Origin of the sequence: Pseudomonas sp. B21-019, assembly GCF_024749225.1 — a bacterium.
Taxonomy (GTDB): Bacteria; Pseudomonadota; Gammaproteobacteria; order Pseudomonadales; family Pseudomonadaceae; genus Aquipseudomonas.
Genome location: NZ_CP087193.1, coordinates 5,826,459 through 5,884,129, shown reverse-complemented (window position 1 = coordinate 5,884,129; position 57,671 = coordinate 5,826,459). Strand labels below are relative to the sequence as shown.

The window sequence follows — 57,671 nt, the reverse complement described above, 5'->3', positions numbered from 1 at the left end:
TGATGTCTAACCCCGACGAGACCCGCAAACAACTGCGTTTACTGCGCAATCTGGGGGTGCGGGTGGCGCTGGATGACTTCGGCTCCGGGGCTTGTTCGCTGGCGCATTTGCGCGACCTGGAACTGGACACGCTCAAGCTCGACCGGCATTTGATCGCCCGGTTGCCGGGGTCTGAACGGGATGCGGCGCTGGCACGCAGTGTCATCGATTTGTGCAACCGGTTAGGGCTGCTGGTGATCGCCGAAGGGGTTGAAACGGTGGCGCAATATGAGTGGCTGCAAGCCAACGGTTGCCAGTATGTGCAGGGTTTCCTGGTGGCGCGGCCGTTGATGGCCGAGGACACCGGTCACTTTGTCGAGCCGTTCGACTGGGGCGCGCTGACGAGTTGAATTCGCTACACTGGCGACCTTTTCGTGATGCGTGTTGCCGCTCCAATGACTGTGTTGAAATACCTCCAGGCTTATCCTGCCGCGTTGCAGGACCAGGTGCGCCAACTGATCGCCGAAGGTCGGCTGGGCGATTACCTGAGCCAGCGCTATCCGGAAAAACACGGGGTGCAGAGCGACAAGGCGCTATACGCCTATGCCCTGGACCTCAAGCAGGAATACCTGCGTAACGCCCCGGCCATCGACAAGGTGTTGTTCGACAACCGTCTGGACCTGACCCACCGCGCGCTCGGTCTGCACACCGCGATCTCACGGGTGCAGGGTGGCAAGCTCAAGGCCAAGAAAGAAATTCGCATCGCCTCGCTGTTCAAGGACGCGGCGCCGCAGTTTCTGAAGATGATCGTGGTGCATGAGCTGGCGCACTTCAAAGAGTCGGATCACAACAAGGCGTTCTACAAGCTGTGCGAGCACATGTTGCCGGGGTATCACCAGGTGGAGTTCGATTTGCGGGTATACCTGACATGGCGGGATATGCACTGAACAAATCTGCTAATTAATCGGGAGCGCATGGATGGACGTGAGCAAGACCAAGAGCAGCTTCTACCGCCGATTGTACGTGGCGTACCTGATCGACAGCGGGCTGGCCAGTAACGTCCCTGCATTGACCGAAGTGACCGGTATGCCCCGACGCACGGCTCAGGACACCATCGCGGCGTTGGCGGATCTGGATATCGTTTGTGAATTCGAGCAGGAAGAGGGCGCACGTAACCACGCGGGGCGCTATCGGATTCGCGAGTGGGGGGCGATTGATCGGGGGTGGATCGAGCGTAATCTGCGGCAGATTAAAGCGGTGCTCGAGTATCCCTGAATTACCGACCCCGATCGTTCCCACGCTCTGCGTGGGAATGCAGCCATGGACGCTCCGCGTCCCAAGAGCGGACGCAGAGCGTGGGAACGATCATTGCGGGCGACGCATCCCGATATGCGGAATCTCATCCTCCAGGTATTCCTCACCCACCGCCACAAACCCGTACCGCCCGTAGTACCCCTGCAAATGCGCCTGGGCCGAGAGGTAGATCGGCACCTCGGGCCAGTGCTTCTCGGCCTGCTTCAACGCCTGGCTCATCAACTCATGCCCAAGCCCGGCACCGCGTGCCTGGGGTGCAATGATCACCCGGCCAATCACCACATCGCCGCCCTGCAACTCCGGGTCGAGCAATCGCAGGTAGGCCACCAGCCGATCCCCGTCCCAGCCCATCAAATGGCAAGTGTCACCTTCCAGGTCCTGGCCATCGATGTCTTGATAAGCGCATTTCTGCTCGACGACAAACACTTCGGCGCGCAGTTGCAAAATGGCATACAGCTGCTCTTTACCCAGATCGCTGTGGTGTTTGCAGACCCAATCGATTGTCATCTTCACATTCCTTGAACAACGTTGCTCCGATACTAAGCGCCCTGAGGCGGGATGTCTTTATGGCAGAGGAATCTGTGATAAAAGCCAAAATGCCATCATTCATTTCTCGCGAAGTTGTCTTCTTTGTGTAATCTGCGATGAAGCGCTGTGCAATGGCCTCAATGAGCTAATGTTAGGACCTGGGTTCGCCGGTAGAGGAACCTTGGAGTTTTGGCTGAAAAACACGTCGGGCAGCTCGCCCGCTAAGGATTTCTGGCATGCCGCGGTTTCATCGAGCGTTTGCTTTGATCGGATTGCTGTTGCTGACTCAGGCCGAAGCTGCGGAAAAGCTGCGTCTGGTCGCCGATGCCTGGCCACCCTTTACCGACGCCACGCTGGTCAATGGCGGTGTGGCCACGGACATCGTCAGTACCGCGCTGGCCCGGGCCGGTTACGCCAGCGATTTCGAACAAGTGCCGTGGGCGCGGGCCTTGTTTGGGGTGGGCGAGGGACGTTACGACGTACTGGTCAACACCTGGTACGCCGATGAGCGCACGAAGCTGGGGCAATTTTCCGGCGAGTACTTGCTCAACCGCGTGCGCTTTCTCAAGCGCAAAGACACGCCAATCGAATACAACAACCTGCAACAACTGCACACCTACCCGATAGCGGTGGTACGCGGTTATGCCTATTCGCAGGAATTTGATGAGGATGTGTCGTTGCAGAAAGTCCCGGTGCATAACTTCGCCATGGCTGTGCGCATGGTCGCGGCCGATCGGGTCAAGCTGACTTTGGAAGACGAGTTCGTCGCCCGGTATTACCTGGCGCGGGAATCACCCAAAGTGCGCAATGCCGTGGAGTTCCTGCCCAAGCCGTTGAGCGAGAACAGCCTGCATATTCTGGTGAGCCTGAAGAACCCGGAGCATGAACAGATCGTCGCCGGTTTCGACCGCGAAATTGCGGCGATGAAGGCTGATGGGAGTTATGACAAGTTGCTCAGGCAACATGGGATGTGATCTGAAAGGCCTGCCGTTTCTGGGCTGACGCCTTCGCGGGCAAGCCTCGTCGCTACACATCTCAGGCTTCGCCAGTGTCCTTGATCAAATGCGCCGCCAACGTCCGCAACGGCCCCAGTTGCCGGCAGATCAACGCCAGTTGCGTCTGCACCAGGCGCTGCCCTTCATCGATTTCATCCGGCATCTGCTCAAGCGCATTGGCCAGCGCTTCTTCTTCATCACTCTGAATTGCCACCGGCTGTTTGCTCGCCAGGCCCTGGGCGATGTCGTCGAGGCTGGCGGCCAGACTCACGCCCGCACCGTCGATCAAGTGCTCGCGCACATCCGACGGCAGTTGGGTTTCACGGTGCGCCCCAAGCCCCGACAAATAGCTAAGCAGGGTGTGCGACAGCACCAGGAATCGGAACCCGACATCGGCTTCCTTACGGAAGTGCCCCGGCTCCATCAGCATGTTGGCCAGTGTCGTCGACAACGCCGCGTCGGCGTTGTGCGCGTTACGTCGGGCCAGGCGATAAGCCAGGTCGTCGCTTTTACCGGCGGCGTATTGCTGCATGATCTGGCGCAGGTAAATGCTGTTGCAGGTCAGGGTATTGGCCAGCACTTTGTTCAGGCGTCGGCCCTGCCAGTCCGGCAGGAACAGGAATACCGCCAGGCCGGCGATCAGGCTGCCGAGCAAGGTATCGAGCAGTCGTGGCAGGAACAGCCCGTAACCATCCCCGACCTGGTTGAAGCAGAACAGCACCATCAAGGTGATCGCCGCGGTCGCCAGGGTGTAGCGGGTCGTGCGGTTGGTAAAGAACACCACCCCGGCCACGATCGCGAAGCACGACTGCACCAACGGGCTCGGAAACAGATCGAACAACGCCCAGGCCGCAGTCAGGCCGATGGCGGTGCCGATGATCCGCTGGCCAAGTTTGCGGCGGGTGGCGCCGTAGTTCGGCTGGCAGACAAACAGCGTGGTGAGGATGATCCAGTAACCTTGCGAGGGGTGGATCAAATGCACCATCGCGTAGCCGATGCTCAACGCCAGGGGCAGGCGCAGGGCGTGGCGGAACAGCAAGGACGTCGGCGTCAGCTGTGTGCGCAAGCGAATCCACACATCCTTGAGGCTGCGTGGCGAACGGTCGAGCAGGCTGCTGTCGGTGGCGTCTGCAAGCGCATCGGGGTTGCTGGCGTCGCTGAGCAAACGGTCGAGGGTGCCGAGGTTGGCGGCCAATGCCCGCAACGAGCGCAACAGACCGCGCCAGGCCGGATTGCTCTGGATGCGCAGGTGTTCGAGGGAGGCGTGCAGGTCGCTCAAGGCTTCGGCGAAGCTGGCGTCATAGATGAACGGCTGGCGCATCTGGATCGATTCGGCCAGCGCGCGGCACACCTTGCCCTGTTGGCGCAGCAGGCGCTGACAGCGGAACAGCACGTCGCTGTGGAAGAACGCCTCGGCCAGCGCGTTGTAAGGGTAGTGCGAGGAGCTGGCGCGCTCGTGGATGTCCTGGGCGAGGAAGTACAGCTTCAGGTAACGGCTGAGTTTCGCCCCCGGCCTGCCATCGCCGACCCGGTGCAGAATGATTTCCTTGGCGGCGTTCAGGGCTGCCACCACCCGACCGTTCTGCTGGGCCAGTTCCAGGCGGCGCGCTTCCACGTCCAACTGCCGGATCGGTTCGAACAACGACGATTTCAGTTTCAGGTAATAACCCAGTTCACGGAATAACCGCGCCAGGCTCTGTTGCACCGGCTGGTTGGAAAACAGCGCCTGCCACAGCACCGAGAGCAAGCCATACCACGCTGCACCGGCCACCAGCAGCACCGGCTCGTGCCAGAAATCGGTGACTGCACCGCCGCGCTGGTCCACGCCGATCATGGTGTAGACCGACAGAATCAGCGTCGCTGAAGCAATCGCGCCATAACGTTCGCCCAGCGCGCCGAGCATGGTCAGACAAAAGCTGGCCAGGGCAAAGGCGATGATAAAGAGAACGGGGTAGGGGAAAAGCAGTTCGACGGACAGGGCGGCGACCATAAAACACACCAGCGTCACGGCCAGCGCGTTGAGGCGGCCCTGCCAACTGTCGTCGGTTTCGGCCAGGGCGCTGGCGATGATCCCCAGGAACAACGGGATCAGCAGGCCCATTTCATCCTGATACCAACACAGCGCCATGGTGCCGGTCAGGGCGATGAACACCCGAACGCTGTAACTGAATTTATCCAGCGCCCAGAGGCGACGCAGAGACTGCCGAAATGTGGTCGATGACATGAAGTGCGAAGGCCTTCCGAGGCGATGACGCTAAATTGAGCCACTAATGACGCCGACGCAATGGCGCCGATCACATCAGACAGCAAAATCTGTTCCTTCCTGGCGAAACACGCTCCCCTGCAGGGGTAATGCTGTTCACTTAAACGCACTCTCCAATCATGGCTACCTTTGTGGCGAGCGAGCTTGCTCCGGGCGGCGTTCCGACGCTGGGCTGCGTAGCGGCCCCAAAAATCTGACAACTATTGCCGATTTTTGTGAGTGCTACGCACTCAAGCGGGAGCAAGCTCCCTCGCCACAGGTTTCTCTGATTCAAGACGCTCTTAAGTGAACAGCATCAGTGAACAGCATCACCCTACAGGGGAGCGGTGTAGTCAGACGTACTGCGCCGCCGCGTAACCGGACGCCCAGGCCCATTGGAAGTTGAAACCACCCAGATGCCCGGTGACGTCGAGCACTTCACCGACGAAATACAGGCCGGGGCTTTTCAGCGACTCCATGGTCTTGGATGACACTTCGCGCGTGTCGACGCCACCCAGGGTCACTTCGGCCGTGCGGTAGCCCTCGGTGCCGGCCGGCACGACTTTCCAGCTCGCCAGTTTTTCAGCGATGTCTGCAATTTCTGCGTGGGTGTATTGCTTCATCGGTTTGGAGACGAACCAGTTGTCTGCCAGCAAGTTGGCCATCTTCTTGGTGAAGATCTCACCGAGCAGGGTTTTCAACTCGCTGTTCGGGCGCTCGACTTGCTGCTGTTGCAGCCAGCTCGGTACGTCGTGATCCGGCATCAGGTTGATCTCTACCGTGTCGCCGGATTCCCAGAACGAAGAAATCTGCAAAATCGCCGGGCCGCTGAGACCGCGGTGGGTGAACAGGATGTTCTCGCGGAAACTCTGGTCGTTGCAGCTCACCAGGCAATCCACCGACGTACCGGACAGTTCGGTGCACAGCTCCTTGAGCTGATCGGTGATGGTGAACGGCACGAGGCCGGCGCGGGTCGGCAGCAGGTCGTGGCCGAACTGCTTGGCCACCTGATAGCCGAAACCGGTGGCGCCGAGGGTCGGAATCGACAGGCCGCCGGTGGCGATCACCAGGGATTGGCAAGTGATCTGGTCCAGCGTGGTATCCAGCAGATAACCGCTTTCGAGCTTCTCGATGGTCTGGATCGAGGTGTCCAGGTGCAGGCTGACGCCAACCTGATTGCACTCGTCGAGCAGCATGTCGAGGATGTCGCTGGATTTGTTATCGCAGAACAACTGGCCGAGTTTCTTCTCGTGGTATGGCACGCCGTGTTTGGCCACCAGACCGATGAAGTCCCACTGGGTGTAACGTGCCAACGCAGATTTGCAGAAATGTGCGTTCTGCGAGAGGAAATTGCTCGGCTCGGTGTACATGTTGGTGAAATTGCAGCGGCCACCGCCCGACATGAGGATTTTCTTGCCGGCCTTGTTGGCATGGTCAAGCAACATCACCTTGCGCCCGCGCCCGGCGGCGGTCAGCGCACACATCAACCCTGCGGCGCCAGCGCCAATGATCACGACTTCGGTAGAGCGCAAAACGGTGTCCTCAGAATGGAATACCTGTAGGAGCTGCCGCAGGCTGCGATCTTTTGACTTTGCTTTTCAAGATCAAAAGATCGCAGCCTCGTTTCACTCGGCAGCTCCTACAGGGGAAGTGTGGCGGTTTACAGGATGCGCACGCGCAGCGAACGGCCTTTGATTTTACCGTCGTTCAGGCGCTGCAAGGCTTGCTTGGCGATCCCGCGCTCCACGGCCACATACGCCTGGAAGTCGAAAATCGCGATCTTGCCGACCTGGGCACCAGGAATGCCCGCCTCGCCGGTCAGTGCACCGAGAATGTCACCCGGACGGACTTTGTCTTTACGGCCCGCACCAATGCACAGCGTGCTCATCAGCGGCAGCAGCGGACCGCCGCCCTGGGACGTGAGGTTATCCACCTGATCCCAATTCAACGGCGACTTCTGCAGTTGCTCGATGGCTTGGGCGCGATGCGCTTCGGACGGTGCGACCAGGCTGATCGCGATGCCTTTCTCGCCGGCACGACCGGTACGGCCGACACGGTGAATGTGGATTTCCGAGTCACGGGCCAGTTCGACGTTGATCACCATGTCCAGCGCATCGATGTCCAGGCCGCGTGCGGCGACGTCGGTGGCAACCAGTACCGACGTACTGCGGTTGGCGAACATTGCCAGTACCTGGTCGCGGTCACGCTGTTCCAGATCGCCGTGCAGGCCGACGGCGGAAATGCCTTTGGACGTCAGGTGATCGACGGTTTCCTGAACTTGCTGCTTGGTGAAGCAGAACGCCACGCAGGACGCCGGGCGGAAGTGGCCGAGCACCTTGGTCACCGCGCTCATGCGCTCTTCCGGGGAGATTTCGTAGAAACGCTGCTCGATCTGCGTGTCGTCGTGGAATGCCTCGGCCTTCACTTGCTGCGGATTACGCATGAACTTCGACGCCAACTGCTTGATGCCTACCGGATAGGTGGCGGAGAACAGCAGGGTCTGGCGACGTTCCGGGCACTGGGCGATGATTTCTTCGATGGAATCGTAGAAACCCATGTCGAGCATGCGGTCGGCTTCGTCGAGGATCAGCGTGTTCAGGCCGTGAAGCACCAGCGAACCCTTGCGCAGGTGTTGCTGGATGCGCCCCGGAGTGCCGACGATGATGTGCGCGCCGTGCTCCAGCGAGCCGATCTGCGGGCCGAAAGACACGCCGCCGCACAGGGTCAGCACCTTGATGTTGTCTTCGGAGCGGGCCAGGCGACGGATTTCCTTGGCGACCTGGTCGGCCAGCTCACGGGTCGGGCAGATGACCAGTGCCTGGCAACCGAAGAAGCGCGGATTGATCGGGTTCAACAGGCCGATACCGAAGGCGGCGGTCTTGCCGCTGCCGGTCTTGGCCTGGGCGATCAGGTCCATCCCCTTGAGGATCACCGGCAAGCTTTGCGCCTGGATCGGCGTCATCTGGGCATAACCGAGGGAGTCGAGGTTAGCCAGCATGGCGGCGGACAGCGGCAAAGTATTAAAAGCGGTGGCGATGGTGGTCACGGGACTGGCCTGCAAAACAAAATGTCGCGCAGTGTATCAGTCCCAGGCTCTCCACCTGCAAATTCTGGACGAATAGCCGTAGCAGCTGTCGAGGTACGAGGCTGCGTTGCGTGTCCGCAGGACCGCCCCGGGGGGCCGCTTCGCAGCCCAACGCAGCCTCGTGCCTCGGCAGCTGCTACGGGTCAGTGCTCGATATCGTGCTCACGGCTGACCATCCGTCGGCCATCCTTTGGTGAAAGCTGCGAGAAGATGGTTGCAGCCAGCATCGCCATGATTCCGACCGTCACAAACGTCAGCTGGAACGCGCCCAGAACCGTGTCCACGCCGTCATTGCCGATCTCCGCCGTGAAGCCGCCGAGCAGCGCACCGGCGCAGGCCACGCCGAGGCTCAGGGACAATTGCGCGACCACCGATAGCAAACTGTTGCCGCTGCTGGCGCTGGCGTCGTCGAGGTCGATCAGGGTGACGGTGTTCATCGCGGTGAACTGCAAGGAGTTGATCGCCCCCAGAATCGCCAACTGGCCCAGCAACAGCCAATACGGCGTCTGCTCGCTGACCAGGCCCATGCTCGCCAGCATGATCCCCAGCGCCAGTGTGTTGCCGGTCAGCACGATGCGGTAGCCAAAACGTTCGATCAACGGCCGCGCCACCGATTTGGCGACCATCGCGGCCGCAGCCAGGGGCAGCATGCTCATCCCGGCCTGTGACGGCGAATAGCCCAGCGCCACTTGCAGCAGCAACGGCACCAGGAACGGCAATGCGCCGCTGCCCAACCGGGCGAACAGGTTGCCGAGGATGCCCACGGCGAAGGTCCGGGTCTTGAACAGCGATGGCGCAAACAGTGGATTGTCGATGTGCCCGGCCCGCAGCCAATAGGCCGCCAGACAGGCCATGCCGGCAAACAACAGCAACATCACCCGCAAGTGCGGCAGACGCAGTTCGCCGAGGCCTTCCATGGCGATGGTGATCAGCACCATCGCCGCGCCGAACAGCAAGAAGCCCAGGCTATCGAAGCGGGTGCGTTCACTGCCGCGCAGGTCGGGAATGAATTTCCACACCGCATAGCAGCCGATGACACCCACCGGCAGGTTGATCAGGAAGATCCAGTGCCAGGTCAGGTATTGCACCATCCAGCCGCCCATGGTCGGGCCGATCAGCGGGCCGAGCAGGCCGGGAATGGTGATGAACCCCATGATCCGCACCAGATCCGAGCGCGGATACGCGCGCAGCACTACCAAGCGTCCGACCGGCAACATCAAGGCGCCGCCCAGGCCCTGGATCACCCGGGCGCCGATCAGCATGCTCAGGGTGCTCGACAAGGCGCAGAGCAATGAGCCGATGCTGAACAACAGGATGGCGCCGAAGAAAATTTTCTTGGTGCCGAAACGGTCGGCGATCCAGCCGGAGGCGGGAATCAGCAAGGCGACGGTGAGCATGTAGGCGATGATCACACCTTGCATGCGCAGCGGGTCTTCGGCCAGGTCCCGGGCCATGGCGGGGAGGGCGGTGTTGAGGATTGTCCCGTCGAGGGACTGCATGAAGAAGGCAATGGCCACGACCCACGGCAACCAGCGGGCGGTGACAGCGTCGAGAGGTGGGCGGTTGGGCATGGGACCTCTTTGTCAGGTAGTGCTCGGTCCCTGTGGCGAGGGGGCTTGCCCCCGTTCGGCTGCGTAGCAGTCGTAAATCCGGTGAATGCGGTCTGTCTGACAGAGCGCATTTGCCGGTCTGGGGCCGCTTCGCAGCCCAACGGGGGCAAGCCCCCTCACCACAAGGTTTTTGTGTTTACAGGGTCAAGGTCAATCGGCTGACGAGCGCTCCTGGCAGCAATGCCGAAGACGTGTTCCGCTGACTGTAGGTGCTGGCCGACAACATCAGCTCGCGTTCCTCGGTCAACGCTTCCAGCTGCGAACCGAGCAGGCTGTAGGCGCTGTCATCGAAACGCATGGTGCTGACCGGTGCCTGAATCTCGCCGTTCTCGACCCAGAAGGTCGCGAACCGTGTCATGCCGGTCAGGCGCGCTGCCGGTTGGTCCGAGTAGTTCAGGTACCACAGGTTGCTGATGTACAGACCGGTGCCCAGTTGCTTGAGAATCTCGGCTTCAGGCAAAGCGCCGGCCGCCATGTTCAATGCACTTGGGGCTTCACCGCCGCCGGCGCCGTTGGCGGTCAGGCCGTATTCGGCGGCGCTGCGTGAACCGACCAGTTGCTCGCCCGCCTTGCCCTCAACAATCAGCCGCAGATCGCTGCGCGGATAACCTTCACCCGAAAACGCCGGGCTCAGGGAGCCGCTGACTTTTTCATCCAGGGACACCAACGGGCTGAACGAGCTGTCGCCACCGTAGAGCTTCTGCAGCGGACTGCTCTTGCTGGCAATCGACTGCGCCGAGAACCCGCCCCAACTGAGCATGCCCATGATTTCTTCCAGGGCTGCCGGCGCGAGGTACGCGCGGTACTGACCCGGCGCCAGCGTGCGCGTTGGCCGACCCAGAAACGCCAACTGCTCGCGGGCCTGCTGGAAACGCCGGGCAAAGCCTTTGCTGTTCCAGTCGTGCCCGGCATAGCTGGCTTTCACCGCCTGACCGTTTTCATGGAACAGGCTGAAATCGAAGTTGAAGCTGTTGGCCTGATGCCAGCCGAACGCGCCCGAAGAACTGGCGAAACCGCGACTGATCGGCCCGGCGGCATAGAAACCGACCAGATCCAGCCCCTCGCCGGCCTGAGTGATTTCAGCGACCACCTGCTCGGTATCCGGCAGCGGATGATCCTGCACGTTGTTGCTCTGCCAGTCGTCATGGTTGAGCAGCAGGTACGGGTCCTGAGGCAGCAGCGGCAGGGTCTCGCGCAACTGCTGCAGCCCCTCGGCCAGACGCTGAAGATCGACTTCCGGATCGCCCGACAACGTGATATCGAGGTCGGCGTGGCGCCCATCGTCGATCAGTTTGAAGCCGATGCTTGCCTGCTGCACCTGCCCGGCCTGACGCACCTTGGCGTGGTTGAAGCGCACGAAGGCCGACGATTCGGCGGCGTAGCTGAGGGTGAACTGCTCAGGCGTGCGCAACGCATCGCGCAGCCAGTTAACCAAGGCCTTGAACGAATCGGCCTGGCTTTTTGAAGTGCTCGTGGACGTACTCATCAGGCATCTCCCCCAAACACATCAACATTGCTGAACACACAGGCCGGCGACGCATGGCCGACACGGATCACCTGGTTCGGTTCGCCCTTGCCGCAGTTCGGCGTGCCCAGCACCTTGAAGGTGCTGACGTCACCGACGGCGCGCAGGCTCTTCCAGAATTGCGCGGAAATCGCCCGGTAATTCGGGTTCTTCACCACGCCTTTGAGTTCGCCGTTTTCGATCAACTGGCCCCATTCGCAGCCGAACTGGAACTTGTTGCGCGCATCGTCGATGGACCACGAACGGTTGGTGCTCATCAAAATGCCGTGCTCGATGTTGCCGATCAATTGCTCAAGCGATTGATCGCCAGGCTCGATGTTGAGGTTGGCCATGCGGTCGATCGGCGGGCGGTTCCAGCCGCAGGCGCGGCTGTTGGCCACGCCGTCGAGGCTGGCCCGGAACTGCGAGAGCGCGCCGCCCAATGGTCGCAGCAGCAAACCTTCCTTGATCAGAAATTGCTTGCTGGCGGCGGTGCCTTCGTCGTCATGGCCGTAGCTGGCGAGCTGTTCGGGGATGTCCGGGTCGAATGTCACGTTGAGCAGTTCGGAGCCGTATTGCAGGCGGCCGAAGTCTTCTGCCTTGACGAAACTGGTGCCGGCGTAATTGCGCTCGTCGCCGAGGATGCGGTCCAGTTCCAGCGGGTGACCGATGGACTCGTGGATTTGCAGCATCATCTGGTCGGGCATCAGCAACAGGTCGCGCGGACCTTGCGGGGTGTTCGGTGCCAGCAGCAATTGCAACGCCTGGTCGGCGACTTTCGGGCCGGCGCCGATCAGGCCGCAGCGGCTGATCACATCAAAGCCGCCCTGCTGACCGAAATTTTCGCGGCCGAGGGTGCGGGTCTGGCTGTCGCTACCGTCGTAGGCGGTGACGTCCATGCTCGGGTAGACGAAGCGCTGGGCCTGGCGCAGTTCAGCACCGGCGCTGTTGAGGTAGATCTGCTCGACGTTGGTGATGCCGATGCTCGCCTGCCAGTTCACCAGGCGTTCGTCCTTGGGCACGGCGGCGGATTCAGCGCCAAGCACTTGGTAGCATTCGCTGAGAGACGGGAAGGGCTGGTCGAGGCTCGGCGAGAAATAGTCGGCGCGGTCGCTGGAAACCGCTTGCTCACGCAAGTCGAGGAGCGCGTGGGGCTTGAGCCGACGGGCTTGCTGCTCGGCTTTCTCCAGCGCGGCTTGTAGCCCGGACTGGGACAGGTCGTTGGTCGCGGCATAGGCTTCGACGCCGTTGACCCGAACGGTCAGCATCGCACCTTCGTCCCGGCTCAGGCTCGGCGGTTCGGCGACGTTCTTGCGCACCGACAGGTACTGGCCGGATTCGCGTACATAACGCAGCGAAAAGAATTCAGCGCCCGTGCGCAACGCAGCAAAGCGCTGCTTGAGCTGGGGGTGGAAATCGAACATTCGGGAACCTCCTTGGTATGGAGTGGCGGCGAATCGGTGTTGCGAGGGGGGGTGAAACGTTTGCGTGGCGCTAGATTAGGCCTGCGTGGGGGTAGGATCAAGTGAAGAGAGGTGTAGGAAGAGTTGAGGTTGGCTGAGCCAGGAATTTATAGGCTGATCATTCCCACGCTCTGCGTGGGAATGCCGCCATGGAAGCTCTGTGTCCGCTGTGTGACGCGGAGCGTCACGGGATGCATTCCCACGCGGAGCGTGGGAATGATCAAGGCCGCGCCTCGGTGTAACTGCGTTACTGAGCGGTAGGGCTCACATCCCGCAACGGCTTACCCTTCACCGGTGCACCGCCGGCCACGTAGTATTTGGCCTTGCTGCGTGGCAGTGGCTTGCGACCGCGGATCTTGTCGGCGATTTTCTCGGCCATCATGATCGTTGGTGCGTTCAGGTTGCCGGTGGTGATGATCGGCATGATCGAGGCATCGACCACGCGCAGGCCTTGCATGCCATGTACACGACCTTCGCCATCGACCACGGCCATTTCGTCGGTGCCCATCTTGCACGAGCAGGACGGGTGGAACGCGGTTTCGGCGTGCTCGCGGATGAACTTGTCCAGCTGCTCGTCGGTTTGCACGTCGATGCCGGGGCTGATTTCGCGACCACGGAAGGCATCCAGCGCCGGCTGTTGCATGATTTCACGGGTCAGGCGGATGCCATCGCGGAATTCCTGCCAGTCCTGCTCGGTAGCCATGTAGTTGAACAGGATGCTCGGGTATTCGCGCGGATCCTTGGACTTGGCCTGGATACGACCGCGGCTTGGCGAACGCATGGAACCCATGTGCGCCTGGAAGCCGTGCTCTTTCACGCCGTTGCTGCCGTTGTAGTTAATCGCTACCGGCAGGAAGTGATACTGGATGTTCGGCCATTCGAATTCCGGGCGGGTACGAATGAAACCGCCGGCTTCGAACTGGTTGCTGGCGCCGATGCCGGTGCCGTTGAACAGCCACTCGGCACCGATGGCCGGTTGGTTGTGCAGGAGCAGCGACGGGTACAGCGAAACCGGTTGGGTGCAGGCGTATTGCAGGTACAACTCGAGGTGATCCTGCAGGTTTTCACCGACGCCCGGCAGGTCGTGGACCACCGGAATATCAAGCTTTTTCAGCAGTTCGGCCGGGCCGACACCGGAGCGTTGCAGGATCTGCGGCGACGCGATGGCGCCGGAGCACAGCAACACTTCCTTGCGGGCACGGACTTCAACGCGCTCTTCAGCCGCGCCGATCAGGTAACGCACGCCGACTGCACGCTTGCCTTCGAAAAGAATCTTGTCGGTCAGGGCGTGGGTGACGATGGTCAGGGTCGAACGCTTCTTGGCGATGTCCAGGTAACCGCGAGCGGTACTGGAGCGACGGCCTTTCGGCGTCACGGTGCGGTCCATCGGGCCGAAGCCTTCCTGCTGGTAACCGTTCAAGTCTTCGGTACGCGGGTAACCTGCTTGTACGCCTGCTTCAACCATCGCACTGAACAGCGGGTTGTTGCCGGCTTTAGGCGTGGTCACGCTGACCGGACCTTCACCACCGTGGTAGTCGTTCGGGCCGATGTCACGGGTTTCCGCCTTGCGGAAATACGGCAGGCAGTCGAGGTAAGTCCAGTCTTCCAGACCTGGCAGTTTTGCCCAGCCGTCGTAGTCCATGGCGTTGCCGCGGATGTAGCACATGCCGTTGATCAGCGAAGAACCACCCAGGCCCTTGCCGCGACCGCATTCCATCCGGCGACCGTCCATGTGTGGCTCTGGATCGGTTTCGTACGCCCAGTTGTAGCGACGACCTTGCAGCGGGAACGCCAAAGCCGCTGGCATTTGTGTGCGGAAATCCAGACGGTAATCCGGGCCGCCCGCTTCGAGCAGCAGGACGGTGACGCCTTCGTCTTCAGTCAGACGGGTCGCCAGGGTGTTACCGGCGGAGCCGGCACCGATGATGATGTAATCGAATACTTGGGACATTGAATGCACCCTCTTTGAAGTTGGTCAGGTCGCGGGTCGCCGATGCGCTGCGTGACCTGTGGCGAGGGGGCTTGCCCCCGTTCGGCTGCGCAGCAGTCGTAAAATCAGCGACCACGCTCTATCTGAAGACTTGCGATGTCTGGATGGGGGCCGCTTCGCGACCCAACGGGGCGATGCGGCGTTCCGACAAGCCCCCTCGCCACAGAGACCTCGCAGGCCTTAGAAAACCGAGGCGTAATCGCCCAGTTCGACCTGTACCGATTTGATGCGTGTGAAGTTGTTCAGCGAGCTGATGCCGTTCTCACGGCCCACGCCCGACTGCTTGTAGCCGCCGACCGGCATCTTGGCGTCGGACTCGCCCCAGGCGTTGATCCAGCAGATACCGGCTTCCAGTTGATGAATCACGCGGTGCGCGCGGTTCAGGTCTTTGGTAACGACGCCGGCAGCCAGGCCGAAGTCGGTGTCGTTGGCGCGACGGATCACTTCTTCTTCGGTTTCGTAGCTCAGGATGCTCATCACCGGGCCGAAGATTTCTTCGCGCACGATGGTCATTTCGTCGGTGCAGTCGGTGAACACGGTCGGCGCCACGAATGCGCCTTTGGCGAATTCGCCGTCGGTCAGACGAGCGCCGCCGCACAGCAGGCGAGCACCTTCTTCCTTACCTTTGGCGATGTAACCCAGCACGCTTTCCATGTGGGCGAAGCTGACCAGCGGGCCGAAGTTGGTGTTTTCGTCTTCCGGGTTGCCAACGCGGATGCGTGCAACGCGCTCAACGATCTTGGCTTCGAACGCGGCTTTCAGGTGGCTCGGGACGAACACGCGAGTGCCGTTGGTGCAGACCTGACCGGAGCTGTAGAAGTTGGCCATCATCGCGGTGTCGGCGGCGCGATCGAGGTCGGCGTCGTCGAAAATGATCAGCGGGGATTTGCCGCCCAGTTCCATGGTCACGTCTTTCAGCGTGGAAGCGGAAGCGCTGGCCATGACTTTCTTGCCGGTGTCGGTGCCGCCGGTGAAGGAGACTTTTTCGATGCGTGGGTGTTCGGTCAGCCAGGTGCCGACTTCACGGCCGCTGCCGGTCAACACGTTGAACACACCAGCCGGCAGGCCGGCTTCGGTGTAGATCTCGGCCAGTTTCAGGGTGGTCAGCGAGGTGACTTCGCTTGGCTTGAAGATCATCGCGTTACCGGCCGCCAGGGCTGGAGCGGATTTCCACAGGGCGATCTGGATCGGGTAGTTCCACGCGCCGATACCGGCCACGATGCCCAGTGGCTCGCGACGGGTGTAGACGAAAGAAGTGGTGCGCAGTGGAATCTGCTCGCCTTCGATGGCCGGTACCAGACCTGCGTAGTATTCCAGCACGTCAGCGCCGGTGACGATGTCGACGTAACGGGTTTCGGAGTACGCCTTGCCGGTGTCCAGGGTTTCCAGGGCGGCCAGTTCATCGTTGCGCTCGCGCAGGATGTCGACGGCACGACGCAGGATGCGCGAACGCTCCATGGCGGTCATCGCGGCCCAGATTTTCTGGCCCTTTTCGGCACTGACCACTGCACGCTCGACGTCTTCCTTGGTCGCACGTTGTACTTTTGCGAGGACTTCACCGTTAGCCGGGTTGATGGCTTCGAAGGTGGCGTCGCTGCTGGCGTCACTGTAGCCGCCGTCGATGTAGAGTTTTTGCAGTTCGAAACGGGCCATAAAGTCCTCGCAAGTGCATAAGTTGGTTGGCGTTGACCACTGGGACGTGCCGTGTAGCGTTGGCGACGCTGATCAGTGGCGTTCAGGGGCTGAGCGGTTTTATGTGTGCTCTAACTCACCTGCTTGGCCAATTGGATATCCATGTATTCGTAAGCGATTCTTTGCGCCTGCTCGGTGTCGAAAGCATCTCCCGACAGCGCGCCGCGCAACCACAAACCGTCAATGAGGGCTGCCAGGCCCCGGGCGGCGCTGCGCGCTTGATCAAGCGGCAACGCACGGCGGAACTGGCAGCACAGGTTGGAATACAGACGGTGATCGTTGATCCGCTGCAACCTGTGCAAAGACGGCTGGTGCATGCTGGTGGCCCAGAAGGCCAACCAGGTTTTCATTGCCGGGCCATTGACCTGGCTGGCGTCGAAGTTGCCTTCGATAATCACCTGCAGATGCGCCCGTGGGCTGTCATCTGCCATCGCCTGACGGCGCGCGGTGACGTTCTCGCTGAGGACGCTCATCAGATACCGCATCGTGGCGGCGATCAGGCCATTCTTGTCCTGAAAATAGTGACTGATGATGCCATTCGAGACACCGGCCAAACGGGCGATCAGCGCAATGCTGGCGTCCCCCATGCCGACCTGATCGACGGCCTGTAGCGTGGCTTCGATCAATTGCTGGCGGCGGATGGGTTGCATACCGACCTTGGGCATCTTGCACATCTCCTTAGGCCTTCCGGTGGACGAAATACGCCTACCGGATTGAGGGCCAGTCTATTTTGTTTTGATTGAACGTTCAATCAACAAAGAATAAGATCTGCGACAATTCGTCGCTGCCTACAGGTTTTTCCTACGTGTAGTGGGCGGAAAAACGACATCTGAACATGCTCGAAACCCACACGCACTGGCGTTCCATGGGTTTCGGGCTTTTTTCGGGGTGTCTTTATATCACCCGCCGGTCGGCTGCCAACTAATCGATTGGTCGGGTAACGCGTTGCCTTGTGTTCTTCTCTCGCACTGCCCGGAGCATCTGTGCCATGAGTTCTGCCTCTCTAATAAAGACCCCACCCGAGAAGGTGACGGTCAACGGTTGGGTGTTCTACACCTCTACCGCGTTGATTCTGTTGTTGACCGCCATTCTGATCATCGCCCCGCAAGAGGCCGGCAGAATGCTCGGCATTGCCCAGGCGTGGTTGTCCCGCAGCTTCGGCTGGTACTACATGGTGGTGATCGCCGCCTACCTGGTGTTTGTGGTTGGCCTGGCGTTTTCGTCCTATGGCAAGCTCAAGCTGGGCAGCAAGGACGATACCCCGGACTTCAGCTATGGCGCCTGGGCGGGGATGCTGTTCTCGTCGGGTATCGGCATCTCGCTGTTGTACTTCGGTGCGTCCGAGCCGCTGGACCATTACTTCAACCCGCCGGAAGGCGTGGCCGGCAGCAACCTTGCCGCACGTCAGGCAGTGCAGCTGACGTTCCTGCATTGGGGCCTGCATGGCTGGGCGATCTACGCTTTGGTCGGCCTGGCCGTGGCGTACTTTGCTTATCGTCATAACCAGCCGCTGGCGCTGCGTTCGGCGCTGTATCCGTTGGTCGGCGAGCGTTGGGTCAAAGGCGCGGCCGGTCATGCGGTGGACGGTTTCGGCATGTTCGTGACCCTGCTGGGGCTGGTGACGAACCTGGGGATTGGTTCGCTGCAAGTCTCGTCGGGGCTGGAAAACCTGTTCGGCATGGCGCACAGCAACACCAACTTGCTGATCGTGATCATCGTGATGAGCACCGTGGCGACCATTGCAGCGGTGTCCGGTGTGGAAAACGGCATTCGTCGTCTGTCCAACCTGAACATCGTGCTGTTCAGCGGTCTGCTGATTTTCGTGCTGTTGTTCGGCCCGACCCTGCACCTGCTCAACGGCTTTGTGCAGAACATTGGTGACTACCTGAATGGCGTGGTGCTAAAGACCTTCGACCTCTACGTGTATGAAGGCGACAGTGAGAAGTCTGACCGCTGGCTGGGTCTGTGGACCCTGTTCTACTGGGCCTGGTGGATTTCCTGGGCACCATTTGTCGGCATGTTCATCGCGCGTATTTCCCGTGGTCGCACGGTGCGGGAACTGGTCGCCGGTGTGCTGCTGATCCCGCTGGGTTTCACCCTGGCATGGCTGTCGATCTTCGGTAACTCGGCCCTGGACCTGGTGATGAACCATGGGGCGGTGGAGCTCGGGAAGACGGCGCTGGAACAGCCATCGATGGCGATCTACCAGTTGCTTGAGCATTACCCGGCGTCGAAAGTTGTCATTGGCGTGTCGATTTTTGTCGGTTTCGTGCTGTTCCTGACCCCGGCGGACTCCGGCGCGGTGATGATGGCCAACCTTTCGTGCAAGGGCGGCAACGTCGACGAAGATGCGCCGCACTGGCTGCGGATTTTCTGGTCGGTGGTGATCACCCTGGTGACCATCGGTCTGCTGTTCGCCGGTAACTTCGAAGCTATGCAAACCATGGTGGTGCTGGCAGGGCTGCCGTTCTCGGTGGTGCTGGTGTTCTTCATGTTCGGCTTGCACAAGGCCATGCGCCAGGACGTGCAGATCGAACAGGAGCAAGCGGAACTGGCGGCGCGTGGTCGTCGTGGTTTCAGCGAGCGTCTGACCCAGCTGGATTTGCAGCCGAATCAGTCGATTGTTCAGCGTTTCATGGACAAACAAGTCAGCCCGGCGCTGGAAGAGGCCGTGGTTCAACTGCGCGGCAAGGGCCTGGACGTGCAAACGTTGCTGGGCAAAGCCAAGCGTTGCATGGGCCTGCGGATCGAGATGGAAGAGGGCAATCCTTTTGTCTACGAAGTGAGCCTGGACGGTTATCTGGCGGCGGCGAGCGAAACGGTGTCGGCCGAAAGTGCCGATGAACCGCGCGCACGTTACTACCGCGCTGAGGTGTACCTGCACAACGGCAGCCAGGACTATGACTTGATGGGCTTCACTCAGGATCAGATCACCCGTGACGTGCTCGATCAGTTTGAAAGCCATCGGCAGCTGCTTGGCCGGGTTTATAGCTGAGTAGTGATAGATCGTTCCCGCGCTTTGCGTGGGAACGCCAAGGGGCTCAATTGAGCCCCTTTTTTGCGCTTCGCTGATCGATTGTGGCGAGGGAGCTTGCTCCCGCTCGACTGCGCAGCAGTCGCAAATCCGGATAGCATGCTCAGTCTGAATGACCGTGGTGTCGGGGTGTCGGGGTGTCGGGGTGTGGGGTTGCTCCGCGACCCAACGGGGGCAAGCCCCCTCGCCACAGTAGTCCGCGTTTACAGCTGAATATCTGCACAAACAAAAACGCCGCGATCATCTCGCGGCGTTTTCGTGTCTGCTGTCTTGCTTACCCCAGGTTCTTGCCGAGCAGCGCGTGGTACAGCTCGCTGTCGCCCAGGATCCCGACCACTTTGTTGTTGTCGTGCAGCACCAGCTTGTTGCCGGTCTGGTAACGAATCTGCAGCGCGTCGCGCATACCGATGTTGGAGTCCACCAGCGTTGGTCGACGACCCAGGGCTTCAACCGCTTGCCCCGGTATCCAGTTCTGCAGGTCCAGGCTCGAGCCGTTCTGGCGTGCGCCTTTGATGGTGTTGCCTTCGGCCAGGTCCAGCCAAGAATCGCCGCCCGGATCCAGGCACACCGAACCGTTGATGCGTTTGCAGTTGTCCAGGGTGCGCATCAGGCTGCGACCACACAATACGTTCAGCGGATTGGTGTGGGCGACGAAGGTGCGCACGTAATCGTCCGCAGGGTTCAGGACGATTTCTTCCGGCACGCTGTACTGGATGATCCGGCCGTCTTTCATGATCGCGATACGGCTGCCCAGCTTCAGGGCTTCATCGAGGTCGTGGCTCACGAAGACGATGGTCTTGCTCAGCTTGTTTTGCAGTTCCAGCAGTTCGTCTTGCAGGCCTTGGCGAATCAGCGGGTCGAGGGCCGAGAACGGCTCGTCCATCAGCAGGATGTCGGCGTCCATCGCCAGCGCGCGGGCCAGGCCGACACGCTGCTGCATGCCGCCGGAGAGCTCATTGGGTTTCTTGTTGCGCCACTGGGTCAGGCCCACCAGCTCAAGCTTCTCGTCCACCAGTTTGCGGCGTTCTTTCTCGGGGCGACCCTGCATTTCCAGACCGAAGCTGATGTTCTCGCGCACTGTCAGCCAGGGCATCAGGGCGAACTTCTGGAACACCATCGCGATGCGCTTGGTGCGCATCATCTTCAGTTCCGCCGGGGTGCAGGACGCGATGTCGATCTGCCGGCCTTCGTGTTCGACGAACAACTTGCCACGGCTAACGGTGTTGAGGCCGTTGATGCAGCGCAACAGGCTGGATTTGCCGGAGCCGGACAAACCCATCAGCACACAGATTTCACCTTTTTCGATGTCCAGGCTGGCCTTTTCGACACCGACGATTTGCCCGGTCTTTTTCAGAATCTCGTTGCGGGTCATGCCCTGGTCGAGCAGTTTGAGAGCCGCGCGTGGATCTTTGGAGAAGATCACGTCCACGTCTTCGAAGCGAATAATGCTCATGCGTCACCCCCTACTTTGGCTTCGGGTTGTTTGCAGATACGGTCGAGCATGATCGCCAGCAGTACGATCGCCAGGCCTGCTTCGAAGCCCAGTGCGATATCAGCAGTGTTCAGTGCGTTGACCACGGGTTTGCCCAGGCCGTCGGCGCCCACCAGTGCCGCAATCACCACCATCGACAACGACAGCATGATGCACTGGGTGATACCGGCCGCGATGCTTGGCATGGCGTGGGGCAGTTCGATGCGCGAGAGCAACTGACGGCGGGAACAGCCGAAGGCTTTGCCGGCGTCCATCAGTTCGTCCGGAACATCGCGGATGCCCAGGTAGGTCAGGCGGATGGGCGCGGCAATCGCGAACACCACCGTCGAGATCAGACCCGGGACCACACCCAGACCGAAGAGGGTCAGGGTAGGAATGAGGTACACGAACGTCGGTACGGTCTGCATCAGATCGAGCACCGGCCGCATCATTGTGTAGAACATCGGTTTGTGCGCGGCGACGATGCCCAACGGCACGCCGATCACCACGCAGACCAGGGTGGCGAACAACACCTGGGCGAGGGTTTCCATGGTTTCCTGCCAGTACCCCAGATTGAGGATCAGCAGGAAGGAGGCGATGACGAAAACGGTCAGGCCCCATTTGCGTTGGATGAAATGTGCCAGTAGCGCGATGAGGCCGATCAATGCCAGCGGGTTGAACCAGGTCAGCGCAAAAGTCACGCCGTGGATCATCGTTTCCAGTGACACGGCGATGGCGTCGAAGGTGCTGGCGCCGTGTTGCGTCAACCATTCAACGAAGCTCGCGATGTACTGGCCTAAGGGTATTTTCTGATCAATCAGCATGGTAGTGAACGTCCGCATGCAAGGAAATAAACAGCCCGGGCAGGCGAGCCTGCCCGGCGTAAGCGATTACTGCGCGAGCTTGGCTTTCACGGCCTCCAGGCCTGGTTTACCGTCAATGGTGGTCACGCCAGCGAGCCAGGTATCGAGCACCTGTGGGTTCTTTTTCAGCCAGGCCTTGGCGGCCGCTTCAGGCTTCATCTTGTCGTCCAGGATGTTGCCCATCAGCGTACTCTCCATGTCGACGGTGAACTCCAGGTTTTTCAGCAGTTGGCCGACGTTGCTGCACTCTTGGGTATACCCCTTGCGAGTGTTGGTCGCAACGGTGGCAGCACCGAAATCCGGGCCGAAGAAGTCATCGCCACCGGTCAAGTACTGAATCTTGAAACGTTTGTTCATCGGGTGCGGTGCCCAGCCGAGGAACACCACGGCGGTGTCGCGTTTTTGCGCACGGTCGACTTGCGACAGCATGCCCGCTTCGCTGGACTCGACGACTTTGAAACCGGCGGTTTTGAGACCGAAGGCGTCTTTGTCGATCATGCTCTGGATCAGACGGTTGCCGTCGTTGCCTGGTTCGATACCGTAGATCTTGCCGTCGAGTTCTTTCTTGAATTTGGCGATGTCGGCAAAGTCATGCAGCCCTTTGTCGTACAGCGCTTGTGGTACGGCGAGGGTGTATTTGGCACCTTTGAGGTTGGTGCGCACGGTTTCCACGGTGCCGGCATCCCGATAGGCCTTGATGTCGTTTTCCATGGTCGGCATCCAGTTACCCAGGAACACGTCCATGTTCTTGCCGTCGGCCAGGGACTTGTAGGTCACCGGCACGGAAATCATCGTGGTCTTGGTCTTGTAGCCGAGGGCGTTGAGCACAACGCTGGTGGTCGCGGTGGTCGCGGTAATGTCCGTCCAGCCGACATCGGAGAAGTTTACGGTGCTGCATTGGGCCGGCTCTGCGGCTTGAGCCAGGAACGGCAGACTCAGCATGGCGGCCAACAACAACGACGGGGAACCTTTCATAGGGGCGACTCCTAAGTGTTTTTTTTGGCAGTGTTCCGACTGGACCACCGCACTTATCTGTTGCGGTTGGATGGCGTTTTGGAGACAGCTCTACCACAGCGCCTTGCAATCGAGTCGATACGATCATGTACCAGTGAAAATCTGACGCCTACAGGGTGCGTCGTAACCAGTACAGGGATGGTCGCATCCAGTGTCGGTGACGTCGTTTACAGCTTTTTTCAGCCCGATTTGCCCCGCTGATCCGCAAAAAAGCGGCGAAAACATTGCGTAAGAGACCTGCGGCGCTAGTGGGCATGAGTGCGTCGGTGTGAGACGTTGAACGACATGGTAAAAGCCTGATGATGCGGCCATCTCGACGGATTGCAGCTTGAGAGTAGCAGCTCCGTCACTGGGCGCTTTTGCGCCTGGAGCAGGCACATCCAGGAGTTCAGCAGTAATGGCTATCAGCGTTTTCGACCTGTTCAAAATCGGCATCGGCCCTTCCAGTTCGCACACCGTGGGGCCTATGCGCGCCGCGGCGCTGTTCGTGCAAGGTTTGCGCGAGCGGGGGCTTCTGGAGCAGGTGTGTCGCATCGAAGTTCAGCTATACGGATCGCTCTCGGCCACCGGCATCGGCCACGGCAGCGACAACGCGGTGATCATGGGGTTGATGGGCGAGTGGCCCGACGCGATCGATCCGTCGCAAATCGGCATCCGTATAGAAGCCTTGCGTGAAACCCACACGCTATTGCTCGACGGCCGCTTGTCGGTCCCGTTCATCTGGGCTCGGGACATGCGCCTGATCGACGAGAACCTGCCGTTCCATCCGAACGCCATGACCCTGGTCGCCGAAGGCGATCACGGCGAGCTGCATCGCGATACCTACTATTCCATCGGCGGCGGTTTTGTCGTCGACGAGGCGCAAGCTTCCAGCGGTGTGGTGGATCTGGATAACACCGTGCTGCCTTACGATTTCTCCAGTGCCGTCGAATTGCTCAGCCTGTGCAAGAAGCACAACCTGCGCGTGGCCGAATTGATGATGGCCAACGAGAAAGTCTGGCGCAGCGAAGAAGAAATCCGCAGCGGCCTGATGAAGCTCTGGCGCGCCATGCAGGATTGTGTGGAGCAAGGCCTCAAGCACGAAGGCATCCTGCCCGGCGGTCTTAATGTGCGCCGTCGCGCGGCCAAGTTGCACCGCAGCTTGCAAGAGCTGAACAAGCCCAACGTGATCGGCTCGACCTTGAGCGCGATGGAGTGGGTCAACCTGTTCGCGTTGGCGGTCAACGAAGAAAACGCTGCCGGCGGGCGCATGGTCACGGCACCGACCAACGGTGCGGCGGGGATCATTCCGGCGGTGTTGCACTACTTTATGAAATTCAGCGAGGCAGTGACCGACGCCAATGTGGTCGATTACTTCCTCAGTGCCGCGGCGGTAGGGATTCTGTGCAAAAAGAACGCCTCGATCTCCGGTGCCGAAGTCGGTTGCCAGGGGGAAGTCGGTTCGGCTTGCGCCATGGCGGCGGCCGGGTTGGCGGAGGTTCTCGGTGCTACGCCGGAGCAGTTGTGCAACGCGGCGGAAATCGGCCTGGAACACAACCTCGGCCTGACTTGCGACCCGGTGGGCGGGCTGGTGCAGGTGCCGTGCATCGAGCGCAATGCGATTGCCGCGGTGAAAGCGATCAACGCCGCGCAAATGGCGCTGCGCGGTGATGGCCAGCACTTTATCTCGCTGGACCGGGTGATCCGTACCATGCGTGATACCGGTGCCGACATGCACGACAAATATAAAGAGACATCGCGCGGTGGCTTGGCGGTTAGCGCGGTGGAGTGCTGAAACCGAGTTGACCTGTGGAGAGGGGGCAAGCCTGCTCTCCACAAAGACCTCATGTGCTACACCAGACCAGTCAAAACTGCGCACCAAGTGAACACGCGCACTAAAACGCGCCACCTTTTGGCGCGTCGCAAACAGGCAAGCCCGGCTCCCCGGTCGGGGATCAAATTCAAACCCTGACCGTTCGTCACCTGTGCCAGCGGTGACACTCTTGACCGCCGCGTCGCAGACCTGTTCCCACAAGTGCTACCGATTTGCTCACACGCAACAGGGGCACGGGTTTGGGGCCTTTGATGGCACTTTTAACCTCTTATCTCTGCGCGCCATATCTAGACGCATCGCGACGTCGTTTTCAGGAGTTATTGAACGCGCATTCAATTTAGGCATGGCAATTGCTCTGTCATTACAAAGCCCGTCTCCCACGCGAGAACGATGGCAATAAAAAGAGCCTCCGCCTGAGGCCATCACCCGCTTTGTGTGAGGAGATACCGCGATGACGACGTTCAACTCCGGGGCCCAACCCCAGAACCGTGCGCCTCAATCCATCGGCTTTCTGCTGCTGGACAATTTCACGCTGATTTCTCTGGCCTCCGCAGTAGAACCCCTGCGCATGGCCAACCAATTGTCCGGCCGCGAGCTGTATCGCTGGACCACGCTCACCGTCGATGGCGGTCAGGTCTGGGCCAGTGACGGCCTGCAGATCACCCCCGACGCCTCCATGCACAAAGCACCACCCATGGACACCGTCATTGTCTGCGGCGGCATCGGCATTCAGCGCACCGTAACCCGTGAGCATGTGTCGTGGCTGCAAAGCCAGGCGCGTCAGTCCCGTCGTCTCGGCGCGGTCTGCACCGGCAGCTGGGCCCTGGCGTGCGCCGGCCTGCTGGACGGTTTCGATTGCAGCGTGCACTGGGAATGTCTGGCCGCTATGCAGGAAGCTTTCCCGCGTGTGGCCATGAGTACCCGTCTGTTCACCCTCGACCGTAACCGGTTCACCAGCTCCGGCGGCACTGCGCCGCTGGACATGATGCTGCACCTGATCAGCCGTGATCACGGTCGTGAACTGTCGGCCGCGATTTCGGAGATGTTCGTCTACGAGCGTATCCGCAACGAGCAGGATCACCAGCGCGTGCCGCTCAAGCACATGCTCGGCACCAACCAGCCGAAACTGCAGGAAATCGTGGCGCTGATGGAGGCTAACCTCGAAGAGCCGATCGACCTTGATGAACTGGCGGTTTATGTCGCCGTTTCGCGTCGTCAGCTGGAGCGGCTGTTCCAGAAATACCTGCACTGTTCGCCGTCGCGTTACTACCTGAAACTGCGCCTGATCCGTGCTCGGCAACTGCTCAAGCAAACGCCGATGTCGATCATCGAAGTGGCGTCGGTGTGTGGGTTCGTGTCCACGCCGCACTTCTCCAAGTGCTACCGCGAATACTTCGGCATTCCACCGCGTGACGAGCGCGTAGGCTCCAATACCACGCAACAAGTGGCGATGATGCCGCTGCCGCAAGCCTTGGTGCTGTCGCCGTTGTCCGGGCCGCTGTCGGCGTTGAGCCAGGCGCGTAATGAATCGACGTTTGCCAGCGTAAGGCTCTAAACCAGGCAAACTATAGTGGCGAGGGAGCTTGCTCCCGCTGGGCTGCGGAGCAGCCCCAAAACCGGTACATGCATTCTTCATTCACATGTACCGGTTTTGCGACCGCTTCGCGCTCGAGCGGGAGCAAGCTCCCTCGCCACAAAGTGTTCACACCCCGGAAATCAGGCGCTATGGCTCTGTTGGTATTGCGCCAATGCCGGTAACAGTTGCTTGTCAATGGCCTGACGCACGGCCGGCTGGATTGACGCGCTGCTGGTGTACATCTGCTTGACCATGGTTCGCAGTTCCATTGCCCGCTCGTTGTTCAAGCCCCGTACTGCGCATTCGCAGGCTTGCTCGGCGGTTGCGCCGGGGGGCACTGAAAACCCCAACGCTTTCAGCTGGCTCAACAGGTCTTCCTGGTCTATCAAATCGGCGTACATCATGACGCAATCCTTCTTCAGGGAACGGTGTCGTGGTTCGATTCTGGTAGGGGCTGTGGGTGTCGGCAAGGACGATTTGTCGCAATGGCCGCAATACCTATGAACAGGTCGCTTTCGGCTAACTTGCAAAAGAGGGGAGTAGGCACACTGGACTCAGCTGGCTTCACGAAGGTTTGGTCACCCTCGCGCATCAGCTCCTCAACAGTACCCTCCTCAGCTCCGATCTTGTCACGGCTTGATCGGGGTTTTTTTTGCCTGCGAATCCAGAATTTGTGTTGTTTGTGCGGACGCCATCGCGGCGGTGCGGCGATCCGACAAGCCACGCTCCCACAGGGGTCGTGAGTAACCTGTGGGAGCGTGGCTTGCCCGCGATGAACGATGACGCGGTCTAGCGTTGCAAAACGAGAATGCGCGACAGCAATTCATCCCGGTCGACATAACAACCCTGGAAATGCCGTGCACCGGTGGCGGGGTCGAAGGCGTTGCGGGCGTGAAGGGTGCGGCGGTTGTCGAAGCACCACAACTCGCCGGGGTTGAGCCGTGTCATCACCCGGAAACGCGCCTCGCGGGTCATCGCAATGAAACGCCGGTAAGCGCGATACAGCCTGGGCATCTGCTCCACTGAAGCATCGAATGGCCCACGCAGAAAGTTCGCCATGCGGATTTCCGACACTTGCCCGAACGCATCCAGCGCGATGATCGGCGCCAGGCAGCGGTAGTCGCTGTGGCGGTCCTTGTTGCGGAACTCCACGGGGATTTCACACAAGGCTTGAAACGCCTCTGGATCTTCCTGACGCAAGGCTTGGGCGATGGCAAAACCGTCGACGAAAATACTTTCGCCACCGTCGGCGTCATTCACCAGGCAATGCAGAAATTGCAGCCCCGGTTGCAACTCCCGGGTCGGCAAATCGCTGTGCAGTGGCAGGTTGAAGGCGGTATAGGCATTGCTGTCGGCATCGGCCTTGGATTGCACGTTGAACAGCACGCCGAAATTGCTCTCGCGGATGAACGAAATCCGCTGGGCGATCAGCTTCAGCGAGCCCGGCTCGGTGGGGACGCCGCGCACTTGAGTCAGGCCGATATCGCGCACGGCCAGCAGCCATTGCAACAAGGCGTCGTTGTTCTCCATCAGGGCCTGGTATTCGAATACCGGCAGCTGCAAATCGCTGTGCCAAAGCCTGGCTTTCGGTTTTCCGGCCTGGCGTTCGGCGCGAGATTCATCGTCATAGGCATGGGCCCGCAGCCAGCCCGGATCGAAGCGGCTGAGGTGACCGTCCTGCCAATCGACGCACAGACAACCTTCGGCATCGACCGTGGCGTTTTCAGGCATCAGGTGCTCTGCGACATCGACGATTTCCAGCACTTGCTCACGGGTCACCGTGTAGACGCACAGTGGGCACGGGCAGTTGTCCCGCAGCCATTGATGATGAAAAGGGCTGACCCGACCGTCCGCCCACTTCACTTGAATTCGGTCCGCCAGGGTGTGCACGGCGGTCAACGCGCTGATCAACGGATAGGTGCGGAAATCGGCAAAAGCGGCGGCGGTGTTCATGGTTGGGCTCCTTGTTATTTCTCTGGGGGTAATGCGATCACTCGGCCGATCCAGGCGGGTGCGGGCAAGTCGGCCTGTTCGGCGACAATGGCCTGCAGCTTGCTCAAGGTTTCTTCGCTGAACGGTGCGGATCGCGGCCCGGCGAGGTCGACGTGCAGCAGCATTTGTTCATTTCCCGCCAGCTCCTTGTCACCGCCCACCAGATGCAGGCTGTGGTAGAGGTGCAGGCGCTTGCGGTCGTGGCCGATGATCTGCGTATGCACTTCGACGTCTGCATCGAGTTTCACTTCGTGCAGGTAATTGAGGTGCAATTCGAGGGTAAACAGCGAGTGGCCGCTGGCCTCGCGGTTGTTGCTGTCCATACCTAGCCGATCCATCAACGCGTCAGTGGCGTAGCTGAAAATCAGCAGGTAGAAGGCATCGCGCAGATGGCCGTTGTAGTCGACCCAGTCGGGGATGATTCTGGTTTGGTAGGTGGTGAGGGTGGGCATGGTGGAACTCCACAGATAATCGCTGGTGTACACATGTGTGGCGAGGGAGCTTGCTCCCGCTGGACTGCGAAGCAGTCCCAAAACCGGTGGATGCGAGGTATCAGTCGAATCGCGTTTGCTGGTTTTACGACCGCTTCGCGGCCGAGCGGGAGCAAGCTCCCTCGCCACAGGGTGTGTGTTTATTCGCTGAAGGCCATCCCATGCTTCTCTTTGGTGGTTTTCACCGCCTCCAGCACCGCCAGCAAGCAATCGTCACGATAGCGTTCCAGTGCCGAGATGCTGTGTTTGCCCAACTGATCGCTGGTGCCATCCACCACATCGTCAATCAACTTGTCGGTCAGCTCCGGTGCCGGCAGGTACGTCCACGGCAACTGCAACGCTGGCCCGAACTGCGCCATGAAGTGCCGCATCCCGGCATCGCCACCGGCCAGGGTGTAGGTCAGGAAGGTGCCCATGAACGACCAGCGCAGGCCTGCGCCAAAACGAATCGCATCGTCGATTTCACCGGTGGTCGCCACGCCGTCGTTGACCAGGTGCAGCGCCTCACGCCACAAGGCTTCGAGCAAACGGTCGGCGATAAATCCCGGTACTTCCTTGCGCACATGCAGCGGGCGCATCCCCAGGGATTCATAGACTTTCATCGCCGCTTGCACCGCTTCTGGCGCGGTGTTCTTGCCGCCGACCACTTCCACCAATGGCAGCAGATAAACCGGGTTGAACGGGTGCCCGACCACGCAGCGTTCCGGGTGCGTCGAACTCTCGTAAAACTCGCTCGGCAACAGTCCCGAGGTGCTGGAACCGATCAATGCATTGGGCTTGGCCGCCGCGCTGATTTTGCTGTGCAGTTCCAGTTTCAGGTCCAGACGCTCGGGGGCGCTTTCCTGAATGAAATCCGCGTCGCGAACACATTCCTCGATGGTGGCGACAAAGCGCAGCCGATCCTGCGATGCGCCGGGTGCCAGGCCTTGTTTCTCCAGCGCGCCCCAGGCATTGGCGACGCGTTTGCGCAGCGCCGCTTCGGCACCGGGCGCCGGATCCCAGGCCACCACATCGAGGCCGTGGGCGAGGGCGCGGGACACCCAGCCGCTGCCGATGACACCGCTGCCCAGTGCTGCGAAGGTTTTGATATCAGTGATAAAGCTCATGGCGACTTCCTGAATTGGGTTCAAAAAAAATGTGGGAGCGAGCCTGTGTGGCGAGGGGGCTTGCCCCCGTTGGGTCGCGAAGCGGCCCCAAAACCTGTTGCCGCGGTGCATCAGCCACACTGCATGCAATGTTTTACGACTGCTTCGCAGCCGAACGGGGCGGTGCGGCGGTCCGACAAGCCCCCTCGCCACACAAACTCGCTCCCACAGGGGGAAAGGGTGATTTGGGGTCAGCCGCGCTTGGTCAGGCCCATTTTCTTGCGGCCTTCTGCCGGGGTCAGAACGCGGGCGCCGAGGCGGCTGAGGATTTCCGAGGCGCGTTCGACCAGTTGGCCGTTGGTCGCCAGTACGCCCTTGTCCAGCCACAGGTTGTCTTCCAGACCGACCCGCACGTTGCCACCGAGCAGCACGGCCTGTGCGGCCATTGGCATCTGCATGCGACCGATGCCGAACGCGGCCCAGACCGCGTCGGCCGGCAGGTTGTCGACCATGGCTTTCATGGTGGTGGTATCAGCCGGCGCGCCCCATGGGATGCCCAGGCACAGCTGGAACAACGGGTTATCCAGCAGACCTTCCTTGATCATCTGCTTGGCGAACCACAGGTGACCGGTGTCGAAAATTTCCAGCTCAGGCTTAACGCCCAGCTCTTGAATGCGTTTGGCGCCAGCACGCAGCTGGGCAGGGGTGGACACGTAAATGGTGTCGCCGTCGCCGAAGTTCAGGGTGCCGCAATCCAGGGTGCAGATTTCCGGCAGCAATTCTTCAACGTGGGCCAGACGGGTCAGTGGGCCGACCAGATCGGTGTTCGGGCCGAATTCCATCGGGTTCTCGCCCGCGCCGATTTCCAGATCGCCGCCCATGCCGGCAGTGAGGTTGACGATGATGTCGACGTCCGCCTCGCGGATGCGCTCCATCACTTCGCGGTACAGCGCCACGTCACGGCTGAACTTGCCGGTTTGTGGGTCGCGAACGTGGCAGTGGACCACGGTAGCGCCCGCCTTGGCGGCTTCCACGGCGGCTGCAGCGATTTGTTTCGGGGTGACCGGCACGTGTGGGCTCTTGGCGGTCGTGTCGCCAGCACCGGTGAGTGCGCAGGTGATGATGACGTCGTGGTTCATGAGGCGGTTTCCTTCAGGCTTGAGTTTTTGGCGGAGCTTGGGCGTGGCGATCCCGCTCGCAGCCCGCATCGGGCTGCGAATCGGTGGTTCATTTCGGTTCTATTTGCTGGTCAGCTTCAGGTTTTCAGCGGCCGGCTTGCCATCGAAAGTGGTCACGCCTTCGAGCCAGCGTTGCTTGTCTTGCGGGTGATCCTTGAGCCACTGTTTGGCCGATTCGAAAGCGTCCTTGTGATCCAGCAGCGGCTGCATCATCCGGCTCTCGTCTTCGGCGGTGAACGTCAGGTTGCTCAGCAGGCGACCGACGTTCGGGCATTGCTGCGCGTAGCTCGGCGAAGTGACGGTCCAGACCGTGGCCATGCCTTCGTTCGGGCCGAGGGCGTCGTCGCTGCCGGTGAGGTAGGTCATCTTCACGTTGACGTTCATCGGGTGCGGCGCCCAGCCGAAGAACACCACGGCTTCCTTGCGGCGTACCGCACGATCCACTGCCGCCAGCATGCCGGCTTCGCTGGACTCGACCAGTTGGAACTTGCCGAGGCCGAACTGGTTCTTGGCGATCATCGCCTTGATCTGGGTGTTGGCGCCCGAGCCAGGTTCGATGCCGTAAATCTTGCCGCCCAGTTCTTTTTCAAACTTGGCGATGTCGGCGAAGGTTTTCAGGCCCTTGTCGGCAAGGTAAGTCGGTACTGCGAGGGTGGCGCGGGCGTCCTTGAGGCTTGGCGCTTCAAGCACTTTGACCTGCTTGGCATCGACAAACGGCGTGATGGTCTGCGTCATCAGCGGGTTCCAGTAGCCCAGGAACAAATCCAGGCGCTGGTCGCGAATGCCGGCAAAGACGATTTGCTGGGAGGCGCTGGTTTGTTTGGTGCTGTAGCCGAGGCCGTCGAGCAGGACCTGGGTCATGGCGCTGGTGGCGATCACGTCGGTCCAGTTCACTACGCCCATGCGCACGTTCTGGCACGACGCGGGTTCGGCTGCCATGACACTGGCGCTCAAGAAAGCAGTACCGCTGAGTGCAAGAACACAGCTGCTGATCAGTCGTTTCATGTCGGGGTTCCTCGGCAGGTCGTTTATTGTGGGTTCCGGTGTCTGATGCGCCGGTGATGCCCAAGTTACGCAGCAAAGCCCCCGTGAAAACGCACTGCGGCGACCAGCTCTTGCACTGCGGCGACCTGCGCACTTGAATGCCACCGGCAAGTGGCGTATCAACGTCCACACGCTTCCCGCCCTCTCGTTACCTGCCAGTCGAGTGCGCTCCATGTCCCAGGATTTCTACTTCTTGTTGATGCCGGGTTTTTCGGCGATCGGTTTTATCTCGGCAATCGAGCCGCTGCGGGTCGCCAATCGCTTTCGCGGCGAGTTGTACCGCTGGCATGTGTTGAGCGCCGATGGCGGGGCGGTTCTGGCCAGTAATGGCATGTCGGTCAACGCCGATGCGGCGCTGGAGCCGCTGAAGAAAGGCGCAACCTTGTTGGTAGTCGCCGGTTTCGAACCGCTGAAGTTCGCCACCCCGGCCCTGGAACACTGGTTACGTCGTCTGGACAACGAAGGCGTGACGCTAGGCGCCATCGACACCGGCAGCTTCATCCTCGCCGAAGCCGGCCTTCTCGACGGTCACCGCCTGACTCTGCACTGGGAAGCCATCGACGCCTTCAAGGAATCCTATCCACAGCTGAGCGTCACCCAGGAGCTGTTCGAGATCGATCGCCGGCGCATCACCTCGGCGGGCGGCACCGCGTCCATCGACCTGATGCTCGACCTCATCGCCCAGGCCCACGGGCCGCAACTGGCGATTCAGGTCAGCGAACAATTCGTACTCGGGCGCATCCGCCCGCGCAAAGACCACCAACGCATGGAAGTCGCCACGCGATATGGCATCAGCAACAAGAAACTGGTGCATGTCATTGGGGAGATGGAACAGCACAGCGAACCGCCGCTCAGCACTTTGGAGCTGGCGGAATCGATCAAAGTGACCCGACGTCAACTAGAGCGCTTGTTTCGCCTGCACCTGAACGACACACCGAGCAATTTCTACTTGCGCCTGCGGCTGGAGAAGGCGCGGCAGCTGCTGCGCCAGACGGACATGAGTGTGTTGGAGGTGAGTATCGCCTGCGGGTTTGAATCGCCGTCGTATTTCACCCGCAGTTATCGGGCGAGGTTTGAGCGGTGCCCGCGGGAGGATCGCCGGCAAAGCCAGAAGGCCTGATACCGACCTCCTGTAGGAGCGAGGCTTGCCCGCGAAGAGGCCGGCACATTCGAAATCATTGTTGTCTGACACGACGCCTTCGCGGGCAAGCCTCGCTCCTACAGGAGATGTGTCGTTTTTACTTCTTCATCAGTGCCGAGCAGGCCGCTTTGTAAGCCTCATGCTGATACTTGTTCAGCGTGGCCGGCAGTTCAAAGTCGAACTTCTTGTTCTGCGCATTGATCGTCTGCGGCGACAGCAGCGTCACCTCGCAATTTTCCAGCAACTGGAAAACCCCTTCGATCTTGAACGTGGTCGGCCCGCCGGCGAACTCGCCTTTCTTGCTGCGCTTCTTGATCGCGATCCGGTCGATTGAATTCTCACGAATAAACGATGCGGCCTGAGCGGCAAAGACTTTGACGTTGGCGGCTTCGTCGTCATCGTCGAGGGCGATTTTCTTGGTGGCCAGCGCGACGTGGGTCAGCCCCTGATCGTCGAGGGAGGCCACGGCAAGGATTGCTTCGCTGCCTTTGATTTCGATACCGCAGATTTTCATTTGAATCCCTTTTCCTGATGCTGGCGTTCAGCTTACAGCTCTAGTTGATTGGCGGTGATGCCAAAAGCCGCGGCGATTTTCTCACGCGTGGCCTTGCGGGGCTTGGCGACAGTTTCCTGCTGGGCAAAGGCTGGTTGGGAGATGCCCATACGTTTGGCCACTTCATCCTGCGTAAGGTTCAGGTGTTCACGCCAGGCGCGAATCGGTGTCGCGCCGTCGACGATGCGACTGACCACTTCATGGGGGATCAGATCGGGCTCGATCTTTTGTGCCACATACTGTGCGTACGGAATGACCACGAATGCCGGTTTTCCCTCCGCATCATTGATAATTTGAATGTCAGTAGGTGCGTTCATCGCGTTTTTTGACCTCTTGGATACTGACCACTTTGATCGCGCCATCCCAGTCGAACATGATCCGATAACTACCGACTCGCAGTCGATAGGCATAGTCATGGCCAACCAGTGCTTTGACGTTGCCTACGTCAGGCATGTCAGTTAGCGCCGTGATGGCATCCCTAACCTGGATCTGATGAACGGAATGCAATTTCAAGAGCTGCTTAACGGCCTTTCGAGTCCAGTGAATGCTGTTCATGGAAGAATATAAGTCTTTTATAAGATTTGCGAATCTTTACTTATATTTTTCAGGTGGCCAACAAATGAAATTTGTCAGCATGTTGCTCGAAAAAGCTGTGTTAAGCCTTGCTCGGCGGGGAGTTGTAGTCTTGCTCAGTGAGGCTTGTGGGAAAGGTCTTTATTGGGGGGTAAAAGCTGGTAGGGCTACCAGCTTTCGACGGACGATTCAGGATCACTCCTGCCCAATCGACTCCAAAAACTCCGACCGCTCGTCACTCATCCGCGCCACGCAATCGTTTTGCGCAATATTGAATGCCTTGCTGCCGCTCGTCGCCGGAAACGCTTCCACCGCGCAATCGGCATCCCGGGTTTTCAGCCACTGCTGTTGCGCGGTCTTGATTTTGGCGGTGATGTCGGCCAGTTGCGCCTTGTTACTGCCGTAGCGCGTTTGCATGCGTTCGCTCAGGTTTTGGTAGTTGTCGCTCAGCAGCTGTTCGGCGGTGTTTCTGCTGTAAGCCGAGCACTCCAGGGTCTGGACTTCGTTTGCGACGGCGTCGCAGGGGTTGTCGTCGGCCTCTTCGGCCGCCTGTACGCCGGTCGCTATCAGTGCCAAAGCCAGGAAGATGGATTTCATTGCGTCGCCGCCCTTAATTCAGTGAAACATTTGGTGATGCGACGAATTCTGGCCCATGCGAACGGGCTTGAACAGGTAGGCAATCACGTCGGTTGGCGACCCTTTGTCGCGGATTGACGCTTTCGGCAATTCCCCTGTCGTTTTTGCACCCGGCTGCACCGTCCCTCAGGCATATGCTGGCCCCAAAGCGCCGGCACACGATTCGGCGCATGAATCGCTAATAGGGGACTGCCTGATGAGCCCAGCCGAATTACACGCCGACAGCATCGTTATCGACGGCCTGATTATTGCCAAGTGGAACCGTGAGCTGTTCGAAGACATGCGCAAGGGCGGTCTGACCGCGGCCAACTGCACCGTGTCGGTGTGGGAGGGCTTCCAGGCCACCGTCAACAACATCGCTGCCAGCCAGAAGCTGATTCGCGAGAACAGCGACCTGGTGATCCCGGTGCGTACCACCGCCGACATCCGCAAAGCCAAGGAGCAGGGCAAGACCGGCATCCTGTTCGGCTTCCAGAACGCTCACGCCTTCGAAGACCAGATCGGCTATGTCGAAGTCTTCAAGCAACTGGGCGTCGGTATTGTGCAGATGTGCTACAACACCCAGAACCTGGTCGGTACCGGTTGCTATGAACGCGATGGCGGCCTGTCGGGTTTCGGTCGTGAAATCGTTGCCGAGATGAACCGCGTCGGTGTCATGTGCGACCTGTCCCACGTCGGCTCGAAGACCTCCGAAGAAGTCATCCTCGAATCCAAGAAGCCGGTCTGCTACTCCCATTGCCTGCCGTCGGGCCTGAAAGTGCACCCGCGCAACAAGTCCGATGAAGAACTGAAGTTCATCGCCGATCACGGCGGTTTCGTCGGCGTGACCATGTTCGCGCCGTTCCTGGCCAAGGGTATCGATTCGACCATCGACGATTACGCCGAAGCCATCGAGTACACCATGAACATCGTCGGCGAAGACGCCATCGGCATCGGCACCGACTTCACCCAGGGCCATGGCCAGGACTTCTTCGAATACCTGACCCATGACAAGGGCTACGCCCGCCGTCTGACCAGCTTCGGCAAGATCATCAACCCGCTGGGCATCCGCACCGTGGGCGAGTTCCCGAACCTGACCGAAACCCTGCTCAAGCGCGGCCATTCCGAGCGCGTGGTGCGCAAGATCATGGGCGAAAACTGGGTCAACGTTTTGAAAGACGTTTGGGGCGAATAAGCCGCCGCACCTGAAGAATCCTTTCCCCCGGCCGTCCGTGCCGGGGGCAATACAACAAATTTTCTGGAGTTAAGTTTCCATGGCCAAGATCGCCCCGCAATTGCCAATCGAAGTCGACAGCGAAACCGGTATCTGGACCTCTGATGCCCTGCCGATGCTGTATGTGCCGCGTCACTTCTTCGTCAACAACCACATGGGCATCGAGGAAGTGCTGGGCGCCGACGCCTACGCCGAAATCCTCTACAAGGCCGGCTACAAGTCCGCCTGGCACTGGTGTGAAAAAGAAGCCGAATGCCACGGCCTGGAAGGCGTCGCGGTGTTCGAGCACTACATGAAGCGCCTGTCGCAGCGCGGTTGGGGCCTGTTCAAGATCCAGGACATCGACCTCGACAAAGGCACCGCCAGCGTCAAGCTCGAACACTCCGCATTCGTCTACGTGTACGGCAAGGTCGGACGCAAGGTCGACTACATGTTCACTGGCTGGTTCGCCGGCGCCATGGACCAGATCCTGGCCGCTCGCGGCAGCAAGATCCGCACCGTCGCCGAACAAGTTTACGGTGGCTCCGAAGAAGGCCACGACGACGGTTTGTTCACCGTCAAGCCGTTGTAAGTCGAGGAACCCGCCATGGCTTTCGAAGCAATGTTCCAGCCGATCCAGATCGGCAAACTGACCATCCGCAACCGCGTGCTCAGCACCGCGCATGCTGAGGTCTACGCCACCGACGGCGGCATGACCACCGATCGGTACGTCAAGTATTACGAAGAGAAAGCCAAGGGCGGGATCGGCCTGGCGATTTGCGGCGGTTCCTCCAGCGTGGCCATCGACAGCCCGCAAGGCTGGTGGAAGTCGGTCAACCTGGCCGACGACCGGATTATTCCGCACTTCCAGAATCTGGCCGATGCCATGCACAAGCATGGCGCCAAGATCATGATCCAGATTACCCACATGGGTCGCCGCTCGCGCTGGGACGGTGAGCATTGGCCAACCCTGCTGTCGCCGTCGGGCATCCGCGAGCCGGTGCACCGCGCGACCTGCAAAACCATCGAGCCGGAAGAAATCTGGCGGGTGATCGGCAACTACGCCAGCGCCGCTGCGCGTGCCAAGGCCGGTGGCCTGGATGGCGTCGAGCTGTCTGCCGTGCACCAGCACATGATCGACCAGTTCTGGAGCCCGCGAGTCAACAAGCGTACCGACGAATGGGGCGGCAGCTTCGAGAACCGCATGCGTTTCGGCCTGGAAGTGATCAAGGCTGTGCGCAAGGAAGTCGGTCCGGACTTCTGCGTTGGTATCCGTATCTGTGGTGACGAATTCCACCCTGATGGCCTGAGCCATGAGGACATGAAGCAGATCGCCAAGTACTACGACGACACCGGCATGATCGACTTCATCGGTGTCGTGGGCTCGGGTTGCGACACTCACAACACCCTGGCCAACGTTATTCCGAACATGAGTTATCCACCGGAGCCGTTCCTGCACCTGGCCGCCGGTATCAAGGAAGTGGTGAAGGCTCCTGTGCTGCACGCGCAGAACATCAAGGACCCGAACCAGGCAACCCGTATTCTGGAAGGCGGTTACGTCGACATGGTCGGCATGACTCGCGCTCACATCGCCGACCCGCACCTGATCGCCAAGATCAAGATGGGCCAGGTCGACCAGATCAAACAGTGCGTGGGTGCCAACTACTGCATCGACCGTCAGTACCAGGGTCTGGACGTCTTGTGCATCCAGAACGCCGCGACCTCCCGTGAATACATGGGCGTGCCGCACATCATCGAGAAATCCACCGGGCCGAAACGCAAAGTCGTGGTGGTCGGTGCCGGCCCTGCGGGGATGGAAGCCGCTCGTGTAGCCGCCGAACGTGGCCACGACGTGACCCTGTTCGAGAAGAAAGAATTCATCGGCGGGCAGATCACCACCGCCTCGAAAGCCCCGCAACGGGACCAGATCGCCGGTATCACCCGTTGGTTCCAGCTGGAACTGGCGCGTTTGAAAGTCGACCTGCGCCTGGGCGTGGCGGCGGATGCGGCGACCATTCTCGACCTGCGTCCGGATGTAGTGGTGCTCGCCGTTGGCGGCCATCCATTCCTGGAGCAGAACGAGCACTGGGGCGCGGCTGAAGGCCTGGTGGTCAGCAGTTGGGACGTGCTCGACGGCAAGGTTGCGCCGGGCAAGAACGTGCTGGTCTACGACACCATTTGCGAGTTCACCGGGATGTCGGTTGCCGACTTCCTTGCCGACAAGGGCAGCCAGGTCGAGATCGTCACTGACGACATCAAGCCGGGCGTGGCCATCGGCGGTACGTCGTTCCCGACTTACTACCGCAGCATGTACCCGAAAGAAGTGATCATGACCGGCGACATGATGCTGGAAAAGGTCTACCGCGAAGGCGACAAGCTGGTGGCGGTGCTGGAAAACGAATACACCGGCGCCAAAGAGGAGCGGGTAGTGGACCAGGTTGTCGTCGAGAACGGCGTGCGTCCGGACGAAGAAATCTACTACGCACTGAAGGAAGGCTCGCGCAACAAAGGCCAGATGGACATTGAAGCCCTGTTCGCGATCAAGCCACAACCTTCGCTGAGCCAGGCGGGCGACGGCTACTTGCTGTTCCGCATCGGTGACTGCGTAGCCCAGCGCAACACCCACGCGGCGATCTACGACGCGCTGCGGTTGTGCAAGGATTTCTAACGGATTTACCACCATCACCTGTGGCGAGGGAGCTTGCTCCCGCTGGGCTGCGAAGCAGCCCCAAAACCTGCAGTCGAGGTGTATCAGGTGTACACCTGAGACTGTTTTGGGAGCGCTTCGCACTCCAGCGGGAGCAAGCTCCCTCGCCACAAGTAGGTGCGTCGCTCTCATCGGCACGCACATGACCCCGAGGTCTTTGGGAGCTCCACCATGTTGAACACCCTTCTTCCAATCCTGTTGTTTGCTGCCCTGGGCCTGGCTGTCCTGGGCGCGTTGCGGCGGGTGGCTATGTGGCGTCAGGGCCGGGCTTCGAAAGTCGACCTGATCGGCGGTCTGTTCGCCATGCCCAAGCGTTACATGGTCGATTTGCACCACGTCGTCGCGCGGGACAAATACATCGCCAATACTCACGTCGCCACGGCCGGTGGTGCGGTGGCGTCCATTGTGCTGGCGATTCTGGTTCACGGTTTCGGCCTGCATAACCGCATCCTCGGTTATGCACTGCTGTTGATGACGGCAGTGATGTTCGTCGGTGCGATCTTTGTCTTCCTGCGCCGCCGCAATCCGCCGGCCCGGTTGTCCAAAGGTCCGTGGATGCGCCTGCCGAAAAGCCTGCTGGCGTTCTCGGCGTCGTTCTTCCTGTTGACCCTGCCGGTGGCGGGCATCCTTCCGGAAAACTTCGGTGGCTGGGTGCTGGCGGCGATTCTCGGCGTCGGTGTGCTGTGGGGCGTGTCGGAACTGTTCTTCGGCATGACCTGGGGCGGGCCGATGAAGCACGCCTTCGCCGGTGCCCTGCACCTGGCCTGGCACCGTCGCTCAGAACGTTTCGGCGGCGGTCGCTCCACCGGCTTGAAGCCGCTGGATCTGAACGACCCGACCGCGCCACTGGGCGTGGAAAAACCCAAGGATTTCACCTGGAACCAACTGCTCGGCTTCGACGCCTGCGTGCAGTGCGGTAAATGTGAAGCTGCGTGCCCGGCGTTCGCCGCCGGCCAGCCGCTGAACCCGAAAAAACTGATTCAGGACATGGTCGTCGGCCTGGCCGGTGGTACGGATGCCAAGTTTGCCGGCAGCCCTTACCCAGGCAAGCCGATCGGTGAGCACGCCGGTAATCCGCATCAACCGATCGTCAACGGTCTGGTGGACGCTGAAACCCTGTGGTCCTGCACCACCTGCCGCGCCTGCGTCGAGGAGTGCCCGATGATGATCGAGCACGTCGATGCCATCGTCGACATGCGCCGCCATCTGACCCTGGAAAAAGGCGCGACCCCGAACAAGGGCGCCGAGGTCCTGGAAAACCTGATCGCCACCGACAACCCTGGCGGCTTCGCGCCGGGCGGGCGGATGAACTGGGCGGCGGATCTGAACCTGAACCTGCTCAGCGAAAAGAAAACCACCGACGTGCTGTTCTGGGTCGGCGACGGTGCCTTCGACATGCGCAACCAGCGCACCCTGCGTGCCTTCGTCAAAGTGCTGAAAGCGGCCAAGGTCGACTTCGCAGTGCTGGGCCTTGAAGAGCGCGACAGCGGTGACGTGGCCCGGCGTCTGGGCGACGAGGCGACGTTCCAGCTGTTGGCCAAACGCAACATCCAGACCCTGGCCAAATACCGCTTCAACCGCATCGTCACCTGCGACCCGCACAGCTTCCATGTGCTGAAAAACGAATACGGCGCTTTCGATGGCAACTACCTCGTGCAGCACCACAGCACTTACATGGCGGAGATCATTGGCGAAGGCGCTCTGAATCTCGGTCAGCACAAAGGCAGCAGCGTGACTTATCACGACCCGTGCTACCTCGGCCGCTACAACGGCGAATACGAGGCGCCACGCGAAGTGCTGCGCGCCCTGGGCATCGAGATCAAGGAAATGCAACGTTCCGGTTTCCGTTCGCGCTGCTGCGGCGGCGGTGGCGGTGCGCCGATCACCGACATTCCGGGCAAGCAACGGATCCCTGACATGCGCATGGAAGACATCCGCGAAACCGGCGCCGAACTGGTGGCCGTGGGTTGTCCACAGTGCACCGCGATGCTTGAAGGCGTGGTCGAACCACGGCCGTTGATCAAGGACATCGCCGAACTGGTTGCTGATGCGCTGCTTGAAGACGCCGCGCCGGGAAAGCCTTCGGCACCGGCCAAACGTGAACCTGCGGAGGTGCATTGATGAGCGACATTATCCGCCGCGACCCTCGCGCTGAATGGATCGCCCGCAACCGTCTGCACCCGCTGCACGCGGCCATGCAACCGGCGCAACACAGCTGGATGGGGCCTAACGGCGTCATTCGCAAGAATCCTCACGGGATCGGTTTTATCGGTCCCAACGGGATCAAACGGATCGACCGCAGTGGCGCTCAGCAGGGCGGGGCGACTAAACGCTCGGCCGCGGTTGAAGTGCAATTGCCGCTGCATCAAGTGCCTGCACCGGCGTTCTACATCAGCGTGGTGCCAGACATGGTCGGCGGGCGCTTGAGCAGCCACGACCGCGATTTGCTCGGCCTGGCCCATCAATTGGCCGGCAAGGACGGCGCGGTACTGGCGGTGGTCTTCGGTGAGCACAAGGAAAATGCCTTCGCCACGGCTGGCGTTGACCGCTTGCTGGTACTGGAAGGCGACGAATTCAGCGGATATGCACCGGAACAACGCGTGCAGGGCCTGCGGGCTGTGGATAACCAGTTCAGCCCGCGTCACTGGTTGCTGCCGGACAGCCGCAGCGGTGGCGGCGAACTGGGTCGACGCTTTGCTGCCGCACTGGGCGAACGTCCGGCCACACGGGTCTGGCAGGTCAAGGATCAAGAGTGCATCGGCCGTGCCGGTGCCGGTTTGCAGGACCTTGCGCGGCCGGTGGCACGCTTGATTCTGGCGGCTGCCGAATGCGCCGAACCGGTCAGCGAAACCCGTCACGAAGCGTTGCCGGTGGAGTTATCCACAGCGGTCGCTCGCAGCCTGTCGCGGATCGAAGATCTGGGCGCGGTGGCGGTGGACCCGGCGGCGATTCCGATGGCCGAAGCCGAGTTCATCTTCTCGGGCGGCAACGGGGTCAAGGACTGGGGACTTTTCCACAGGACGGCCGAAGCGTTGGGCGCGACCGAAGGTGCGTCGCGGGTGGCGGTGGACGATGGTTTCATGGCGCGCGACCGTCAGGTTGGCGCGTCCGGCACCTGGGTCACCGCGCGGGTTTACGTGGCGGTGGGGATTTCCGGGGCGATCCAGCACCTGCAAGGCATCGGTGCCTGTGACAAGGTGGTGGCGATCAACCTCGATCCGGGTTGCGACATGATCAAACGGGCCGACCTGTCGGTGATCGGCGAGAGCGCCGAGATTCTTCAAGCCTTGATCGATGCGGTAGAGGCTTACCGCAACGACGCCAAGCGCGATGCGGCTTAAGGGAAGGAAAGGGTTATGAGCACGAAAATCATCAGCCTGGTGTCCATCGGCGCCCACCCGACCTCCGGCCGGCCACGCCGCGCCGAGCAGGACGCGCGGGCCGTTGAGCTGGGTTTGCAACTGGCTGGGGATAACCTGCAAGTGCTGCACGCCGGCGACGTTGCGGAACCGGCGCTACGTGCCTATCTGGGCATGGGCCTGGAACAGTTGCATGTGCTGGAACAACCGGTCGGCGCAGATGCGCTGCCGGCATTGACCGCTTATTTGCGTGACGCCGGGGCACAGGTGGTGTTGACCGGTAGCCAGGCGGAAACCGGTGAAGGCTCGGGCATGTTGCCGTTCCTGCTGGCCGAAAGCCTTGGCTGGCCGCTGGTGGTGGGTTTGGCGCAAGTCGAATCCATCGACGGCGGTTCGGCGCTGGTGCTGCAGGCCTTGCCTCGCGGTCAGCGCCGTCGCTTGAAAGTGCGTCTGCCGTTCCTGGCGACTGTGGATAACGCAGCGCCCAAGCCTCGGCAGAGCGCCTACGGTCCGGCGCGACGCGGGGTGTTGCAGGCGGATGAAGTGGAAGTGGTCGACGATGAACTGCTGGCTGTGGCCACGCTGCAACCGGCCAAGCCACGACCCAAACGCTTGAAAGTGATCAAGGCCAAGAGCGGTGCCGACCGCATGAAGGCCGCGACGGCCAAGGCCAGTGGCGGCGGCGGGCAAGTGCTCAAGGGCGTGACCGCGCAGGCGGGCGCTGAAGCCATTCTCAAGTTGCTGATTGAAGAAGGCGTAGTCCGCTGACAAGTAGTCACCATAGATGTGGGAGCCTGTGTGGCGAGGGGGCTTGCCCCCGTTGGGCTGCGCAGCAGTCCTGAAATCTCTGATGTACCAAAGATCCTGTGAGTGCTACGCACTCAAACGGGGGCAAGCCCCCTCGCCACAAAGTGCTCCTGACGTGCTGGAGACGCAGGCCTGAAAACCATCTCACCGAAGTTTATGGGGAAATAATGGAAGTTGAATTTCGTCCGGCATTGCGCACGGATGCGCGGGAGATTGCCCGTTTGTTCCAGATTTCGTCAGAGGGGGCTTCGGATTACATCTGGAGCCAGTTGGCGGAGCCCGGGCAGGATCTGCTGGAAGTGGGGGCCATTCGTTACGCCCGTGAAGATGTCGATTTCTCCTATCAGAACTGCGTTATCGCGCAGGTGCAGGGGCGGGTCATCGGCATGATGCACAGTTACGTGACGCGTCACGATCCGTTGGCGGCTCCGGTGACTGATCCGGTCCTGGCGCCTTACGCCGACATGGAAGTCCCCGATACCCTCTATATTTCGAGCCTGGCCCTGCATGAAGGTTGGCGCAACAAAGGCTTGGGTGTGCGCTTTCTCGAGCATGCTCAACAGCGTGCCGATCAACTGGAACTCAACGGCCTGAGCCTGATCGACTATGCGGCGAATATCGGGGCCCGGCGCTTTTATGAACGCCACGGTTTTGGGATTGTTAAAACCTGCCAGGTTGTTCCTCATCCGATGATTCGGGTGACGGGTGATGCCTATCTCATGCATCGGCCTTAAGAGGCCGGTTTTGATTGTGTACATATCCTTTACTGCGGTAATGGCGGCTGGCGGTTTCGCTCTTACAGCGAGTCACTTTCGAAAAGCGCGAAAGTAACCAAAGCGCTCTTGCCCCTTTCGTTCGGCCCTTCGCCTAGGCTCAGGGTGCCCTCGCTCCGGTCCTGCTCCGTGGGCCCGCCGCCATCGGCCATCCATGGCCGGGGGCGGCTAACCCGGCATCCATGCCGGGTTGCCCACTACGCAGAACCTCCACTCGGCCTCTCGAGGGGGCGGTGCGTCAAAATCAAAAGCAAGGCGGCCTACCGGCCGGCCTGATCTCACGTGCACGCATTTCCCTGTAGGAGCTGTCGAGCGAAGCGAGGCTGCGATCTTTTGATCTTGCTTTTGCTTTTGCTTTGCTTTGCTTTGCTTTGCTTTGGCTTTTGATCTTGATCTGTACGCCCCTTTCCCAGAGGCCGAACGCAGGCGTTGCGCAGGGGGCACCGCGGCAGGGATGCCGCGGTAGCCGCCCCCGGCCATGGATGGCCGATGGCGGCGGGCCCCCGGAGCAATGCCGGAGTGAGGGCATGCCGAGCCTAGGCGAGGCACCGAATGGCGGGGCAAAAGCGTTTTGGTTACTTTGGCGCTTTTCCAAAGTGACCCGCTGTAAGAGCGGAACCATAAGCCGCCGTTACCGCAGAAATGGATATGCACTCCCAACACCTGGCCCCAACATTACCCACAATCCCTGTTAGCGCTTCTGTGGATAACATGTTCGCCCCTCGCTACACCCCATGCCAATCAAGCCCTGCAGCCCTCCGTACAAAAAACAACCAGCCTAAGCCACGGTTTTTTCGGGCTTTTTCCACAGCATAACCTCGCTCACTGGCCGACACTTGCCCCCAATCTCTGTTGGCGCTTCTGTGGATAACATGTTCGCCCATCGCTACAGCCCATATAGATCGCGGCTTTCAGTAGGTTGATCAAATATTGTCCAATTCGACGTTTTCCCCCACTAATCCTCCCGCAAACCCCGAATTCTCGCGGGTTTCAGCGGTTTTCCACAGAACGAGCAAAGTTGCCCCCAAAGTCTGTTGGTGCTTCTGTGGATAAGGTGTTCGCCATCCCCTGCGCGCCATGTAAACCGTGCTCTGCAAGCTTCTGATTAAAAAATAACCAGTGTCTGGCTAAAACCCTGCTTCTGGATAAGTCACGGTTTTTCTTCGGTTTTTGTGAATAGATTTAGCCTGTCACCCACAGTTGTCCCCATTTGCTGTGGGTGGAGATGTGGATAACTTGTTCGCTGAACCCTGTAAGCCACGGCCCGTATAGGCCGGAACGCGATAGATCAGATTTCATACAGTTCTAAGGCACTTCCTTGACTTCGATCTGTCGCCTGTCTTCACTCTCATCGCATAAGGACAACTGTCACTTATCCACATCTGGTTCAGGGAGAACGCGTGATGGATAGCCAGCCACATCGCTCGCAGCCACATTCGCACCAAAGCCCCTGCACGACCTGTGTCCCGACATCCGCCACCTTGTTGCACAAGCGGATTCATCGTCGCGCCGCCAATCAGCGCGCTCGTCTATAGCACCTGGCCCCCTTATGCCATTACGCCGCTGCCATTGAGGCCCGACCGTGCCCGGTGACCAGGCGTTTGTTCGTCTATCGATTGCAGGCAACCGCAGAGTTGCTCCATCTGCCTGAGAGGAAATGACCCATGACACGGATCGCCACGCCCATCAGCGATATCAAGGAACATTACGACGTGATCGTCATTGGCTCCGGCTACGGCGGCGGGATCGCGGCGTCGCGCCTGTCCCGGGCCGGCAAGCGGGTATGCCTGCTGGAGCGAGGCCGGGAAATCCAGCCCGGCGAATACCCCAATACGATGCTGGCGGCCACTGAAGAGCTGCAAGTGCATGACCCGGACGGGCACATCGGTTCGCGCACCGGGCTGTTCGACCTGCACGTCAACGCCCAGCAGAACGTAGTGGTCGGTTGCGGCCTGGGTGGCACGTCGCTGATCAACGCCAACGTCGCGCTGGAACCGGAACCCGGTGTGTTCGACGATCCGCGTTGGCCGCTGGCGGTACGTGAACATCGCGACACGCTGCTCAAGGACGGATACGCCCGGGCTCGGGAGATGCTCAAGCCCAATCCCTATCCGAAAACCGCTCCGACCTTGCCCAAACTCGAGGCTAACCAGAAGTCCGCCGATTACCTCAAGCAAGGCGCGCACTTCTACAAGCCGCCGATCAACGTGACCTTCGACAAACTGCCGAACAACCTCAACCACGTCGGCGTCGAGCAATTGCCGTGCAACCACTGCGGCGACTGCGTTTCGGGCTGTAACAACAAGGCCAAGAACACCACGTTGATGAATTACCTGCCGGATGCCTGCAACCACGGCGCAGAGATTTTCTGCCAGGCCGAGGTGCGGCATCTGGAGCGCGACGGCGATGGCTGGATCGTGCACTTCCAATACCTGGACAGCGGCCGTGAGAAATTCTCCGCGCCGACGCTGTTCGTCAAGGCGGACATTGTCGTGGTGTCGGCCGGCACCCTGGGGTCCACCGAAATCCTCCTGCGCTCTCGGGACAAAGGCCTGTCGACGTCCGATCAGCTCGGCGAAAACATGAGCGGCAATGGCGACATCCTCGGTTTCGGCCACAACTGCGATGAAACGATCAACGGCATCGGTTTCGGTGCCCATCCGGCCTCGGAAATGAAACCGGTCGGCCCGTGCATCACCTCGATCATCGACATGCGCACCGAAGGCGACTGGCGCAGCCGCATGGTTATCGAAGAAGGCTCGATTCCCGGCGCACTCGGCCGGCCCATGGTGCCGAGCATGGCCACATTCGCCGGGTTGATCGGCAAACCCACCGATGACAGCTTCACCGGCAAGCTCAAATATGCCGAGCGCGAAGCCGAAAGCTTCCTGCGCGGCCCGTACCACGGCGCCCTGCACAACATGCAGACCTACCTGATCATGAGCCACGACGACGGCAAGGGGCGCATGGTGCTCGACAGTAAGGATCAGCTGCGCATCGACTGGCCGGGCGTTGGCGAGCAGGAAAACGTCAAGATCGGCAACGAGCGCTTGCACCAGAGCACCAAGGCATTGGGCGGGATCTGGGTCGAGAACCCGATCTGGACCGAGCTGCTCAAACACAGCATCGTTTCCGTGCACCCATTGGGCGGTTGTGTGATGGGCGAGGATGCGACGCAAGGCGTGGTCAACCACAAGGGCCAGGTGTTTAGCGGCGTCAGCGGCACCGATGTCTATGCCGGGCTATACGTGGCCGACGGTGCGGTGATCCCGACCTCACTGGCGGTCAATCCGTTGCTGACCATCTCTGCCGTGAGCGAGCGCAACATGGGGCTGCTGGCGGCCGATCGTGGTTGGCACATCGACTACACGTTGCCCTCGGCACCGCGCAAACCGGTGGTGGCACCGACCCTCGGCGTGCAGTTCACCGAAACCATGAAGGGCTATTTCTCCAAAGATTTCACCCAGCCCCAGGGCACCGATCTCAAACTCTACGAAGCGGCGGCCAAACGCGGCAAGTCGGATAACTCGCCGATCGAATTCACCTTGACCATCACCATCACCGCCAACGACCTCAATCGCATGATCAAGGAGCCAGAACACGCCGCGACACTGGTCGGCTCTCTGGATGCGCCGGGCTTGTCGCCGGAACCACTGACCGCCAGCAATGGTGTGTTCAATCTGTTCGAGGAATATCAGGAACAGGTTGGCGTGCGGCACATGAATTACGACATGAAGCTGACCGCTGAGGACGGCAGCGATTATTACTTCAGCGCATTCAAGACCGTGCCCGAAGACAACGGCGTGCTGAACGTCTGGCACGACACCAGTACGCTCTATGTGACGCTGTATCGCGGGCCAGACAAGACAGGCGAGGTGATCGGCTCGGGGGTGATGCACATCGAGCCGGCCGATTTTGCCAAGCAGATGACCACCATGAAGGTGCTCAACGCGCGCAACGAACGTGAGCGCATTGAAGGGCTGGCGCGGTTCGGCAAGTTCTTCGCCGGCATCTTGTGGGAGAGCTACGGCGGGGTGTTCGCGGGCGACATCTACTTCAACCCCGATGCGCCGCCCCGGCAGAAACGGCCGCTGGATGCGCCGACGCCAAGCGTGCAGTTCTTCCAGACCGAAGACAGCGTCCAGCTCCGCCTGACCCGTTATCAGGGCGGCACCAAGGGGCCGGTGATGCTGGTGCATGGTTTGGGTGTGGGCTCGAATATTTTCTCCACCGACACCATCCAGACCAACCTGCTGGAGTACCTGTGCAAGCACGAGTACGACGTCTGGCTCCTGGATTTCCGGGTCAGCATCCTGCTGCCGGCCAGCAAACATGAATGGAACGGCGACCAGATTGCCCAGTACGACTTCAAGGCCGCCATCGAGCATATCCAGCAGGCCACCCTCGCCGCTGACGTGCAGTGCGTGGTGCATTGCTACGGCGCGACGACCTTCTTCATGTCACTGCTGGCCGGATTGCAGGGCGTGCGTTCGGTGGTCTGTTCGCAGATCGCCGCGGACACGGTGGTCGCCACGGCAACGGGGCTCAAGGCCGGTCTGCATTTGCCGGGGATGCTCGACGCCATCGGCATCAAATCCCTCACCGCGTATGCCGACAACAAGGAGAGCTGGTTCAACAAACTCTATGACAAGGCCCTCAACATCTACGCCCGCATCGAGGCTCAAGGTTACTGCACCAACCCGGTGTGCCACCGCATCACCTTCATGTACGCGTCGCTGTACCGCCACGACACACTCAACGAAACCCTGCACGACAACCTGCACGAGCTGTTCGGTGAGTCGAACATACAGACCTTCGAACACCTGGCGCTGATCCTGCGCAAAGGCCATCTGGTGGACTTCAAGGGCCAGGACGTCTACATGCCGCACTTCGACCGGCTGACCATGCCGATCTGCTTCATCAGCGGCGAAGACAATCAGTGCTACTTGCCCGAAAGCACGCTCAGGACCTATGAGCGCGTGTGCAAAGTCCATGGGCCGGAGCGCTACAGCCGGCATGTGGTGCCGGGTTACGGGCATATTGACTGCATGTTCGGCAAGAACGCGGTGGTCGATGTGTACCCGATCATCCTGCAGCACCTGGAGAAAACCGCCCTCGGCTGATCGGGCTTTTTGTGGCGAGGGAGCTTGCTCCCGCTGGGTTGCGCAGCAGCCCCAAAACCTGAGGATGCGATCGATCAGATACACCGCGTTTTCTGGTTTTACGACTGCTTTGCAGCCGAACGGGAGCAAGCTCCCTCGCCACAATAGCCGTGTGCTGACTTGGGATTGGCGACTACAAGGAAATGGATGCCATGGACAGTTACATCCGCTGGTTTCAACGCTTCATCTGGATAGGCATCGCAATGAACATGGTCTTCGCGATTCCGGCGCTGTTTGCACCGGCGTTGCTGACCTCGATGCTCGGGATGCCTCCACAACTCTCCGATCCTTGGCTGGAGAACGCCGGCATGTTGCTGGTGGGGATCAGCCTTTTTTACATGCCGTCAGGCTTCAATGCCCCCAAATACGTGGTGCATTCGTGGCTGTGCGTATTGTCGCGGTTGGTCGCCGTGGCGTTCTGGATTTACCTGATCAACACCAGCAACCAGGCCCAGGTGTTCGTGCCGATGCTGCTGGGCGACCTGGGCATGTTCCTGATCCTCGGGATTCTGCTGTACCTGGGCAGCGCGCCGGCCAATCGGCCGTTCGCCCTGCTTCGCGATGGCTGGCGTGAGTGGTGCGCAGCGTGGGCGCGACGCTGGCGGCGGCACAGCTTCAAGGTCGCCACGCTGGTCGTGGTGCTGGCGCTGGGGTTTATCGGCTACGAAACCTGGTACCAGATGCTGCGAGTGGTGCCGGCCGAGCGATACGCTTCTGACGAAGACCACTACAAATACGCCGCCATCGGGCTGGGCATCGAAGCACGGATTCCCTATTACCTGTTCGCCGTGTTGCCGCAGATGTGCCCGGAGAAACTGCCGAAGCCCGGCGGTTACGAAGTGTTCGGTTTCCTCTACGAGAACGGCAAGGACCTGCCGATCGGCATGGCCAAGCGGCAGATCGGCTACCCGACCGTGGAGCCCAACTGCGCCTTGTGCCACACCGGCTCCTACCGCGCCAATGCCAGCGACGTTGCGACCCCGGTGGCCTCCGCGCCGGCCAATACCCTGCAGCTGCAGGCCTTCCAGTGGTTCGCCTACGATTGCGCGAGTGACCCCAAATTCACGCCTGACGCGGTGATGACGGCGATCAACAGCAAGTTTCAGCTTGGGTTCTTCGAGCGCCTGTACAACCGTTATCTGATCATCCCGATGGCCACCAGCGCGCTGATCAAACAAAAGCAGGCCTATGCCTGGCAGAAGCTGCGCGCACCGCAAGGGCCGGGGCGTACCGACACCTTCAACCCGACGAAAATGGTGGTGTTCGGCTTCCCGGATGACTCGACCATCGGCACCGTCGACTTGCCGCAAGTCTGGAACCAGAAACCCCGGGAGTCGCTGTACCTGCACTGGGACGGCAACAACAACGATATCCATGAGCGCAACTACGCGGCGGCCATGGCCGTGGGCGCGACGCCGGAGTCGGTGCTGCCGGACAGTTTCAACCGGGTGACCAATTGGCTGCTGGGCCACAAGGCACCGGCCTGGCCGTTCGCGCTGGATCAGGCCAAAATCGCCCGGGGCAAGCCGGTCTGGGAAAAAAATTGCGCCGGTTGCCATGACTTCGGCCGCACCGACACCGGTCAGGTCACCACCACTATTGATGAACTGGGCACCGATCCCCATCGGCTGAACTCGTTCACCACCGGTTTAGTGACAGCCTTCCACGGCTTCAAGAAACCGCCGTTCGACTTTGGCGCTTACCGCAAGACCCAGAGCTACAGCAACACGCCCACCGACGGCATCTGGTTGCGCGCGCCGTACTTGCACAACGGTTCGGTGCCGACCCTGTGGGATTTGCTGCAACCACCGGAACTGCGGCCGCAGGTGTTCTTCACCGGCTCCGACATTTACGACAAGGACAAGGTCGGCTTCGTCACCGGTGGCGAGCAGGTGAAAGCCTCGGCGGACTTCAAATACGACACGCGCCTGGAGGGCAACCACAACGGTGGTCACCTGTACGGCACGCAATTGTCGGAACTCGATAAGCGGGCGCTCATCGAGTTCATGAAAACCCTGTGATTCCACTACGGATGGAGGAAGTCGACATGTCATTGGTCAGTCATTGGGAACATGAGTACGTCAAGGTCAAGCTACGTTTGCATGGTTTGGTCACCCGCCTGGAAATGGCCTGGAAGAAGCTCGTCAGTGAGCTTGAGCCTGAGGAGTACCAGGCCATCGTCGCGCTGCTGCAGCGGGGGCACGATCAGGCGCAATACGTGCTCAAGCACGGCGACATGCCGGACGATCAACCGAGTGTGCCGTGGGAGTTGTCCCACGGCTTGTCGATCTTGCACATCGGCAACGCCAGCCCCTTGCCGCAATCGGTAGATGAACTGCAAACCCGAGTGCTCAAGGACGGTAGCCTGCTCGGTTGTCGCAAATGGGAGCTGCTGGATCTGTTGTGGAGCGAAGCGCTGCTCAAGTGGATCGAGAACCTGCGGCATCACGCACCGTTCGCCACCAATCCGGCGTTGATGCGCATGGACAGTGACGTGACCCTGGCCATCGCCGGCGACTGGGGCACCGGGCCGTTCGACAGTCATGCCCCGGCGGTAGCGGTGGCCAATCAGATGCAACTGGCCCAGGCCGACTTCACCATCCATTTGGGGGATGTGTATTACGCCGGCACCCGCTCCCAGGAAGACGTCGACATGGTCGGCTGGCCGATGGGCAAGCACGGCTCGTTCACCCTCAACTCCAACCACGAGATGTACAGCGGCGCCCATGGCTACTTCAAGGAACTGGCCAAGCGTTTTCCAGCACAGCAGGGCACCAGTTATTTTGCGTTGTACAACGATGACTGGCTGGTGGTCGGGATCGACTCGGCTTATGCCTCCAGTCCAATCAACCTGTATATGGACGGCGCGCTGAACAAGCAGCAGATCGACTGGATGAAAGACTTGCCCAAACGCAAGAAGATCATGGTGCTCAGTCATCACCAGGGCTTTGACATTACCGGGCGTGACAAGACCGCGTTGTACAAGCCGGTGTGCGATGCCTTGGGACGCGAGCCGGATTACTGGTATTGGGGGCATTTGCATAACGGCATCTGCTATGCCACTCAAGGTGGCTTGCATGCACGTTGCGCAGGGCATGGGGCGATTCCCTATGGCAATGCCAGCGAGCTGAACGGGCATCCGGGGGTGCTGTGGTCGGAAACGCAGAATGCGCGGGATGAGGCGTACCCGGATCGGGTGTTGAACGGTTATGTGAAGGTGCGGCTGGTGGGGGAGAACATCGAAGAGACGTTTATTGGCGAGGATGGTTCGGTGCGGTGGTCTTCGGTATTACAGTAATTGTGCGTTGCCGTTGAAAAGATCGCAGCCTGCGGCAGCTCCTACAGGTGCCGCAGGCTGCGATCTTTTGATCTTGATTAACCCTGAACCGGCACGCCTTTGAGGTAAGGCGCAGGCTCGGCCCCGAGGTTGTTCAGCAGGCGCTCGCTGTACCAGTCCACGAAGTTCACCACACCAAACTCATAGGTCTTGGAGTAAGGCCCTGGCTGGTACGCGGTGGAGTTGATCCCGCGCTGGTTCTCTTCGGCCAGGCGACGGTCCTGGTCGTTGGTCGCATCCCAGACCTGGCGCATGCGCTCCACGTCGTAGTCCACGCCTTCGACCGCGTCCTTGTGGACGATCCACTTGGTGGTGACCATGGTTTCCTGGGCGCTGATCGGCCACACGGTGAACACGATGATGTGGTCGCCCATGCAGTGGTTCCACGAGTGCGGCAGGTGCAGGATGCGCATCGAGCCCAGGTCCGGGTTCTTGATGCGGCCCATCAGTTTGGCGCAGCCCTGTTTGCCGTCCATGGTCATCGATACGGTGCCCTTGAGCAGCGGCATGCGCACGATACGGTTACGCAGGCCGAAACTGGCGTGGGCGTAAGGGATCTTCTCGGCTTCCCAGGCAGCGGCGGAAGCGGCTACGTGGTCCTTGAAGGCCTGGTCGGCACGCGGGTCGGTGACGTCGTCCCATTCCAGCAGGGTTTTCAGCAATTCGGGGTGTGAACCGCCGCAGTGGTAGCACTCGCGGTTGTTTTCCAGCACCAGTTTCCAGTTGGCTTTTTCCATCAAGGTGGTTTGCACCGCCACCTTGGTGTTCTCCATGTCGTACGGTTCCATGTAATGGCTGAGCGTCGACAGGAAGTCATCGATGGCCGGCGGGTTTTCTGCCAGGCTGATGAAGATGTAACCGCCGGCGGTCTTCACGTTCACCGGTTTGAGGCCGTATTGCTTCATGTCGAAGTCGGCGCCCATTTCGGTGCCGGCGAACAGCAGGCGACCGTCCAGCTCGTACGTCCACTGGTGGTAGTGGCAGACCAGTTTGGCGACCTTGCCTTTTTCACTGGTGCACAGCCGTGAACCGCGGTGGCGGCAGACGTTGTGGAACGCATGCACCACGCCATCGGCGCCGCGAATCACGATGATCGGGTTCTTGCCGACTTGCAGCGTCAGGTAGTTGCCCTTGGTCGGGATCTCGCAGGTCATGCCGGCGATCAACCACTCTTTCTGGAAGATTTCCTGCATGTCGATATCAAACAGCCGCTCGTCAGAGTAAAACGGCTGCGGCAGCGAGAAAGTGCGCTCGCGCTCTTGCAGCATCTGCGCAGTGGCCTTGCGTGCGGGTTCCAGTGGATCGCCCAGGCTCAGGGTAGTGGTGACGTCCATCGTTTAATCCTCAAGGCCATTCTGTGTGGCCGGCGAAAGTGGCTAATCAGGTTTGCTACGCAAGGTGTAAAGGTTGTGTCTTGGTATGGGGCGAGTGTGGGGCCGGCGCTCCCCGGAACCTTATCCATGGGCGACATGGCCCAATCTGTTCCCGACGCGCAACCCCCGGTAATTGGGGGCTGGTCGCGATAAGTATGTCAATGTCGCAGATAGGTAAATGGCGGGGCTGCTCTATACGCAGAATCGCCAACATAAAGGCCGGTAGTCGGCCGTGGAGATCAGCATGTCCAACAACTTCCTGAACCCGGTAACCACCCAGACCTGGGCCAATGGTCGACACATTGTCCGTTGCGTCAAAGTCATCCAGGAAACCTGGGATGTGCGCACCTTCTGCTTTATGGCCGACCAGCCGATCATGTTCTTCTTCAAACCGGGGCAATTCGTCACCCTGGAGCTGGAAATCGAAGGCCAGCAGATCATGCGTTCGTACACCATTTCCAGCTCGCCGTCGGTGCCATACAGCTTCTCGGTGACGATCAAGCGCGTACCGGGCGGCAAGGTCTCGAACTGGTTGCATGACACCCTGCATGAAGGCTACGAACTGGCGGTGCACGGCCCGGTCGGGCTGTTCAACGCCATCGACTTTCCGAACCCGAAAGTGCTGTACCTCAGCGGCGGCGTGGGCATCACCCCGGTGATGTCCATGGCGCGCTGGTTCTTCGATACCAACGGCAATGTCGATATGGCCTTCATCCATAGCGCCCGCTCGCCGAAAGACATCATTTATCACCGCGAGCTGGAGCACATGGCGTCGCGGATCGAAAACTTCAGCCTGCACCTGATCTGCGAGAAACACGGTTTTGGTGAGCCGTGGGCCGGATACCGCGGTTATCTCAACCACAAGATGCTCGAACTGATGGTCCCGGACTTCCTTGAGCGGGAAGTGTTCTGCTGCGGCCCAACGCCATACATGAACGCGGTCAAGCGCTTGCTGGAGAACGCCGGCTTCAATATGAAGCGCTACCACGAAGAGTCCTTCGGCGCCACGCCGCCAGAGGCAATCGCCGATGCAGAGGAACACGCTGAACAAGCGGCCGACGCCCCCGCAATCGACGCCGCCGACCTGAACCAGGTGGAATTCACCGCCTCCGGCAAAAGCATCCGCGTGGCCCCGGGCGAAACCGTTCACGCCGCTGCCGCCAAACTGGGCCTGATGATCCCCAAGGCTTGCGGCATGGGCATCTGCGGCACCTGCAAGGTAATGAAGCTTGCCGGCGAAGTGGAAATGGAACACAACGGCGGGATTACCGAGGAAGACGAAGCCGAAGGGTTCATCCTGTCTTGCTGCAGCGTGCCGAAGGGTGACGTGCGGATCGAGTATTGATCGGTCGAGATGACCACTGAATAACTCCCGTAGAAGCTGCCGAAGGCTCGGGCCGCGTTCGGCAGCTCCTACAGGGTGTGTGTAGATCCATCAATCAACGAACAGATCCGGCATCAGCAGCGCGTCGCTGTCCGGTGCATACCGATACCCTTCAAAATCCGTCACCCCATGCTCGCCCAAAATCTCCTCATCGATCAGCAACCGACCGGTAATGCTGCGACAGCTGCTGTCGAGAATGATGTGGGCGGCATCCGCCATGATCGCGGGTGTGCGGGCATGTTTGAATGATTCGCGCGATCCGAGCTGAAACTCGATTGCCGCGGTGGCGATCATGGTCTGCGGCCATAGAGAGTTGACGCTGATACCGTAGGCGGCGAATTCCTCGCTCATGCCCAGGGTGAGCATGCTCATGCCGTACTTGGTGACGGTGTAGGGGCTGTATTGGGCGAACCATTTGGTGGCCAGGTTCAGCGGCGGTGACAGGTTGAGGATGTGGCCGCTGGATTTTTTCAGATAGGGCAGGGCGGCCTGGCTGCACAGCAGCACGGCGCGGGTGTTGATCTGGTGCATCAGGTCGAAGCGCTTGAGTTCGATGTGCTGCACGCCGGTCAGCTTGATCGCTCCTGCATTGTTGATCAGTGCGTCGATGCCGCCGAAATGTTCGCTGGCGTCAGCCATCGCGTGGCGCACAATGGCTTCCTCGCGCACATCCACCTCCAATGCCAGCGCCTTGCCGCCCGCAGCTTCGACTTCCGCCGCAACGCTGAAGATGGTGCCGGGCAGTTTGGGGTGAGGGGCGGCGCTTTTCGCGGCAATCACGATGTTGGCCCCGTCGCGCGCGGCCCGCAGCGCAATCTCGCGACCAATCCCGCGACTGGCGCCGGTGATGAACAGGGTTTTGCCTTGTAATGACATGCGGACGCTCCCGATTGGCGTGATCCGAGCGGATCGAAACGGCTCGCAGTCAATGTAGACCAACTCGTGCGGGACTGTGGCAAGGGGGCAAGCCCCTCGCCATAAGATCTCTTGCCAATCAAATAGCTGAGGTCGAGCGCAGAACCTGTGGCGAGGGAGCTTGCTCCCGTTGGGTTGCGAAGCAGCCCCAAAGCCTGAGCATGCGGTCTGTCAGGTGGACCGCGTTGGCTGGTTTTACGACTGCTGCGCAGCCGAGCGGGAGCAAGCTCCCTCGCCACAAAGTCGCATTTCAACCAAATAGCTGAGGTGGAACACAGAGCCTGTGGCTGGGAGGGAGGGAGTCAGGCCGCCATCACGTGCCGAATATCCGCCGCCAGTTCCCGCACGCGTTCTTCTTCGGTGTCCCACGAGCACATGAACCGTGCGCCGCCGTTGCCGATGAAGGTGTAGAAGCGCCAGCCCTTGGCGGTCAGTGCGGCGATGGCCGGCTCGGAGAGTTGCAGGAACACACCGTTGGCCTGCACCGGGAACATCAGCTCGACGCCAGGAATGTCGCTCACCAGTTCGGCCAGCAACTGCGCGCAGTGGTTGGCGTGGCGGGCGTATTTAAGCCAGGCGTCGTTTTCCAGAATCCCGACCCAGGGGGCCGAGAGGAAGCGCATCTTCGACGCCAGTTGCCCAGCCTGCTTGCAGCGGTAGTCGAAATCTTCGGCCAGTTTGTGGTTGAAGAACAGAATCGCTTCGCCCACCGCCATGCCGTTTTTCGTACCGCCAAAGCACAGCACGTCGACGCCGGCCTTCCAGGTCAGGTCGGCTGGCGAGCAACCCAGATACGCGCAGGCGTTGGAGAAACGAGCACCGTCCATGTGCAGGTTCAAGCCCAGTTCTTTACAGGTGACGCTGATGGCGCGGATTTCTTCCGGGGTGTACACGCTGCCGACTTCAGTGGCCTGGGTCAGGGTCACGACGCGTGGTTTGGGATAGTGGATGTCCTGGCGCTTGAGAGCAATTTCGCGGATCGATTCCGGCGTCAGCTTGCCGTTTTCGGTGCGGGCGATGAGCAGCTTGGAACCGTTGGAGAAAAACTCCGGTGCGCCGCATTCGTCGGTTTCGACGTGGGCGGTTTCCGAGCAGATCACGCTGTGGTAACTCTGGCACAGCGACGACAGGGCCAACGAGTTGGCCGCGGTGCCGTTGAAAGCGAAGAACACTTCGCAGTCGGTTTCGAACAGCTTACGGAATTGATCGGACGCGCGTGCGGTCCACTCATCGTCGCCGTAAGCGCGTTGGTGGCCGTGGTTGGCCTGTTCCATGGCAGCCCAGGCTTCAGGGCAAATACCGGAATAGTTGTCGCTGGCGAATTGTTGGCTCTTGTCGGTCATGGCCGGCTTCCGTGATCGAGGCGCTTGTGGCGCTTCGTTGGTCAATGATGATGTGCACTTTACCGAAGATCGTCCGGGGAGCACACGGGATGAGTCTGTCAGAAAAATACAAACACCTTGGGCAATTATGCACATGACGCAGAGGGACGGTGCACTGGATCTGCTCAAGTGGCTGGCGCTGTTGAGCATGGTGCTCGATCACCTGCGATATGTCGGTTATTCCCTCGATCTGCTGTATGTGCCGGGCAGACTGGCGTTCCCGTGGTTCTGTCTGGCGATGGCGGCGAACCTGGCGCGTGTCCGTACAGTGACGACCGACGGCCAGTGGCGCTACCTCGGTTGGTTGTTGCTGTTCAGTGCCCTGAGCGAAATTCCGTATCGGATGTACATTCCTGATCACGACACCTTGAATGTATTGCCTACGCTGGTCATGGGGTTGCTGGTGGCCCGTGG

At 60.4% G+C, this 57,671-nt stretch carries 46 protein-coding genes (2 of these 46 cut by a window edge); 20 read left to right on the top strand and 26 right to left on the bottom strand.

The window, feature by feature from the left end; translation table 11 throughout:
• The 3 genes in view from LOY36_RS26465 to LOY36_RS26455 are tightly spaced (at most 45 nt apart) and all read left to right on the top strand, a layout consistent with a single transcriptional unit that may run on beyond the window.
• Window positions 1–389, top strand: the 3' portion of a protein-coding gene (locus LOY36_RS26465; protein ID WP_258671414.1) for a bifunctional diguanylate cyclase/phosphodiesterase. It extends 1,735 nt beyond the left edge of the window; 389 of the gene's 2,124 nt are visible here — the last part of the coding sequence; its start codon lies beyond the left edge, outside the window; it ends in the stop codon at window positions 387–389.
• A 45-nt stretch (window positions 390–434) separates the two neighbouring features.
• Window positions 435–926 (top strand): M48 family metallopeptidase, encoded by a 492-nt coding sequence (locus LOY36_RS26460; protein WP_007937938.1) that lies wholly within the window; start codon window positions 435–437, stop codon window positions 924–926.
• 31 nt (window positions 927–957) lie between these two features.
• On the top strand, window positions 958–1,254 hold the full coding sequence (locus LOY36_RS26455; RefSeq protein WP_007937940.1) for a helix-turn-helix domain-containing protein: 297 nt from the start codon (window positions 958–960) through the stop codon (window positions 1,252–1,254).
• Between the two features lie 90 nt (window positions 1,255–1,344).
• Here the strand turns inward: LOY36_RS26455 and LOY36_RS26450 are convergent, their stop codons facing one another.
• Window positions 1,345–1,800, bottom strand: a complete 456-nt coding sequence (locus tag LOY36_RS26450) for a GNAT family N-acetyltransferase (RefSeq protein WP_258671413.1) — start codon at window positions 1,798–1,800, stop codon at window positions 1,345–1,347.
• 257 nt (window positions 1,801–2,057) lie between these two features.
• Between LOY36_RS26450 and LOY36_RS26445 the strand changes: the two genes are divergently transcribed.
• Window positions 2,058–2,795, top strand: a complete 738-nt coding sequence (locus LOY36_RS26445; protein WP_258671411.1) for an ABC transporter substrate-binding protein — start codon at window positions 2,058–2,060, stop codon at window positions 2,793–2,795.
• A 61-nt stretch (window positions 2,796–2,856) separates the two neighbouring features.
• Here LOY36_RS26445 and yccS read toward each other — a convergent pair whose 3' ends face one another.
• The 9 genes from yccS to betI form a co-directional block, all read right to left on the bottom strand.
• The gene (gene yccS / locus LOY36_RS26440) at window positions 2,857–5,040 is read right to left on the bottom strand and encodes a YccS family putative transporter (RefSeq protein WP_258671410.1); all 2,184 of its coding nucleotides are present in this window, start codon (window positions 5,038–5,040) and stop codon (window positions 2,857–2,859) included.
• Window positions 5,041–5,411: 371 nt separating this feature from the next.
• Window positions 5,412–6,590 (bottom strand): NAD(P)/FAD-dependent oxidoreductase, encoded by a 1,179-nt coding sequence (locus LOY36_RS26435; RefSeq protein ID WP_018928762.1) that lies wholly within the window; start codon window positions 6,588–6,590, stop codon window positions 5,412–5,414.
• A 128-nt stretch (window positions 6,591–6,718) separates the two neighbouring features.
• Complete coding sequence (gene dbpA, locus LOY36_RS26430) at window positions 6,719–8,056, bottom strand: ATP-dependent RNA helicase DbpA (protein ID WP_230175555.1); 1,338 nt, start codon at window positions 8,054–8,056, stop codon at window positions 6,719–6,721.
• Between the two features lie 230 nt (window positions 8,057–8,286).
• Window positions 8,287–9,714 carry a multidrug transporter subunit MdtD gene (gene mdtD / locus LOY36_RS26425; RefSeq protein WP_258671408.1) on the bottom strand — a complete coding sequence of 476 codons (1,428 nt, stop codon included), beginning with the start codon at window positions 9,712–9,714 and terminating at the stop codon, window positions 8,287–8,289.
• A 175-nt stretch (window positions 9,715–9,889) separates the two neighbouring features.
• Window positions 9,890–11,239, bottom strand: coding sequence for a TldD/PmbA family protein (locus LOY36_RS26420; protein WP_258671407.1), 1,350 nt, complete (start codon window positions 11,237–11,239; stop codon window positions 9,890–9,892).
• On the bottom strand, window positions 11,239–12,681 hold the full coding sequence (locus LOY36_RS26415) for a TldD/PmbA family protein (RefSeq protein ID WP_258671406.1): 1,443 nt from the start codon (window positions 12,679–12,681) through the stop codon (window positions 11,239–11,241). The genes LOY36_RS26420 and LOY36_RS26415 overlap by 1 nt, the downstream gene beginning before the upstream one ends.
• A 286-nt stretch (window positions 12,682–12,967) precedes the next feature.
• Window positions 12,968–14,671, bottom strand: coding sequence for a choline dehydrogenase (gene betA, locus LOY36_RS26410; RefSeq protein WP_258671405.1), 1,704 nt, complete (start codon window positions 14,669–14,671; stop codon window positions 12,968–12,970).
• 219 nt (window positions 14,672–14,890) lie between these two features.
• The gene (gene betB, locus LOY36_RS26405) at window positions 14,891–16,363 is read right to left on the bottom strand and encodes a betaine-aldehyde dehydrogenase (protein ID WP_019650270.1); all 1,473 of its coding nucleotides are present in this window, start codon (window positions 16,361–16,363) and stop codon (window positions 14,891–14,893) included.
• A 110-nt stretch (window positions 16,364–16,473) separates the two neighbouring features.
• Complete coding sequence (gene betI / locus LOY36_RS26400; protein WP_018928769.1) at window positions 16,474–17,067, bottom strand: transcriptional regulator BetI; 594 nt, start codon at window positions 17,065–17,067, stop codon at window positions 16,474–16,476.
• Between the two features lie 380 nt (window positions 17,068–17,447).
• Here betI and LOY36_RS26395 point away from each other — a divergent pair, with 380 nt between their 5' ends.
• Window positions 17,448–19,397, top strand: a complete 1,950-nt coding sequence (locus LOY36_RS26395; protein ID WP_230175556.1) for a BCCT family transporter — start codon at window positions 17,448–17,450, stop codon at window positions 19,395–19,397.
• A 313-nt stretch (window positions 19,398–19,710) separates the two neighbouring features.
• Here the strand turns inward: LOY36_RS26395 and choV are convergent, their stop codons facing one another.
• The 3 genes from choV to LOY36_RS26380 all read right to left on the bottom strand — a co-directional run bounded on the left by choV (window position 19,711) and on the right by LOY36_RS26380 (window position 22,745).
• Window positions 19,711–20,889, bottom strand: coding sequence for a choline ABC transporter ATP-binding protein (gene choV / locus LOY36_RS26390; protein ID WP_007937962.1), 1,179 nt, complete (start codon window positions 20,887–20,889; stop codon window positions 19,711–19,713).
• A complete protein-coding gene (gene choW / locus LOY36_RS26385) occupies window positions 20,886–21,731 on the bottom strand; it encodes a choline ABC transporter permease subunit (protein ID WP_007937964.1) in 846 nt (281 codons plus the stop codon). The genes choV and choW overlap by 4 nt, the downstream gene beginning before the upstream one ends.
• A gap of 66 nt (window positions 21,732–21,797) precedes the next feature.
• Window positions 21,798–22,745 (bottom strand): choline ABC transporter substrate-binding protein, encoded by a 948-nt coding sequence (locus LOY36_RS26380; protein WP_018928773.1) that lies wholly within the window; start codon window positions 22,743–22,745, stop codon window positions 21,798–21,800.
• Window positions 22,746–23,181: 436 nt separating this feature from the next.
• On the opposite strand from LOY36_RS26380, the gene LOY36_RS26375 reads away from it, so the two are divergent.
• A complete protein-coding gene (locus LOY36_RS26375; protein WP_018928774.1) occupies window positions 23,182–24,558 on the top strand; it encodes an L-serine ammonia-lyase in 1,377 nt (458 codons plus the stop codon).
• Between the two features lie 490 nt (window positions 24,559–25,048).
• Window positions 25,049–26,152, top strand: a complete 1,104-nt coding sequence (locus LOY36_RS26370; protein WP_007975492.1) for a GlxA family transcriptional regulator — start codon at window positions 25,049–25,051, stop codon at window positions 26,150–26,152.
• Between the two features lie 161 nt (window positions 26,153–26,313).
• Here LOY36_RS26370 and LOY36_RS26365 read toward each other — a convergent pair whose 3' ends face one another.
• From LOY36_RS26365 to LOY36_RS26340, 6 genes are all read right to left on the bottom strand, one after another.
• Window positions 26,314–26,577 (bottom strand): hypothetical protein, encoded by a 264-nt coding sequence (locus tag LOY36_RS26365; protein ID WP_019580667.1) that lies wholly within the window; start codon window positions 26,575–26,577, stop codon window positions 26,314–26,316.
• A gap of 385 nt (window positions 26,578–26,962) precedes the next feature.
• Window positions 26,963–28,126 (bottom strand): gamma-butyrobetaine dioxygenase, encoded by a 1,164-nt coding sequence (locus LOY36_RS26360; RefSeq protein ID WP_258671404.1) that lies wholly within the window; start codon window positions 28,124–28,126, stop codon window positions 26,963–26,965.
• Window positions 28,127–28,140: 14 nt separating this feature from the next.
• Window positions 28,141–28,617 carry a thioesterase family protein gene (locus tag LOY36_RS26355; RefSeq protein WP_019650275.1) on the bottom strand — a complete coding sequence of 159 codons (477 nt, stop codon included), beginning with the start codon at window positions 28,615–28,617 and terminating at the stop codon, window positions 28,141–28,143.
• Between the two features lie 179 nt (window positions 28,618–28,796).
• The gene (locus LOY36_RS26350) at window positions 28,797–29,762 is read right to left on the bottom strand and encodes an L-carnitine dehydrogenase (RefSeq protein ID WP_258671402.1); all 966 of its coding nucleotides are present in this window, start codon (window positions 29,760–29,762) and stop codon (window positions 28,797–28,799) included.
• A 230-nt stretch (window positions 29,763–29,992) separates the two neighbouring features.
• Complete coding sequence (locus LOY36_RS26345) at window positions 29,993–30,880, bottom strand: 3-keto-5-aminohexanoate cleavage protein (RefSeq protein WP_007937987.1); 888 nt, start codon at window positions 30,878–30,880, stop codon at window positions 29,993–29,995.
• Window positions 30,881–30,979: 99 nt separating this feature from the next.
• A complete protein-coding gene (locus LOY36_RS26340) occupies window positions 30,980–31,924 on the bottom strand; it encodes a choline ABC transporter substrate-binding protein (RefSeq protein ID WP_258671400.1) in 945 nt (314 codons plus the stop codon).
• A 211-nt stretch (window positions 31,925–32,135) separates the two neighbouring features.
• Between LOY36_RS26340 and LOY36_RS26335 the strand changes: the two genes are divergently transcribed.
• A complete protein-coding gene (locus LOY36_RS26335; protein WP_258671399.1) occupies window positions 32,136–33,083 on the top strand; it encodes a GlxA family transcriptional regulator in 948 nt (315 codons plus the stop codon).
• A gap of 118 nt (window positions 33,084–33,201) precedes the next feature.
• Here the strand turns inward: LOY36_RS26335 and LOY36_RS26330 are convergent, their stop codons facing one another.
• From LOY36_RS26330 to LOY36_RS26315, 4 genes are all read right to left on the bottom strand, one after another.
• Window positions 33,202–33,618, bottom strand: a complete 417-nt coding sequence (locus LOY36_RS26330; protein WP_258671398.1) for a DUF3010 family protein — start codon at window positions 33,616–33,618, stop codon at window positions 33,202–33,204.
• Between the two features lie 32 nt (window positions 33,619–33,650).
• Window positions 33,651–33,974 carry a helix-turn-helix domain-containing protein gene (locus tag LOY36_RS26325; RefSeq protein ID WP_019650279.1) on the bottom strand — a complete coding sequence of 108 codons (324 nt, stop codon included), beginning with the start codon at window positions 33,972–33,974 and terminating at the stop codon, window positions 33,651–33,653.
• A complete protein-coding gene (locus LOY36_RS26320) occupies window positions 33,958–34,212 on the bottom strand; it encodes a type II toxin-antitoxin system RelE/ParE family toxin (protein ID WP_019650280.1) in 255 nt (84 codons plus the stop codon). Before LOY36_RS26320 ends, LOY36_RS26325 begins: the two co-directional genes overlap by 17 nt.
• A 213-nt stretch (window positions 34,213–34,425) precedes the next feature.
• Window positions 34,426–34,827, bottom strand: coding sequence for a lysozyme inhibitor LprI family protein (locus tag LOY36_RS26315; RefSeq protein ID WP_258671396.1), 402 nt, complete (start codon window positions 34,825–34,827; stop codon window positions 34,426–34,428).
• A 235-nt stretch (window positions 34,828–35,062) separates the two neighbouring features.
• On the opposite strand from LOY36_RS26315, the gene LOY36_RS26310 reads away from it, so the two are divergent.
• The 10 genes from LOY36_RS26310 (at window position 35,063) to LOY36_RS26265 (ending at window position 52,164) form a co-directional block, all read left to right on the top strand.
• Entirely contained in the window at window positions 35,063–36,040 is a 978-nt protein-coding gene (locus LOY36_RS26310) for a dipeptidase (protein WP_007907542.1), read from the top strand.
• A gap of 79 nt (window positions 36,041–36,119) precedes the next feature.
• Window positions 36,120–36,650, top strand: coding sequence for a DUF5943 domain-containing protein (locus tag LOY36_RS26305; protein WP_052967365.1), 531 nt, complete (start codon window positions 36,120–36,122; stop codon window positions 36,648–36,650).
• 15 nt (window positions 36,651–36,665) lie between these two features.
• Complete coding sequence (dgcA, locus tag LOY36_RS26300) at window positions 36,666–38,726, top strand: dimethylglycine demethylation protein DgcA (protein WP_019580673.1); 2,061 nt, start codon at window positions 36,666–36,668, stop codon at window positions 38,724–38,726.
• 210 nt (window positions 38,727–38,936) lie between these two features.
• Window positions 38,937–40,886 carry a dimethylglycine demethylation protein DgcB gene (gene dgcB, locus LOY36_RS26295; protein ID WP_258671393.1) on the top strand — a complete coding sequence of 650 codons (1,950 nt, stop codon included), beginning with the start codon at window positions 38,937–38,939 and terminating at the stop codon, window positions 40,884–40,886.
• Window positions 40,886–42,106: an electron transfer flavoprotein subunit alpha/FixB family protein gene (locus tag LOY36_RS26290; RefSeq protein ID WP_019650282.1), complete on the top strand. Its 1,221-nt coding sequence runs from the start codon at window positions 40,886–40,888 to the stop codon at window positions 42,104–42,106. Before dgcB ends, LOY36_RS26290 begins: the two co-directional genes overlap by 1 nt.
• Before the next feature lie 15 nt (window positions 42,107–42,121).
• Entirely contained in the window at window positions 42,122–42,892 is a 771-nt protein-coding gene (locus LOY36_RS26285; RefSeq protein WP_007938007.1) for an electron transfer flavoprotein subunit beta, read from the top strand.
• A 206-nt stretch (window positions 42,893–43,098) separates the two neighbouring features.
• Window positions 43,099–43,665, top strand: coding sequence for a GNAT family N-acetyltransferase (locus LOY36_RS26280; RefSeq protein WP_258671391.1), 567 nt, complete (start codon window positions 43,099–43,101; stop codon window positions 43,663–43,665).
• 1,703 nt (window positions 43,666–45,368) lie between these two features.
• Complete coding sequence (locus LOY36_RS26275; RefSeq protein WP_258671389.1) at window positions 45,369–48,827, top strand: GMC family oxidoreductase N-terminal domain-containing protein; 3,459 nt, start codon at window positions 45,369–45,371, stop codon at window positions 48,825–48,827.
• Window positions 48,828–49,018: 191 nt separating this feature from the next.
• Window positions 49,019–50,887 (top strand): hypothetical protein, encoded by a 1,869-nt coding sequence (locus LOY36_RS26270; RefSeq protein WP_258671388.1) that lies wholly within the window; start codon window positions 49,019–49,021, stop codon window positions 50,885–50,887.
• Between the two features lie 26 nt (window positions 50,888–50,913).
• Window positions 50,914–52,164 (top strand): metallophosphoesterase, encoded by a 1,251-nt coding sequence (locus LOY36_RS26265; RefSeq protein WP_258671387.1) that lies wholly within the window; start codon window positions 50,914–50,916, stop codon window positions 52,162–52,164.
• Window positions 52,165–52,241: 77 nt separating this feature from the next.
• Here the strand turns inward: LOY36_RS26265 and gbcA are convergent, their stop codons facing one another.
• Window positions 52,242–53,537: a glycine-betaine demethylase subunit GbcA gene (gene gbcA, locus LOY36_RS26260; RefSeq protein WP_019650289.1), complete on the bottom strand. Its 1,296-nt coding sequence runs from the start codon at window positions 53,535–53,537 to the stop codon at window positions 52,242–52,244.
• Window positions 53,538–53,820: 283 nt separating this feature from the next.
• On the opposite strand from gbcA, the gene gbcB reads away from it, so the two are divergent.
• A complete protein-coding gene (gene gbcB / locus LOY36_RS26255) occupies window positions 53,821–54,921 on the top strand; it encodes a glycine-betaine demethylase subunit GbcB (protein ID WP_258671386.1) in 1,101 nt (366 codons plus the stop codon).
• Window positions 54,922–55,011: 90 nt separating this feature from the next.
• On the opposite strand, the gene LOY36_RS26250 is transcribed toward gbcB, so the two are convergent.
• Together LOY36_RS26250 and LOY36_RS26245 are read right to left on the bottom strand one after the other, a co-directional pair.
• Entirely contained in the window at window positions 55,012–55,836 is an 825-nt protein-coding gene (locus tag LOY36_RS26250) for an NAD(P)-dependent oxidoreductase (RefSeq protein ID WP_258671385.1), read from the bottom strand.
• 341 nt (window positions 55,837–56,177) lie between these two features.
• Window positions 56,178–57,218 carry a low specificity L-threonine aldolase gene (locus LOY36_RS26245; protein WP_258671384.1) on the bottom strand — a complete coding sequence of 347 codons (1,041 nt, stop codon included), beginning with the start codon at window positions 57,216–57,218 and terminating at the stop codon, window positions 56,178–56,180.
• A 127-nt stretch (window positions 57,219–57,345) separates the two neighbouring features.
• Here LOY36_RS26245 and LOY36_RS26240 point away from each other — a divergent pair, with 127 nt between their 5' ends.
• On the top strand, window positions 57,346–57,671 hold the beginning of the coding sequence (locus tag LOY36_RS26240) for a conjugal transfer protein TraX (RefSeq protein ID WP_258671383.1). The gene runs 391 nt beyond the window's last position; 326 of the gene's 717 nt are visible here — the first part of the coding sequence; it begins with the start codon at window positions 57,346–57,348; the stop codon falls past the right edge of the window.

Coding starts and splice junctions, on each gene's coding strand:
- LOY36_RS26460 (WP_007937938.1), top strand. CDS start 435: ATGACTGTGTTGAAATACCTCCAGGCTTATCCTGCCGCGTTGCAGGAC.
- LOY36_RS26455 (WP_007937940.1), top strand. CDS start 958: ATGGACGTGAGCAAGACCAAGAGCAGCTTCTACCGCCGATTGTACGTG.
- LOY36_RS26450 (WP_258671413.1), bottom strand. CDS start 1,800: ATGACAATCGATTGGGTCTGCAAACACCACAGCGATCTGGGTAAAGAG.
- LOY36_RS26445 (WP_258671411.1), top strand. CDS start 2,058: ATGCCGCGGTTTCATCGAGCGTTTGCTTTGATCGGATTGCTGTTGCTG.
- yccS (WP_258671410.1), bottom strand. CDS start 5,040: ATGTCATCGACCACATTTCGGCAGTCTCTGCGTCGCCTCTGGGCGCTG.
- dbpA (WP_230175555.1), bottom strand. CDS start 8,056: ATGCTGGCTAACCTCGACTCCCTCGGTTATGCCCAGATGACGCCGATC.
- mdtD (WP_258671408.1), bottom strand. CDS start 9,714: ATGCCCAACCGCCCACCTCTCGACGCTGTCACCGCCCGCTGGTTGCCG.
- LOY36_RS26420 (WP_258671407.1), bottom strand. CDS start 11,239: ATGAGTACGTCCACGAGCACTTCAAAAAGCCAGGCCGATTCGTTCAAG.
- LOY36_RS26415 (WP_258671406.1), bottom strand. CDS start 12,681: ATGTTCGATTTCCACCCCCAGCTCAAGCAGCGCTTTGCTGCGTTGCGC.
- betA (WP_258671405.1), bottom strand. CDS start 14,671: ATGTCCCAAGTATTCGATTACATCATCATCGGTGCCGGCTCCGCCGGT.
- betB (WP_019650270.1), bottom strand. CDS start 16,363: ATGGCCCGTTTCGAACTGCAAAAACTCTACATCGACGGCGGCTACAGT.
- betI (WP_018928769.1), bottom strand. CDS start 17,067: ATGCCCAAGGTCGGTATGCAACCCATCCGCCGCCAGCAATTGATCGAA.
- choV (WP_007937962.1), bottom strand. CDS start 20,889: ATGAGCATTATTCGCTTCGAAGACGTGGACGTGATCTTCTCCAAAGAT.
- choW (WP_007937964.1), bottom strand. CDS start 21,731: ATGCTGATTGATCAGAAAATACCCTTAGGCCAGTACATCGCGAGCTTC.
- LOY36_RS26380 (WP_018928773.1), bottom strand. CDS start 22,745: ATGAAAGGTTCCCCGTCGTTGTTGTTGGCCGCCATGCTGAGTCTGCCG.
- LOY36_RS26375 (WP_018928774.1), top strand. CDS start 23,182: ATGGCTATCAGCGTTTTCGACCTGTTCAAAATCGGCATCGGCCCTTCC.
- LOY36_RS26370 (WP_007975492.1), top strand. CDS start 25,049: ATGACGACGTTCAACTCCGGGGCCCAACCCCAGAACCGTGCGCCTCAA.
- LOY36_RS26365 (WP_019580667.1), bottom strand. CDS start 26,577: ATGATGTACGCCGATTTGATAGACCAGGAAGACCTGTTGAGCCAGCTG.
- LOY36_RS26360 (WP_258671404.1), bottom strand. CDS start 28,126: ATGAACACCGCCGCCGCTTTTGCCGATTTCCGCACCTATCCGTTGATC.
- LOY36_RS26355 (WP_019650275.1), bottom strand. CDS start 28,617: ATGCCCACCCTCACCACCTACCAAACCAGAATCATCCCCGACTGGGTC.
- LOY36_RS26350 (WP_258671402.1), bottom strand. CDS start 29,762: ATGAGCTTTATCACTGATATCAAAACCTTCGCAGCACTGGGCAGCGGT.
- LOY36_RS26345 (WP_007937987.1), bottom strand. CDS start 30,880: ATGAACCACGACGTCATCATCACCTGCGCACTCACCGGTGCTGGCGAC.
- LOY36_RS26340 (WP_258671400.1), bottom strand. CDS start 31,924: ATGAAACGACTGATCAGCAGCTGTGTTCTTGCACTCAGCGGTACTGCT.
- LOY36_RS26335 (WP_258671399.1), top strand. CDS start 32,136: ATGTCCCAGGATTTCTACTTCTTGTTGATGCCGGGTTTTTCGGCGATC.
- LOY36_RS26330 (WP_258671398.1), bottom strand. CDS start 33,618: ATGAAAATCTGCGGTATCGAAATCAAAGGCAGCGAAGCAATCCTTGCC.
- LOY36_RS26325 (WP_019650279.1), bottom strand. CDS start 33,974: ATGAACGCACCTACTGACATTCAAATTATCAATGATGCGGAGGGAAAA.
- LOY36_RS26320 (WP_019650280.1), bottom strand. CDS start 34,212: ATGAACAGCATTCACTGGACTCGAAAGGCCGTTAAGCAGCTCTTGAAA.
- LOY36_RS26315 (WP_258671396.1), bottom strand. CDS start 34,827: ATGAAATCCATCTTCCTGGCTTTGGCACTGATAGCGACCGGCGTACAG.
- LOY36_RS26310 (WP_007907542.1), top strand. CDS start 35,063: ATGAGCCCAGCCGAATTACACGCCGACAGCATCGTTATCGACGGCCTG.
- LOY36_RS26305 (WP_052967365.1), top strand. CDS start 36,120: ATGGCCAAGATCGCCCCGCAATTGCCAATCGAAGTCGACAGCGAAACC.
- dgcA (WP_019580673.1), top strand. CDS start 36,666: ATGGCTTTCGAAGCAATGTTCCAGCCGATCCAGATCGGCAAACTGACC.
- dgcB (WP_258671393.1), top strand. CDS start 38,937: ATGTTGAACACCCTTCTTCCAATCCTGTTGTTTGCTGCCCTGGGCCTG.
- LOY36_RS26290 (WP_019650282.1), top strand. CDS start 40,886: ATGAGCGACATTATCCGCCGCGACCCTCGCGCTGAATGGATCGCCCGC.
- LOY36_RS26285 (WP_007938007.1), top strand. CDS start 42,122: ATGAGCACGAAAATCATCAGCCTGGTGTCCATCGGCGCCCACCCGACC.
- LOY36_RS26280 (WP_258671391.1), top strand. CDS start 43,099: ATGGAAGTTGAATTTCGTCCGGCATTGCGCACGGATGCGCGGGAGATT.
- LOY36_RS26275 (WP_258671389.1), top strand. CDS start 45,369: ATGACACGGATCGCCACGCCCATCAGCGATATCAAGGAACATTACGAC.
- LOY36_RS26270 (WP_258671388.1), top strand. CDS start 49,019: ATGGACAGTTACATCCGCTGGTTTCAACGCTTCATCTGGATAGGCATC.
- LOY36_RS26265 (WP_258671387.1), top strand. CDS start 50,914: ATGTCATTGGTCAGTCATTGGGAACATGAGTACGTCAAGGTCAAGCTA.
- gbcA (WP_019650289.1), bottom strand. CDS start 53,537: ATGGACGTCACCACTACCCTGAGCCTGGGCGATCCACTGGAACCCGCA.
- gbcB (WP_258671386.1), top strand. CDS start 53,821: ATGTCCAACAACTTCCTGAACCCGGTAACCACCCAGACCTGGGCCAAT.
- LOY36_RS26250 (WP_258671385.1), bottom strand. CDS start 55,836: ATGTCATTACAAGGCAAAACCCTGTTCATCACCGGCGCCAGTCGCGGG.
- LOY36_RS26245 (WP_258671384.1), bottom strand. CDS start 57,218: ATGACCGACAAGAGCCAACAATTCGCCAGCGACAACTATTCCGGTATT.